Genomic DNA, 43422 nt, shown 5'->3' with positions numbered 1-43422 from the left:
CCTGCACGCTGACGTTGGCATAGCCGGGCGACTCGCCGACAAGGGCCAGGTAGTAGATTCCCGCCAGCGGCCTAGCTACCGTAACCGACTCACTGTTGCCGACATGCTTGGAGACGAAGTCGTAGATTGTTGCACTTGCTGGCGTGCCGTACTTCACGTAAAGGGTGACGTCACCCGTACCACCAAATGTGCGGAGCACGAGCGCCCGCGCGCCCGCTGGAACGGCCATGCCAAATGACGTGGTGCTTCCCGCCTGGCCCGATAACTTCACCGCAACGCCGTTCTGCAGCGGAGTAACCGCCACCCCGGGGCCAGCTATCTCTCCTGCCGCGTCGACCACTGCCACCGGAATATCGCCCAGCCAAACATAGTCGCGTCGAGTGACACCATATTCCCCAATGAGGTGATCCGTCTCGTCATAGACGTAGCGTGTAGCGCTGGCCTGCGGAAGGGCTGCCATCTTCTTGATACGCTGCCCAAGCGCATTGTAGGTATATGTGCCTACGGTTTGCCCGTTGCGCTGTGTCACGCTCAGGCGATTACGCCCGTTATAGCCGAATCCAAATGCCTCACCGCCTACCACGCTTGCCGTGGTGTTTCCGTTGGCGTCACTGACGCGCTGTGCATTTCCCACGCTCGTGAGTTGGTGTGTGCCGTTCTTGTAGCTATACACGCCACCACCCAAGCCTGACGACGTCTTGCTGAGGCGATCACCCGTCTTGTTATAGGTATAGCTTTCCAGGGTCACGCCAGCACTAGCTACGGTCGTGAGGCGATAGAGGGGGTCGTAGGCATAGGCCTCACTGGAGGGATTGGCTCCCGGCGCATTGCCCAGCGCGGCGATACTCCCCCCTGCGTCACGCTCAAAGTGCAAATTGAATGAAGGACTCACCAAATCGGTCAGCGCATAGTTAGCATCGTAGGTACGCGTAATCGTCTGTCCATTGCCCAGCGTATAGCTGGCCACAGGGCCGAAGGGCATGTAACTAATCGCGGTGACCACATTGCCGGCGCCGGCTCCACTTGCGCCAGGCGGCAGGACGGTGACGCCGCTGATGCGACCGACAGCATCCCGGGTGTATTGCACCGAGGTGCCACTTGGGCTCGAGATGCTAGCGAGGCGATCACCGGTCGTATAGCTGTACGTTGTTACATCGACTGACGCACCCTGGACCTGACTTTTACGGATGACGTTGCCATGGGCGTCATAACAGTAGGTTGTCGTGGCGTTGGTTTCGACCATACGTGTCAGTCGACCAACGGGGTAAGACACCGGACAACCCGTGACATTGCTGGGTTCGTCATAGAACAAGGCGGCATTCAACGAGCTATCGGCGTAAGCGGTGGCCGTACGACGATTCAACACATCGTACGCGTTACTTTTCACGTCGCCCTTGGCATTGGTGCTCTGAATTACATTACCGGCGGCATCACCAACATAAAGGGATGAGCCCGTGTCTGGACTTTGTAAAGTGATAAGTTGCCCCAGACCGTCGTAACCGTAAATGGTGTTCAGGCCATCAGGATCGCTAATGCCTTGTAAACGATCCATCGTGTCATAGGCGAAGACAACTTGAGCATCCTTGGTGGCGGTATCGACACCGTTGTAGTTGTCGATCGAACTTACGAGGCGTTTTAGCCCATCATAGACATACTTGCGTTGGATGCCGAGCGCATCGGCCACATGGATCAGGTTGCCCTCCGGATCATAGCTATCACTGTACGTGGCGTTGAATACCGGATGACTGAGGCCGTCGGTGATCTTGGTCAACTGACCCAACGCATTGAACGATCGAGAAATCGAGCTACGCACCGTGCCAAGGGCATCGACGATCTGCTCCTTTGTCTTATGGCCTGCACTATCCAGTGTGTAGTGGATTCGATGACCAAGTGCATCGGTTATATCGGTAAGTCGATGGGCTCCATCATAGGTATAACCAAAAAAGACGCCGTCCGGATCCGTTACTTTGACGACGTTACCCGTAGCATCGTAGTCAATTTCCGTGATCGCGTCGCTGGAAGACGGCGAGCCATCCACACTGGCGCGCACGACACGCTTAACTAGCCAGCCTCGCGGCGAGTAGGTGAAATCCGTGATCACACCATTGGCGTCGGATTGGCGCACCACGCGACCATTCGTGTCGTAGGCCAGGAAGCGCGTAGCCTGCCCCGCCGCATTGACCACCTGATAGAGATCGCCTGCGCGATGACACGCACCGCCCCATGCGCCACAACCTGATTCATCCGTCGACGAATAGTAGCTGTACCTGGTGACATCGAGCGCGTCGAGGCGCGGACCGTCCACGCTAAGCAACAGACCCGCCAGAGGGCACTGTGTGTTGTCTACCGCGTCGCAGTAGGTATAGACCCAACGACGCACCCCCGTCGGCACCGACCCGCCTGGAGCACAGACATAGCTGTCAGCCAGGGCGGAATCCATGTGACAGTAGGCGACCACTTGAGCTCGCGCGTTGTATGCCCATCCGGTACGCGCTTTGACACTGCCGCCGGCATCCGTCACCGTACGTGTCAGCGGCACCCGATTTGCGGTATCCCAGGAACTGGTTGTCGTACGTTGCGTGCTTTCGCCATAGGCTTCCGTTTTCGAGAGCAGAAGCCCTAGGGGGCTATAGGACGTCCGGGTGATGTGACCGTTAAAGTCGACAGCCTGTGTGGCGTAGCCATTGGCATCAAAAGCCTGCGAGGCAAAGCCCTGGCCGCAGCTGGGACCACAAGGCCCGCTCGCTGAACTGGCGCGCAGGGTTCCACTCGGCGTACTAAACCCGTAGGTAACCTGCACGCCGCTTGGATACGTCACCGTGCTGGTCTTATTGCTGCCATAACTGACCTGGGTAACATCGACGCCGCCAGCGGCCCGCGAGAGGACGGCTCGACCTTGGCTGTCATACCCGATATCCGTGAGACGGACACCTTTCTCATCGATCTCGCCTGTCAGGGCATGGGGAAGATTTGTGTTTGCCGTCAGGGCGCTCTCGTTATAGATGTACTGCCTATAGGTTGAGTCGGGATAGGCCACTTTGATCAGATTGCCGATGGCGTCGTAGCTGTAGCTGATCGCACTGCCATCCGGTTGCGTAATAGTCGCAACCCTACTCTGATCATTGTAGGTAAATGAAAGCTTTCGCCCCAACGGATCCGTGACCGCCAGCAGCAAGCCTGCTACCGGCGCAATGCTTGCCGGGGTCGATGCGTCACTATATGCAAAAGTAGTCCGCTGCCTGTTGGCATCAGCAATGGACTGCAATCGCCCCTGGGCGTCATAGCTTTCCAATGCAAGGGTCTCGGCGTCGATGTAGAACCAACCTGCCAATGCATTGGTGTTAGCGCTATACACAGGTGATAGCGTGTCTGCCACATCGGAGTCTGCCACCCAGGCACCCGACTGGAGAACAAATCTTAACTGTCGACCATCTGGCCTAAAGACGGTGGCAATGCTGCTCGACACATCGGTAAGGTATTCGACGCTTCGATCAAATGTGTGCCGCCAATGCGCCCCCACCGACGTCGACGCCACAGCCTGGTGACTATTGTAGAAGCGATGGAAGCTAAGCGATCCGAGGCTGATATCGGCATCATCTCGATACTCGTTGCCGGTACCAAAGTCGATAGCGTCACCGACGCAGTTGCACGGCTTGCCCAACGTTTTCTCAGCTTTAAAGCTATAAGCAGTGCCGTAGACCGAATCGCCGCCCCCGCAGTTGCCGCCTAGCGGCATATAAGCGAAGTGCCCACTGGTAGGGCCCGTTGGGTCGTTGTACAGGGTGTAATAACAGGGAAAGAAGCGGGCATAGCAGCCACGATAGGCGTCCCACCACGCGTTGATGGCCGCACCAACGGTCTCAAAACCACGGCCGCCACCCGTGCATCCCAGCGAATAACTGTATGGAGGACCATAAAAGACGCTTTCGTTAGCCGCGACCAAGCTACTAAAAGCAGTATTGATGGGCCCACTAACAAAGCCTGTCGCATTTGCACTGGTTGCTGCAGGCACCGGCCAACCACTGGAAGCGGCCGGCGAATATGCGTAGACAGGCGGCATCAAGCACCCGAGCAAAACAAACCAGCAAGCCATCAACGCTATGCGGCGAGCAATCATCCTTGGCCCCTTAGACACTCGATCATCCTGGTCGAACGCAGACCAGTACATAGAGAATTGAGCAAGCACGACCCTCAGAAGATCACGGGCAACCCGATTTCTTGCTTAGGATCCATCAAGCTAGGCGGCCGCGCCGACTTTGATGCCAGCCCTACCGCGCGCCTCACCGTCCCCTCCCCAGGGGTAAAAACACCTTCTCACAAAACTTAGCCACGTCGCAATATATTGCGACCCAGGGGCGATCGATCCATTGAGGAGGGCGGCCGGCGGGGCCTCATGCTCGCTCAGCGCCCCCGCACAAGCACCCACGAACCCGCGAAAGTGATGTGTCAAAGCGAGCTCGTTCTGAAGTCAAAACACGGCGGGCGGGAGGAATTTCCTGGTTGTCGTCGGCCAGCCATCGCTCGGTCCACCCCCGTCCCTCGGTCAGCGTCCGGAACGCATACATGTCGAGCACACCCAGGCGGTAGCTGCCGTTGAAACGTCCGACGAAGCCGTTTTGCAGCGGTCGTCCGGGCTCAGTCCTCGGGCACTTTCGCCCCGCCCGATCGCCTCGTTCCCCACCCGCGGGTTGCGCTGGATCGGTACCGACGCGATGGTCGCGTCAGGATATCTGCACCCCTTGCGATGAAGCCTGCTTTCGGCAGTTGCCGGCTCACGGCCTCGCTGAGGCCGCCGATCTGTCCCTGCTACCTCACCCGCTCACGCGATGCCCACAGCGTTTTGGTATCCGGCACCCGGTCGCTTGGTTCCCGTCCTGCAAGATGCTGGAAGCTCGACCGATCCAGCACCTGATACTCCAGGGCTGCGTCAGGCAGGTTGTACACCTGCCTCCAAAGCGACGGCAGGATAATCGACTTGAATGCGCTCGTGGCGGAGTTGGAACCGGGGCGGAATGTTCCGCCGGTCCGGCTTACAGCCTCTTTCAGCGCCCACGGAAAAGGCGACGCGCGTCGCCTTCCAGGCGAATCGTCTGGATCGGAAAGCCCGGGGTCTCGTTAGCGGGGATGCGGTCCGCTGCACCTGGTACCGCGCAAGCTATGGAAAGTGCCCCCGGATAAGCGCGTGAATGCGCCGCCAGAACTGCGCCGGCGTTAACGTCTCGACGGGTGCACGCTGCGGCCACACCTGCATGATGGCCGCGCGATAGGTCTCGGGCGAAGGACCCAACGCCGAGCCAATCAGGTGGGTCGGGACCGTCGTGGCAGCGAAACGCGGGTACATCAGCCGCGCCACATCCTCGAACTGGCCGCGATCCGTGGCGCCTTCAGCAAAGACCAGCAAGGCAACCTGGATGCCGCAGCGCGTGCAAGGCACTTCCTCGACGCGTAGGACGCCGGCCGGCACCGGGGACCCGGCCGTTAATGGCGGTGGGCGGCTCGGACCACCGATCGACTCCAGCGCCCCGACGATCGCCATCGACAAGGGCTCCAGCAGCGCGCGTCGCGTGGCAAACATCGGCTCGTGTTCGTCGCCAGCGATCTCCGTCACCACACAGGTTTGGCCTGAAGCCGTGCCGGTCAACTGCCGTCCTTTGGAGCACAGACTTTGCTCGCAATTTCATCAGTCCCGCCCGGAGCAGTCCCAACGTAAGTAGCCGATAACAGGAGGATGATCAGACTATGGCTCAGATTTCCAATACAAGGTCTGTGCTTATGGCTGCTCCGGTGCACAGACTATGGGCGCTAGATCCGTACAGACTTTGCCGCTAGGAACATTAGCCCGCCACAGCTCGGCGCTCCTCCCCTTTTTACATTGCACCACGCCGGCGCATTGTCCATGATGGTGCAATGAATGAGACGGTGAGCCGGAAGTGGGCTGAGCCGCTGGCGACTGGGGTGGCGCTGGTGGATGGGCAGTTGCGCCTGTTGTGGGTGAACCCGGCGTTGGCGGAACTGTTGGCGATTGGGCCGCGTAGTGCGGTGGGCCAGTCGTTGGCGGTATTGCTGCACCATCCGGATTGGATGGCGCTGGCCGCGCGTGCGCTGCAGGAGCCGTCGCCGCTGCAGTTGCGCGGCATCGAAGTGCCTTCGCTGCGTGGCGACGCGGGGCGCATGGATGTATCCATGCAGAGCCTGCCCAGTGGCGAGTTGCTGGTGGAAGTGCATGCGCTGGCGCCGCCAGTAGCGACGCAGACGCCGCTGTCCGCCACCTTGCGCGGCTTCGCTCACGAGGTGAAGAACCCCTTGGCGGGGCTACGTGGCGCGGCGCAGTTGTTGCAACGTCGGGTGGATGACGACCAGCTGCGCGCACTGGCGGGCCTGGTGATTGCGGAGGCGGACCGCTTGGGGGCGCTCGCCAATCGCCTGCTGCGCCACGATGGTGCGGCGCAGTTGGGTCCGGTGAATATCCACGAACAATTGGAGCGGCTGGGCGATCTGTTGTTGGCCGAGCCCTTGGCGCCCACCTTGCGCCATGACTACGACCCGAGTCTGCCCGACGTCTATGGCGATGCCGATCGCCTGCTGCAGCTGCTGCTCAATCTGGCGCGCAACGCCATCGAAGCCGGCGCGCACTCGCTCAGCTTTCGCACGCGTGCCGAGGCGGCCGTGCGCCTGGGTGAGCGTGTGGTGCGCATGGCGTTGCGGGTGGATGTGATCGACGACGGCCCGGGCGTGCCCGCGAGCCTGCGCGACACGTTGTTCGAACCGCTGGTCTCTGGCCGCCCCGATGGCAGTGGGCTCGGCTTGGCGCTGGCGCGTGAGATCGCGCGCGAACACGGCGGTGAGTTGCGTTACGTCAGCCGTGCTGGCGAGACGGTGTTTTCCCTCTATCTGCCTATGGGCCACGCACATGACTGAGCCACGCCATGACATCTGGATCGCCGACGACGATCGGGCCGTGCGTTTTGTGCTGGCCGAAGCGCTGCGCGATGCCGGGCTGCAGGTGCGCGAATTCAGCGACGGCGACGAAGTGCGCGCGGCCTTGCGCGACGCGCGCCCGGCCTTGCTGCTGACCGATGTGCGCATGCCGGGCGAAAGTGGCCTGGCGTTGCTGGAAGCGTTGACGGCGCAAGGTGTGCGGCCGGTGATCGTGATGAGCGCTTATACCGACGTGGCTACCGCCGCCGCCGCTTATCGCGCGGGTGCGGTGGATTACCTGGCCAAGCCATTCGATCTGGATCAGGCGGTGGCTGCGGTACAGCGCGCCCTGGCCGATGTGCCGACGGCGCATGCCGCCCCGGTGTCGGTACCGCTACCCACGCATGCATTGCTTGGGGAAAGTCCGGCGATGCGGGAAGTTTTTCGTTTGATCGGCCGCGTGGCGGCGAGCGATCTCAATGTACTCATCACCGGCGAAACCGGTACCGGCAAGGAGCTGGTGGCGCGTGCGCTGCACGAGGAGAGTGCGCGCCGCGACAAGCCTTATATCGCGCTCAACACAGCGGCCATTCCCAGCGAGTTGCTGGAAAGCGAATTGTTTGGCCACGAAGCCGGTGCGTTCACGGGTGCCACGCGCCGTCATGCCGGCCGCTTCGAGCAGGCCGAGGGCGGTTCGTTGTTTCTCGATGAGATTGGCGACATGCCGCTCGCCTTGCAGACGCGCTTGCTGCGCGTGCTGGCCGGCGGCGAGTTCTATCGCGTGGGTGGTCGCGAGTTGATTCGCGGCAACGTGCGCATTATCGCGGCGACGCACCAGGACCTGGATGCGCGCGTGGCCGCAGGCCAGTTCCGCGCCGACCTCAAGCATCGGCTGGATGTGGTGCGCATTGAGTTACCGCCGCTGCGGCAACGGCGCGGCGATATCCCGTTGCTGGCGCAGCACTTCCTGGCCGGCGCGGCGCAGGAGCTGAAGCTGCCGCCCAAGCGCTTCTCCAAAGCCGCGTTGAAGGCCATTGCGCAGCGCGACTTCCCCGGTAATGTGCGTGAGCTGGAAAACCTGTGCCGTCGTCTCGCGGTGATCGCGCCAGGCGCGGAAATCCTGCCTTCGGACCTGGGCGCCGCACCGGCCACGGCTGGCGCCGGCGGTTGGACGGACGCGCTGCGTGAGTGGGCGGCCCAGGCCATTGCCGATGGCGAGTTGGATATCCACACGCGCGCCCGCGAAGCACTGGACCATACCTTGCTGCAAGCCGCGCTGGCCGCGCATGAGGGGCACCGACAACATGCCGCCGCCGCGCTGGGCGTTGGCCGCAATACCTTGACCCGCAAATTGGGTGCGTCGCGCACGCGGCGCCCGAACAAACCTGAGTAATCGCCATGAGCATCCTGATCCGCCTCGCCCAACGCACCGACGCTGCCCATATCGCGGAGTGGAACCGCGCAATGGCCTGGGAAACCGAGGCCAAGGCATTGGACCCGGCCGTGCTCGCGCGCGGTGTCGCCGCGGTGTTTGACGAACCGCGCCGTGGCTTCTATCTGCTCGCCGAGCGTAACGGCGAGCCGTGCGGTTGCCTGTTGGTGACCTATGAATGGAGCGATTGGCGCGCGGGCGATTTCTGGTGGGTGCAGAGCGTGTACGTGGTGGAGGCGGCACGCCGCGAAGGCGTGTTCCGCCGGCTGTACGAGGATGTGCAGCAGCGCGCGCTCAAGGCCGGCGCCGTGGGTTTGCGCTTGTACGTGGAAACGGAGAACGAGCGGGCGCAGCGCACTTATGCCGGCCTGGGCATGGAGCGCTGCCACTACTACATGTACGAAGCCGAATTCGCCGGCTGAGTCCGCGGCTTATACCGTTTGCAGGTGCAGGCTCAGTTCGTCCGGCGGCAGCGCCGTGCCAAACAGAAAGCCCTGCATCAGTGAGCAACCGGCGCGGCGCAGGTGTTCGGCCTGCGCGGAGGTTTCCACGCCTTCGGCCACCACGATCATGTCCAGTCCGTGCGCCATGGTGATGATGGCGTCGGTGATGGCGGCGTTGTCGGGGTCGCTGGCGATATCGCGCACGAACGTGCGATCGATCTTCAGCGCGTCGATGGGGAAATACTTGAGGTAGGAAAGGCTGCAATAGCCCGTGCCGAAGTCATCCAGCGCCAGGCTGACACCCAGGTCCTTGATGCGCTGCATGAGCGCGCGGCTTTGGTCACCGGCGGACATCACCATGCGCTCGGTGAGTTCCAGTTCAATCAGCGACGGCGGCAGTTGCGCATCTTCGAGCGAGGATTTCAGCGCATCGTGGAATTCGGGGTGATGGAACTGCGGTGCGGCCACGTTCACTGCCACCACGATGGGGGTACCGGCCCGATACCATTCGCCCGCTTGTCGGCAGGCTTCGCGGATCACCCATTCGCCCAGCGGTACGATCAGCCCGGTTTCCTCGGCGACGGGGATGAACTGATCCGGGGCATATACCTCGTGGCCGTCCACCAGCCAGCGCAGCAAGGCTTCGGCGCCGACGATGCTGCCGTTGCGCGCATCTACCTTGGGTTGGTAATGCAGGCGCAGGTCGCCGCGCAGCAGCGCCTTGCGCAGTTGCTGTTCGATGCGCAGGCGCGCGGCGGGGCGCTCGCTCATGGATGGCGTGTAGAAGCGATAGCCGTTGCGGCCGTGCACCTTCACTTCGTAGAGCGCGGTGTCGGCATTGCGCAGCATGGCTTCGGCATCGGCGGCATCCTCGGGATACACGCTGATGCCGACGCTGAAGGTGACGTTGAAGTCATTCATCTTGCTGGCGCTGGAGTTTTGCCACAGTCGCATCAGCTTTTCGCACAGCTGGCGGGCGCCCATGCGGCCATCCACATGCGACAGCAGCACGGCGAACTCGTCGCCGGCAATGCGGCTGACGGTGTCTTCGTTGCGCAGGGTGCTGCGCAAGTGGCTGGCGAAGTTGCGCAGCAGCGCGTCGCCGGTCACGTGGCCGAGGGTGTCGTTGATCTGCTTGAAGTGGTCCAGATCGATATGCAGCAGGGCTGCCTGGTCGTGACGGCGCATGGCCGCGGCCAGCACCTGTTCCAGGCGCGACTGCAACAGGCTGCGGTTGGGCAGGCCGGTGAGCGTGTCGTGTTGCGCGAGGTGGGCCATTTTCAGGGCCAGGGCGCGCGTTTCGCTGACATCGTGAAACACCAGCACGCCGCCGATCACGCTGCCTGCATGGTCGTGGATGGAGGCGGCCGAGTCCTCGATGGGCGTTTCGAAGCCATTGCGATGAAGCAGCACTGCGTTGCCCTTGAGCTCGACGATGGCGTCGCGGTCGATGGCGTCCAGCAGCGGATTGCTGAGCGGCTCACGGGTGCGCGCATCGATCAGCCGGAACACCTCGCTCATGGGTTTGCCGACGGCTTCGGCGTGGGTCCAGCCGGTCATCGCTTCGGCGATGGGGTTGAGCGACGTCACGCGGTGCTGCAGGTCGGTGGTAATCACCGCGTCGCCGATGGAGCGCAGGGTCACCTCGGCGAGTTCGCGTTCGCGGAACAAGGCCTCTTCGTAGGCTTTGCGCTGGCTGATGTCCTGGATTTGCGCCACTGCGTGATAAGGGTCGCCCTTGACATTGCGCACCAGCGATACGCTGACCAGCACGTGCACCACGTGGCCGTCGGCATGGATGTAGCGCTTCTCCAGCTGATAGGACTCGCATTCGCCGGCCATCAGCGAGCGGGCCATGTCTTGCGACACGGCGAGGTCGTCGGCGTGGGTGAGATCGAGTAGCGAGCGTGAGAGCAGCTCCATCTCGCCGTAGCCGAGCATCTGGCACAGCGAGCCGTTCACGCGCAGCATGCGGGCATCCGGCGTGACCAGCGCCATGCCGATGGGAGCGTGCTGGAAAGCGCCGTAGAAGCGTTGCTCGCTTTCGCGCAGTTGCATCTCCAGCGTGTAGCGGGCGGTGATGTCGATGAAGACGGTGAACACGCCGCGAACCTGGCCGTGTTCATCGAAATCGGGCTGGAAGTTGCCGTGCACGTAGGAGCGCGCGGCGCCGGCGAACAGCTCGCCTTCGTAAACCGCCGGCTCGCCGGTCAGGGCTTGGTCGAGGCAGTAGCCGGCGTGTTCCAGGCTCCAGCGGTCGAGCACCTCTTCCACGGTGCGCCCCACCATGTCCTTGGGCGCAATGCCCATCCACGTCTGGTGCGTGTCGTTGACGAAGCGGAAGCGGCGTTCGCGGTCGATGTAGGTGATCAGCGCGGGTGCGCCTTGCAGCACATGGGCTGGCCATTGCGCCGCACCACCTGCGGGTTCGAACTCGCTGTCGTTTGGCACCATCGATGGTCCGCCGTTGACGCTCCCCCGCGCCCTGCCCGGGCATCATGCGCTAAGTGCGGGCGGCTGTGCAGCCGGTACGCGACGCAGGCCCGGTTTGTTTGTGACGAGGCGCGCGCTTGCCGCTCAGTGCAGCGGCGTGTCCGGGGCGCCGAGCTGGCCGTCGGCGTCCAGTTGAATGCGGCCCAGCGCGTGCAGGTCCGGAGCCACGTCGAAGCGGTCGGCCAGGGCCGCCACCAGCGGTCCCAGCGCCTTGGGGTGCAGCGGGTAGCCGTGGGCCAGCACGCGGGCGCGGCCGCCATCACCGCGCTGGGCCAGGGTAACCGCCACCACGCCGAGGCCGGGGGCCTCGTGGGCGTACAGGGCCGGGGCATCGTAGGCCGGGTCGGCGTCGGCCAGGGCTTCCAGCAGATAGCCGGACGTGGGCACGCCATCGGTCAGCACCAGCGGCAGATGGTGGGCATCCAACAGGGCGGCGTATTGGCGCAGCTCGAAGACGATGCCCGCCATGTCGTGCGCACGCTGTTCAAGCGGCCCGCTTTGCTGGCGCAGCCAGTGGGCGGGCGACTGCGCCTGCACCTTGCCCTCGCGGTAGTGCAGGGTAAGGCCGCGCGCGCTGAGGGTGGCCTCGTCGCGGTACGGGGTCAGCAGGGCGGCCTCCAGCAAGGTCCACAGCGGCGCCAGGTTCACGTGCTCGTACTGCACGCAGGTAAGCGCCAGCAGGTCGTTGCGGCTGAGATAGCGGGCGTGCTCCAGGCGGACGCCCAGCGTGCGCATCAGCCAGTCCGAGGTACGGGCGCCGGCTTCGCCTCGGCCCACCAGTTCCACTTCCAGTTGGTCGGACAGGCTTTCGACCAGTGCCTCGGGCGCCAACAGCGAGATCGGCAGCAGGCGCATGGGGCCATCGGCGTAGATGGCTTCGGGCTCCAGCGGCTGCGCCGGCATGTGGCCTTCGTGGGTGCCAAAGGCCACGACGTTCTCCAGATGCCCGCGGGGCACGCGACGGGCCAGTTCGTCCAGGGTGGCCCAGACCGGGAAGCCGGGACGCAGCAACTCCACCGCATCGAACAGCGCACCGGCCACGGCCAGGCGGGCTTCGCTTACCTGGGGCACCAGGCCGTGCAGGTCGGCGGCAATCAGTGCGGCCAGTTCGGCCGCTTCATCGCGACTTAGCGTGCGCCGCGCATGGGCATCGCCGGCGGACAGTTCCAGGGCCAGCACGACGGGCAGGGCGACGAGTGTTTGAGCTTCCACGGATGACAAACCCGAACGGCAAAGAACCAAATTCTAGCATTCGGGGGTTTTTGGGCTTCCGTGCCGTGGCGGAGCGGGTTAGCCTTGTGGACTCGGCTTTTTTGGACTGTTCCAGCCATGGACAACACGCTCAAGCGCGTCGGTGTGATCGGCGGCGTACGTATTCCGTTCTGCCGCAACAACACCGCTTACGCCGATGTCGGTAATTTCGGCATGTCGGTGAAGGTGCTGGGGGCACTCGTGGAGCGCTATGGCTTGCACGGCGTAGAGCTGGGCGAAGTGGCCATGGGCGCGGTGATCAAGCACTCCTCGGAGTGGAACCTGGCCCGCGAGGCGGTGCTCTCTTCGGGCCTGGCCCCGACCACGCCGGCCATCACCACGGCGCGCGCCTGCGGTACCTCGCTGGACAACGCCATCATCATCGCCAACAAGATCGCCACCGGGCAGATCGAAGCCGGTATTGCCGGCGGTTCGGACACCACCAGCGACGTACCGATCGTGCTGGGCGAGCGCCTGCGCAAGCGCCTGCTGGCGATGAACCGCGCCAAGTCTTGGCAGGACAAGCTGCGCGCCGCCACCCAGGGCTTTTCCTTCAAGGAGTTCAAGCCGGCGTTCCCGGGCGTGGCCGAGCCGCGTACGGGCATGTCCATGGGCGATCACTGCGAGAAGATGGCCAAGGAATGGCACATCAGCCGCCAGGCGCAGGACCAGTTGGCGCTGGATAGCCACCACAAGCTGGCGGCTGCCTACGACGCCGGCTTCTTCGAGGACCTGGTGGTGCCGTTCCGCGGCTTGAAGCGCGACGGTTTCCTGCGTCCGGATTCCACCTTGGACAAGTTGGCCACGCTCAAGCCGGCGTTCGACAAGACTTCCGGCCACGGCACGCTCACGGCGGGCAATTCCACCGGCCTGTCCGATGGCGCCGCCGCCGTGCTGCTGGGCACCGAAGCGTGGGCGAACCAGCGTGGCCTCAAGGTGCAGGCCTGGTTTCGCGATGCGGAAGTGGCCGCGGTGGACTTCGTCCACGGCGAGGGCCTGTTGATGGCGCCGACCATCGCTGTGCCGCGCATGCTGGCGCGCCATGGCCTGACCCTGCAGGACTTCGATTTCTACGAGATCCACGAGGCCTTTGCCGCCCAGGTGCTGTGCACCCTGCGGGCATGGGAGAGCGCGGATTACTGCAAGAACCGCCTGGGGCTGGACCAGCCGCTGGGCGCCATCGACCCGGCCAAGCTCAACGTGAACGGCTCCAGCCTCGCCGCTGGTCATCCGTTCGCCGCCACGGGCGCGCGCGTGATCGCCACGCTGGCTAAGTTGCTGGAACAGAAGGGTTCGGGCCGTGGCCTGATTTCCATCTGCACCGCGGGCGGCATGGGCGTCACCGCTATCCTCGAGCGCTGAGCGCTCGTCGTCGGGCGCATCGCGGAAGGGCATGTTGCGACTGCGCACCACGTTTGGCCTGAGCTTGCTCGCCCTGATCCTGGGCGTGGCAGGCACGGCTTGGCTCAGCACGTTGACCGATACATGGGCCGGACCACCGGGCCACGCCGAGGCGCACGCGAGCAAGGTGCGCACGCTGTTGCGAAGGCACCCGCGCGGTGCGCGAGTCGTGGATGCCGCGGACACGTCCGCGCCGGCGGCCACGGCGACACGCCCCGAGCCTGTTCCCGAATTGACCCCGCTGGAGATGCCGTCGCTGTCGGCTGGCCTCTGGACGCGTGAGGTCTGGCGGGAGGGCAAGGTCGAGCTCAGCCTGCGCGTGGACGGCACCGGCCGCGTGCAGCAGGCCAGCGTGGCGCACAGTAGTGGCGATGCAGGCTTGGATGCGCGCGCGGTGCGCACCGTGCTTGGCTGGCGTTTTGCGGTGCCGGCGGATCACCCGGAGGGATTGAGCGGCCGTCTGGTGATGCGTTTCGAGGACAGTGCGGCGAGCCTTTGAGCGTTCTTAGAGAATGCCCTTTACACCGCCCCCGAACGCCGTGATCAGGCGCGTGTAAACCAGCTTGGGAGACACCGCCACTTCCGGGAAATCGCCCACCGGCGTGTAGCAGGCGAAAAAGCCCGGGTCGCTGGGGCGCATTGGCGTGCAGCCGGCCTTGAGTTCGTAGCTGGTGGCGTAGCGGTACGGCCACAGGTCGAACACGGGCAGGCTGGCGGAAACGTCACCGATGGCCATGCTCAATTCGCTCTGCTGGCGCGGTCCCACCACCCAGGCATTCTCCGGCTGGGTGTCGCGCAGGATGCTCTCGCGCAGCTCGTTGGCGAAGCGGGCGTCGTACACGATCACGCCGGCCTCGGTGTTGTAGTGGTCCGAGCGCGGATCGAAATTGTGCGAACCGACCATGGCGAAGTCGTCATCCACCACGATGGATTTGGCGTGCAGGCCAAAGCGGCGCCCTTCGCTGGTGAGCGGCGCGGGCCGGTTGCGGCGGGTGCTGCCGTGGCTGCCGAGCAGGCCACGCTCGGTACCGATGCGCCGACGTACCTTGGTCATGCCGGGGGACGTTGGCATGGGGCCGCCATCGTCGGCGGCGTCGGCGTTGTCGTCGGTGGGGCCGGCCGCGTGCGGCTTCATCTCGTAGATCTCGAAACCGTAATCCTTGAGGTAGCGTTTGCGGTGCTTGTAGGAGATCGCATAGACCGCAAACGCATCGGTGGACGCGAGCGAGTTGGTGGACACGACGATGCGTGGTGGCGTGTCGCGTTGGTGCAGCTTGCTGAAGATGTCCTGCGCGCGCTTGCTGAGCACCAGGTAGGGCGTTTGCAGCACGACCTCGCGCTGGGCGGCGTTGACCATGCGCATCACGTGCGCGGTGAATTCGTGCGCGCTGCGCTTTTGCGGGTCCTGGGTCTTGGCCGGCAGGTCGCTGAAGAAGTCCACGCGACCGGTGCGCAGGGTTTCCGAGACGAGTGCGTCTTCCAGCCAGTCGTCGTCCTCTGCCTCCTCCTGCACGCGCGCCACGCGTTGCGGATGCGCATAGTGCGGCGCCGGCCAGGGACCCGGGGGTTCGCTATCGAGGATGCGGCGATTGACGTCGCGCAGTTGCGTGAGCGGAACAGCACGCTTGTGCGTCCAGAAGGTATCGAAGCTGCTGGCCATGGCGCGGGCGGCGGGGCCGCCGACCATCACGTCGCGGTCGACGTAGTCGAATTCGTTGTCCCAGTCGAAATAGCGATCCTGGTAATTGCGTCCGCCGGTGATGCCGATGGTGTCGTCCACCAGCAGCAGCTTGTTGTGCATGCGCTGGTTGAACTTCATGAAACAGCACACGATGCCGGCGCCGAACTCGACGGCGGAGGTTTGCGCCTCATGGAAGGTGGGGTTGTACAGGCGTATTTCGAGATTTTCGTGCGCGCTGGCCAGGCGTTGGAGCAGGGCGGAGTCGCCGAAGGAAAACAGCTGGTCGGCCAGGATGCGCACCTTCACCCCGCGACGTGCCGCCTGCAACAGCTCGTTGAGCACCAGTTGGCCGGTGTCGTCCTGATCCCAGATATAGGTCTGTACGTCGATGCTGTGCTGGGCGGCGCGGATCAGGTTGAGCCGCGCGACCATCGCCGCCTCGCTGTCGTTGAGCAGGGTGACCACGTGCACCGGCTCGGCGTCGGTGGAGTCCGCCAAGGCCTGGCGCGCGGCATCGAGCAGTGGCGAATCGATGGCGCAGTGGTCCTCCCGCGGGCAGTCCAGCGTGCGCACCACCGTGTTCGCCACGATGGCATCGGCGCGACGCACGCGCGAAGGCGCCACGCTGCATCCCGCCGAGAGCAGGATCGCAACAAGCAATAGGGAAAGGGCGATCCCGCGTTGGCGCATGAGGCGATGATACGGATGCTTGCTATCGCTTGGCGTAATCCAGGCTGATCATCAGGCCAAGTTCCACGTTGTCCGACAGCGCGGTGCGGTGTCCGTTCATGCCGAAGTCGCTGCGCTGGATGGTGCCGCGTACCGCGATCACGCATTGCTGGGGTGTTTCCAGCGGGCAGCGCGATGGCAATAGTTCAAAGCGCGCAGGCCGGGTGATGCCGCGCAGAGTGAGGGTGCCATCCAGGTCGCCGCCCTTTTCCAGCATGGCCAGCGCAATGGGCTCGGACACGAAATGGATCGACGGGTAGCGCGAGGCGTCGAAGAACTCTGGCGCCAACACCCAGCGGCGAACCCGCTCGGAGCCCATGCGGATGCTGTCCACGGTGATGCGCGCATCCACCACGGCGGTGTCGTGCAGGCTGCTCAGGGTGACGTCGCCGTCGATTTCCTCAAAGCGTCCGCCGATCTGGCTGAGCCAGAACAGGCGGACGCCGAAGTCGGCATGCGAGCGTGCGGGGTTGATGCGGTAGTCGGCCGCATGGGCGGGTAGGGCGTTGAGGATCAGCCCTGCCAACGCCACGGCCATCCAGGCGAGCCGGTGACCGTTCCACGGAAAGATCGACGGCATGTAGAGCACGCACGGAGCTTCCGATCAGGGTGACCAGAAAGCGTCCAGTCGCGCGTTGCCCGGCTCAAGCGGGCCATTGAGATGCAGCACGGCGAGGCCGGCGGGCGGCATGCCGCGGAATTCGTCGGAGCGACCTTCCACCAGCAGCGCCACCAGGCGCTCGATGCCCGGATTGTGGCCCACCAACATGACAGTGCCGGCATCGCCATGCTGGTCGAGCAGCGCCAGCAGTTCGCCGGGCGTGGCGTCGTAGATGTCGTCGGACAATTGCGGGGCGGGCGCGTGCGGCAGCGACGCCAGAGCCAGCTTGGCGGTGTCGCGCGTGCGTTCGGAGGGCGAGCACAGGACGCGGTCCGGCTTGACCCCGTGCGAGGCAAGCCATTGGCCGGCTGCCCGCGCCTCCTGCTCGCCGCGCCCACTCAGGCGCCGATGGGGGTCCTCCCCTCCGGCAGTGGCCGGTTGGGCTTCGGCGTGGCGCAACAGGATGAGTTCGTGCATGACATGTGCTCCTAGATCGGCCGTGGTTGGCCGCGTGATTCATTGCTGGCGCTTGATCCAGCGCAGGAGGTGTTTCCAATCCTCCTGGTGACTGCGAACGTTCTCGGATGCGTAGTCGAAAATTCCCTTGCCCAATGCGGTCAACAGCACGTAGGCCTGGCTATCGCGCAGCTGCGCCACCACTGGGAAGGGGGACTGCTCGGCGACACGGGCCATCGCGTCCTGGCTGGCGTTGGTCCACGGCTTGAGGCGATTGCCCACCAGGCCCACCGGCAGCTTGCCGCGCTTGATGCGGTTGATCTGCGAAAGGTGCTGCAGGAAGTCGAACGTGGCATCGAGATCGAAGGTTGACGGCAGCACCGGTACCAGCAGCACGTCGGCCTTTTCGAGGTAGGGTTCCAGGTCGCGTTCCTGCGAACCGGCGGGGGTGTCGATCAGTACGCGCTGGGTGTCGGCGGGGAGCTTGTCCAGCGCCCTGCGACCACCTTCCAGCGCCAGCACGCCGGGCACGTTGTCCGGTCGTTGCGCGGCCCAGCGATAGCCCGATTGTTGGCGGTCCGCATCGACGATGGCGGTGCGTTTGCCATCCTGCGCCCAATGCGAAGCCAGCTGGGTGACCAGCGTGCTCTTGCCGCAACCGCCTTTGCTGCTTGCTACCAGTACCGTCAGCATCTCGCTGCCCCTGTGTCCAAGCTTGGGCCAAGCCTACACGATGGTTGGGGCAGCGAGGCAAGCGCGGATCAACTGGCCTTGTTCGGCTGCCAGTCGGCCGGGGCGTCGACGTTGATGTTGTAGTCGTGCAGCGCGGTGAGCATCAGGCTCATCTCGGTGCCGCCCGAGCGGGCCAGCGACAACAGGTGCTGCGCCAGCGCGGCGTCGCCCTGGGCACGGGCGGACAACTGGGCGAAATTCTGCACCTGCCACACGAGGTTGCGGCGGGCATGGCGGGCGTCCTCCTGCTGGGACGGGTCGTCGGCCAGCACTTCGCGCAGATGCAGGCCAAGTGAGCGGGCCAACGGGCTGGAGCTCCATTCCAGCACCTTGCCCAGCTTGAGACAGTCGGCCTTGAGCGCGGCGTCGCCGCTGCCCTCCTCGCACAAGCGCGAGGTGGCTTGCAGGCCCGGCTGCGGCTGGGTCTCGGCCAGGCCGAAGACCATCATCACCTGTACCCCGACGGCCCCGGTGGCCGACAGCGGGTTGATGACCGCCGGCGGCGGCGGCAGCAGGGTGACCGTAGTGGCCAGCGCCTTGAGGCTGGTGCCGGTGTAATCGTCGTACAGCTTGGCTGAAGCGGCCTTGGCGACGTCTTCGCGGGCTGCATCGTTCTTGCCGTCGCGCAAGTCCTGGCCGAGCTTGAGCAGCCACACGGCGGCGTTGTCCGGTGCTTGCTTGACCAGCGCGTTCATGGCGTCCACGTTGGGGCAGCCGTCGGCCTTGGCATCGCAATCGCTCAGGCGCACCCAATTGATCTCGGGGCCCGCGCCTTCAGCTTGCGAGGCGCGCGAAATCAGGGTGTGGAAGCTGTTGAATTCCGGCAGGTCCTTCAGCGGACGGGCCAGCAGGGCTCCGCCCAGCAGGGGCAGCGGGGCGGCCTGCGGGGCGATCACGCTCACCAGATCTTTCTGGAACGCGAGCAGCGCCTGGTTCCGTGTGGAGGCCGGCTTGTCGACCGGTGGCGTCGCGGTTTTGGCAGGGGGCTTGGCGGCCACGGCCGGGGCCGCGAGCGTTGCGAAAACCAGACCGAGCGTTAACAGGCGCCATCCACGCATGGAAATTCCTTCTGACATCGAAGCGGCCAGCATACCGCTCCCGCATTAAGCTCGCCTGATCCACAGGACGGGCGCGACGGGAGATTGCGTCCTGGCTTGCTAGCATGGCTGCTTGGCGACGCCCCGGGGTGGATCGTCATCCCGCGCAGCACAGGAGACAGGTAGTGAACGAGCTTTCCATCTTGGCCGACGGCCGGGCGACCCCTTGGTTCGTGGGCTGGGGCACGCTGGCGCTTATCAATGCGGGGTTGGCCCAGGGCAAGAATCGCAGCGGCCTGTTGTGGTTTCTGCTGTCGCTGGTGTTCGGCCCGTTTGCCACGCTGGTGCTGGTACTGATGCCCAAGGCCCGCCAGACCCTGTTCTGAAAACGACAAAGCCCGCCGCCGTTGCCGGCAGCGGGCCTTGCATGAGGGCGGGGAATTACTCGCCCAGTGCTTCGCGCAGGAATTCCGGCTGGGCCAGCGCCGCCTTGTGCATATCGGCGTTGTAGTAGCGGGTCGGGAAATTCTTGCTCAGCGCGCCGCGCTCGCGGAAACCGGCCAGGTCGCCGCCCTTGCGCACCATGGTGCAGCTCCACCAGCCGGTGGGGTAGCACGGCTGCGGGAACGGCAGCGTCTTCACCGCGCTGAAGCCGGCGGTGCGCATGGCCGAACGCATGGACTTGATCAGCTCCAGGTGGGCCAGCGGCGACTCGGACTGCTGCACCAGGATGCCGCCGTGGCGCAGGGCCTTGTAGCAGCTGGCGTAGAAGGCGGCGTTGAACAGGCCTTCGGCCGGGCCGACCGGATCGGTCGAGTCCACGATGATGAGGTCCAGCGATTCCGGCTCCGCCTCGGCCATGTACTTGATGCCGTCGATGAACAGCAGCTCGGCGCGCGGGTCGTTGTTGGATTCGCACAGTTCCGGGAAATACTGCTCGGCCAGACGGGTGACGCGCTCGTCGATCTCCACCTGCACGGCGTGTTCCACTTCCTCGTGCTTGAGCACCTCACGCAGCGTGCCGCAGTCGCCGCCGCCGATGATCACCACGCGCTTGGCGCGCGCATGGGTGAACAGCGCCGGGTGGGTCATCATCTCGTGATAGAGGAAATTGTCGCGGCTGGTGAGCATCACGCAGCCGTCGATCACCATGAGATTGCCCCAGTCGGTGGTCTGGTAGATCTCGATGGTCTGGAACGGGGTTTTCTCGGCATGCAGCAGCTTCTCCACGCGATAACCGATGGAGGAGCCGGAGGCCTGATGGGCTTCGGTGAACCAGGTGGGGTGCTGCGACATGGGTTGATCCTGACAAACGATGGGGTCAAAGAACGCCAATTGTAGCCGAACTGGCGCCGATATCCGCCGAACCGACTGGAACGGCGGTGGGCACATTGTCACAAGACACCGTTACAATAGCCGTCCGGACTGCCGCGCGATGTCGCCGCAGGCCGCCTGGTCAACCCGGCCCCGCGGCGTGCGAGGCTTCCGGCCGGCTGACTTTGCTTTCGTCAAGGCTCCGCCGCTGCGACGACATGTTCAGGGTGTGTCACGCCCGCTGCATTTTAAGGAACCCTCCATGTCGAAGCACTGGAACATCGACGCTGCCCGCCATACGTACGCTGTCCCGCACTGGGGCGATGGCTACGTGGACGTCAACGACGCCGGCCACATCGTGATGCGCCCCAAGGGCGTCACCGGCCCGGCGCTGTCGCTGCCGGCCATCGTGGATCGCGCCCGTTCGGAAGGCCTGCGCCTGCCGCTGCTTGTGCGCTTCCCCGATATCCTTGCCGATCGCCTGAAGCGTCTTCAGGACGCCTTCGCCAAGGCCATCGGCGAATGGAACTACGCGGGCGGCTACACCGCCGTCTACCCGATCAAGGTGAACCAGCAGCGCGGCGTGGCCGGCGAGCTGGTGGCCGCCGGTGAACACGGTTTCGGCCTGGAAGCGGGCTCCAAGCCCGAGCTGATGGCCGTGCTGGCCATGGCCCGCCCCGGCAGTATCGTGATCTGCAACGGCTACAAGGACCGCGAGTACATCCGCCTTGCCCTGATCGGCCGCAAGCTGGGCCTGCGCGTGCACATCGTGATCGAGAAGCTCTCCGAGCTCGATCATGTGTTCACCGAAGCCGAAGCGCTGGGCGTGGAGCCGCTGCTCGGTGTGCGCGTGCGCTTGGCCTCCATCGGCGCGGGCAAGTGGCAGAACACCGGCGGCGACAAGGGCAAGTTCGGCCTCTCGCCCAGCCAGGTACTGACCCTGGTGGAGCGGCTGGACCAGGCCGGCCTCAAGCACACGCTGAAGCTGCAGCACTTTCACATGGGTTCGCAGATTTCCAACGTGCGCGACATCGCCAATGGCATGCGCGAAGCCACGCGTTACTTCGTGGAACTCAAGCGCATGGGCGTGCCGCTGGACATCGTGGACGTGGGCGGTGGCCTTGGCGTGGACTACGAAGGCTCGCGCTCGCGCAGCCACAACTCCATCAACTACTCCATCGAGCAGTACGCGGCCACCATCGTGCAGTCGCTGGCCGAGGCCGTGGCGGAGGAAAACCTGCCCGCCCCGCACATCATCACCGAGGCCGGCCGCGCCATGACCGCGCATCACGCGGTGATGGTGGTGAACGTGACCGAGGTGGAACCGGTGCCCGACGGCCACATTCCCGCGGCCCACGAGCACGAGCCGGCGGTGCTTCGCCGCTTGCGCGAAACCTGGCACGAACTGGACAAGCGCCCGGCGCTGGAGCTGTTCCACGAAGCCCAGCACCACTTGGTTGAAGGCCAGACGCTGTATGCGCTCGGCCAGCTCAACCTGGAAGACCGCGCCCGCCTGGACGACATGTACTACGCCATCGCCAACGCCGTGCGTACGCGCCTGCTGCCGGCCGAGCGCTCGCATCGCCAGGCGATGGACGAGCTGGACGAAAAGTTGGTGGACAAGTACTTCGTCAACTTCTCCGTGTTCGAGTCGGTGCCGGATATCTGGGCCATCGATCAGATCTTCCCGATTGCCCCGATCGCCCGCCTGGACGAGGAGCCCACACGCCGTGGCGTCATCGTGGACCTCACCTGCGATTCCGACGGCCGCATCGACGACTACGTGGATGCCGAAGGCGTGGACGTGAGCCTGCCATTGCATGCGCTGAAGGACGAAGAGAGCTATCGCCTGGGCATCTTCATGGTTGGCGCGTACCAGGAAACGCTGGGCGATATCCACAACCTGTTCGGCGACACCGACGCGGTGAACGTGCGAGTGGACGGCGACTCCTACGTATTCGCGCACAAGCGTCGCGGCGACACCACCGACTTGATGCTCGACTATGTGGGCTACGACCTGGAGGCACTGCGCCGCAGCTACCGCGAGCGCATCGCGGCGGCGGGCGTGCAGGGCGAGGCGGCAGAGCAGTTGTTTGTCACCTTGAATGAAGGTTTGACGGGATATACCTACCTTTCCGAGGGTGTGCGCTAACTGCGCGAATGCCGTGCATCTTCGCCGTCTTGCCCGCTTTCGCAGGAATGACGGCGCAGGGAGCCGCGGTTGAATGGTCCATTCGTCGCATGGCCCCACACCGCAAGCTATGACAGCCTGTGTCGTCAACGACGGCGCAGGCGATAACCTGACACCGTTTCTGCTTTCCCCGTTCCCCATCGATAGGAGTGGTTATGGCAAGTCTCGACGGCAAGGTGGCACTCATCACGGGCGCGGCTAGCGGCCTGGGCAAGGCGATCGCGGAGCTGTACGCCAAGCATGGCGCGGCAGTGGCCATCGCCGATATCAATCAGCAGGCGGCCGACGCGACCGCCGCCGAGATCAACGCGGCCGGCGGCAAGGCGATCGGCATCGCGATGGACGTCACCGACGAAAACGCCGTGAATGCGGGTACCGACAAGGTAGTCGCGGCCTTCGGTCACCTGGACATTCTCATTTCCAACGCGGGCGTGCAGATCATCAACCCGATCGATCAGTTCGCCTTCGCCGACTGGAAGAAGATGCTCGCTATTCATCTGGATGGCGGCTTCCTCACCACCAAGGCCGCGCTGCAGCATATGTACAAGGACGATCGCGGCGGCATCGTGATCTACATGGGCTCGGTGCATTCCCACGAAGCCTCCAAGCTCAAGTCCGCCTATGTAGCCGCCAAGCATGGCCTGCTCGGCCTGGCGCGCACGCTGGCCAAGGAAGGTGCCGCGCACAACGTACGTTCGCACGTGATCTGCCCGGGCTTTGTGCGCACGCCGCTGGTGGAGAAGCAGATTCCCGAACAGGCCAAGGAGCTGGGCATCAGCGAAGCGGACGTGATCAAGAACGTGATGCTCAAGGACACCGTGGACGGCGTATTCACCACGGTGGAGGACATCGCGCAGACCGCGCTCTACCTCGCCACGTTCCCCTCGGCGGCGCTCACGGGCCAGTCCATCGTGGTCAGCCACGGCTGGTACATGCAGTAAGCCGCCATGGACGTCGCCAAGCGTGCTCCCTCCAAGGCGGAACTGGCCGAGGCGGTAAAGCGTGACTACCGCACGGTCGCCCTGGTATTGCAGGGCGGCGGTGCGTTGGGCGCTTACCAGGCTGGCGTGTACCAGGGCCTGGATGAGGCCGGCATACGGCCCCACTGGGTGGCCGGCATTTCAATCGGTGCCTTGAACGCGGCGATCATCGCCGGCAATCCGCCCGAGCACCGGGTGGAGCGCCTGCGCGAATTCTGGCAAACCATCTGCCGTCCGCCGCTACTGCCACTGTGGCCCACTATCCCGCTCGATCCGGGCGCCTGGGAGCTGCCATGGCAGAACGGCTTGAGTGGCTGGGCGGCGCTGCGCGCGCTGACCGAAGGGCAGCCGGGCTTTTTCACTCCGCGTCCGTTTCCACTGCTGCCGTGGCGGGCCTCGCCCACCACGGCAAGCTGGTACGACACCTCGCCGTTGAAAGGCACGCTGGAGCGGCTGGTCGATTTTGATCGCATCAACCACAAGACCTCCATGCGGGTGTCGGTAGGCGCGGTGAACATCCGTACCGGCAACTTCGTCTACTTCGACAATACCGAAGGTACGTTGCGTGCGGAGCACTTCATCGCCTCCGGCTCGTTGCCGCCCGGCTTCCCGGCCACCGAGATCGACGGCGAGTTCTATTGGGACGGCGGCATGGTTTCCAACACGCCGCTATACAAGGTGCTGCTGGATTCAACCTGCCGCGACTCGCTGATCTTCCAAGTGGATTTATGGAGCGCGCGGGGCGACGTACCGCGTGATCTGGCCGAGGTCACTTCGCGGGCCAAAGACATCCAGTACTCCAGCCGTACGCGCTTGATCACCGAATACATGAGCATGCGTCAGCGCCAGCAGCGGATGCTGCAGGAGCTGATGGCGCTGGTGCCGGAAAATCAACGCCAGCAGCCGGCCTATCGCCAGGCGGAAATCTACGCAGGTGGCGCGCTGGTGAACCTGTTCCACCTGATTTATCGCAACAAGCCGTACGAAGGGCATTACAAGGATTACGAGTTCAGTCTGGGCAGCATGCATCAGCACTGGGACAGCGGCATGGACGACGTGCAGTGCACCCTGGCCGAGCCGCAATGGTTCGAGCGGCCGAGCGCGGAGCATCCCTTCGTCACCCACGACATTCATTGTGAAGACTGAAACAGCAGGAAAACTCATGAGTCTCAAGGCAGCATTCATCGGACTCGGCGCCATGGGCACGCCGATGGCCGGCCATCTCAAGGCCCGTGGCCTGCTTCATGCGGTGGGCAGCCGCACTCAGGCCAACGCCGATGCGGTGGCGCGGGAACTGGGCGTCTCCGCGCCAGCGCTGGCGGATATCGCCGCACAGTGCGACGTGATCGCGCTGTGCGTTACCGCCGATGCCGACGTGCTTGGTTTGGTCGATGCGTTGTTGCCGCATCTCAAACCCGGCACCGTCGTAGTAGACCACTCCACCGTGGCGCCGGACACCGCCAAACAGGCGGCAGCGCGTTTGAAGACCGCAGGTGCGCACTTCCTCGATGCACCGGTGTCCGGTGGCGTGGAAGGTGCCAAGAACGGCAAGCTCTCCGTGATGGTAGGCGGCGATGCGGCCGTGCTCGAATACGCGCGCCCCGTGCTGGAGGCCTATGCACTGCGCGTCACCCACCTCGGCGATGTCGGCGCGGGCCAGGCCACCAAGGCAGTGAATCAGGTGCTGGTGGCGGGTATTGCCCAGGGCGTGTGCGAAGGGCTCGCGTTGGCCGAAGCGCTGGGATTGGATCCGGAGCGTCTGCTGCCCACGCTTGGCGCGGGCGCGGCCGGTAACTGGTTCCTGGAAAAGCGCGGCGCCACCATGTTGCGCGATGAATTCAGCGTGGGCTTCAAGTTGGGTCTGCTGCATAAGGACCTTGGCATCGTGCGCCGCATCGCCGAAAGCGCCGGCACCAATCGCAGCGTGATCGAACGCTCGCTGGCCGACTACGCCGAACTGATGAGCCAGGGCTACGGCGACGACGATATCTCGGGTTTGATCCGCCTCAAGCGCAAGGGCTAAGGACGGTCTTCAGAAGTCATTTCCAATGCCTCCTGCAATAGCAGGGCGCGTTTTTCCCCGGCCGTATGGCTGGTCATCCAGCGACTTCACGTGGTCATGCGGAACCGGCCTCCCCGTTGTCGCGATGGCCACGGCTTCAGCAGATCCATCCTTACCGGGTGATATCCGCTGCTTCAAACAAAGGCCGCACTTTTATGTGCGGCCTTCGTCTTTTTCGGACAGGCGAAGCCGTCACTTACAGAAATAGACGAAGAAGGCCCTGGCGTAAATCGGCTTGCTGACGGGCATTCCGTCGTTCGCGATAGCCCTCCATCCGCAACAATTTGCGATTTACCTGTTCGCATCTTGTTCTTCCAGTCGCCGGCGCTGCACCCAGCGTGGATTGGCCTGCAAGGACATGGCGACCACTACATGGAGAGTGCCAAGTGAATCGCGTTTTTCGACTTGTCTGGAACAGAGTGACATCGGCCTGGGTGGTCGCATCGGAACTTGCCAAAAGCCATGGCCGCGCGGCGTTGGTGTCATCGCCCGTGATCGCGCTGGCCTTGGCCTCGAGTCCGTCTTCCGCTTGGGCGACGGACTATACGAGCACGCTGGCTGTGCAAGGTGGGCAGAGTCTGGTGTTAGATAACGACACGGTGAAAACGAGTCGAGATGGCGAGCACGCCATTCATGCATTTGGCGTCTTGGTGGGTATGGAAAATGCCTCGATCCGCGCGACGGGTTCCTGGATCAAGGCGAGCGGCGAAGGCTCGGATGGCCTTGTTCTCAGGAATAGCGATGCCACGATCAGGGATACGGATATCGTCGGTGCCCGTTATGGCATTGCGTTTGGTCCCTACCTAACGTCATCCAGCGAGAACAATACCTTCAGCATGTCCGGTGGTTCCGTAACATCCATAGCCGGTGCGGCGATTCACGTTGATGGTGGTGTCAATCGGCTCGACATACGCAATGGGGCAAGGATTATTGGTGGCAATGGCGTACTTCTCGATAACGTCGTGATGACGCGGACGTACGAAGGGGACGTTGCAGAGCCAGCCGTCATCAGCCCATACGCTGCGCTGGTCAGCCTAACGGCAGACGGCAATGTCACCTTGTTGGGTGATGCGCGTTCTGCGTATCCGGGTCATATCGATATAAGTCTCGCCAATAATTCAGAGTGGACGGGTGCCGCACACGGTCTCGGTGACGTCACCATCGACTCAAGTAGTGTGTGGAAGGTAACTGGCGACTCAGGTGTTGCGTACTCGAGCGGCGGTGACATAGCTGATCCATCGCGACTGGACTTGCGAGGGCATGTGGTATTCACAGAGCCTTTCCCGTTGGAGAGCCCGCGAACGCTGCGTGTTCGTGGCGATTTGGTTAGCCATGGAGGCGTGATCGCGCTCAATGCCCAGCTTGGCGGTCCGACAGATGGATTGTGGAGCGATCGGGTATTGGTCGATGGCAATGCAGAGGGCACCACGGCACTCGTTGTCACGCCTGTATCTTGGTTTGCTCACCTGGCAGTTAGTGCGGTCGCAAATGCGTCCCCGGCCTCCAGTGTGTCCTTGGCGCAGGTGGCAGGAGGCGCGAATGCGTCGTCATTTATTCTTGAGGGTGGTTATCTAGCGGCAGGGGCATGGCGTTACGAGTTGGTGGCCTATCAGCCCGGCGCGAGTACCCAGGAAAACCGTGCAGTCGCGGGAGGCGACGGCTATTGGGATTACCGCCTGCAGCCGGTTACCTTGCTGCCGGAAGGACCCATTATTCCTCCTGGACCGGTGCTGCCGCCGGACCAAGAGAACCCCGACTCTCCTGAGCCGACGCCGGTACCTGCGCCCGGAAATCGCGAGCCGGAGGATGTCGCGCCACCTGCACCCATACGCCATGCGGTGGTGCCCCAGGTGCCGTCCTATCTGAGCGCGTCGACAGCACTGTTGTCGTATGGCTTGCGCAGCGTGGCAAGCTTGCACGATCGCCTGGGTGAGCTGCATGGTGACGATGCCGGCGAAGCTACCGTGGCCGACGAGTTCTTCGCACGCACGTTTGGCGGTAACTATCAGTACCACAGCGATCGGCGTTTTGCGGATCTGGGTTACGGCTTCGAGCAGAAGGATCGTGGCATCCAGTTGGGTGGTACCTGGTTGCGCAAGGATAGCGATAGCGCGACGTGGCGCCTGGGGCTTTACGCCGGCACGGGCACGTCCCGCATGGCGCCGCGTGCCATCGATGGTGCCAGCGCCATGCGCGTGCGTGCAGGCACCGGTGCGCTCACTGGTACCTACGTTCATGCGACAGGTTTCTATGTGGACGGTACGGTGGCACGCAGCTATTACGACACGCGTGTGGAAACGCCTTATCGCGGTAGCGAAATGGCGCGCATGAAGACGCATGGTTGGACGTATGCGTTGGAAAGCGGCTATCCGTTCCAGTTCGCCAATGGCCTTCGCATCGAGCCGCAGGCGCAGGTGGTCTATCAGTCGCTGCGCAGCGATAGCTTCAGCGATGCGGATCACCTGCAGGTGGCCCCGGGAAATACGGGCGCATGGTTGGGGCGCGTCGGCCTGATGATGGGCAGGACCTTTACGACGTCGACGAACCAGCATTGGTCGCCGTCGCTACGGTTGAATTACAGGGGCAGCGCCGATACGCGTAGCCGCGTAGCCCTGAGTAGCTACGGCATCAGCGACAGCTTTGCCACCGGCGCGTGGGGACAAGCCTGGCAGGTAGGTGCAGGTGTGACTGGTTCGCTCACGTCCGCGGTATCGGTGTTCGGGCAAGCCGACTATCAAGGCCGCGCTGGCAACTCCGGTCAACAGGGTTGGAGCGCCAACCTGGGCATGCGCTGGCAGTTCTAAGCCCTTATTGGCATCCAACAAAAAGCCCGTGTCTCACGACACGGGCTTTTTGTTGGGACAAATGACGAGCAAGCGTTGTGCTTACTTGCCTTCCTTCAGCGCAATGGCATTGATGCCGGCCGAGGCAAGGCGTTGCTTCGCCGATTCCAGTTCGGTGGCCGAGTGGAACGGACCCAGGCGCACGCGGTTGTAGGTCTGGCCGTTGACGTTCACCGGCGCCACATTGGCTACGAAACCTTGCATGGCGAGCTTGGCCTTGAGCGTCTCCGCATCGGCAGCACTCGGGAACGCACCCACCTGCAACAGGTAACCGCCACCGCCGGTAGCCGCCGCCGGTGCCGGTGCCTTCACCGCCGATTCCGGTGCGGCCGTCACGGCTTCCGATACGGCGGCCGGAGCCGGCGTCGGTTTCGCAGCGGCTGCCTGTTGCTGCACCTGCTGCTGGGCGGCGGCCTGTGCCGCTTGCTGCGCGGCCTGCTGTTTCTGCTGCTGCTCGGCCTTGGCCTGGGCGCTGATGACCGCATCGGGGATGCGCACTTCTTTCTCCGAAAGCACGGAGTAGAAGTCGTACTGCGGCTTCTTCGGTGCCGGCGTGCCGCTATCGGTAGCCGAGGTGGACTCATTGGCGGCGGCGCCGGCATCGCTGCCACGCTGTGCGGTGGCCTGCGCGTTCGGTTGCGGGCCGTCGGTGGCGCGCGGCGCCATCGGCAGATGGCCACGCATGCCGAACATCAGCAGCGCGCCGATGAGGATGCCGATAACCGCCCAACCCCAACCCGGCATGCCACCGCTGTTATTGCGGACGGCCTGCCGACCCTTGCCCTTGCGTGCTGCCATTTACATCTTCTCCGGGGCACTGAGTCCCAGCAAATCCAAACCGTTGCGAATGACCTGGCGCGTGGCGAGCGCGAGCGTGATGCGCGCGTTGCGCAGTTCGGCGTCGTCCACGATCCACTTGTGCTCGTGATAGTAGCTGTGCAGCGCGCCGGCGAGCTCACGCAGGTACTGGGCGATCAGGTGCGGTTCCAGATTGCTGGCGGCGGCTTCCACCACCTCCGGGTAGCGCGACAGCTCGGTGAACAGGGCTTGTTCGTGCTCGCTGTCCAGGCGGCCCAGCTGGTTTACGCCAGCGGCGGTATCCACGGCCGGCAAGCCACGTTCGGCCAATTCCTCCAGCACGCGGCACACGCGGGCGTGGGCGTACTGGATGTAGTAGACCGGGTTGTCGTTGCTCTGCGAGCGGGCCAGGTCGATGTCGAACACCAGCTGCGAGTCGGCCTTGCGGGCAATCAGGAAGTAGCGCGTGGCGTCGCGGCCGGCTTCCTCGATGAGGTCGCGCAGGGTGAGGTAGCTGCCGGCGCGCTTGGAGAGTTTTACCTCTTCGCCGCCGCGCATCACCGTCACCATCTGGTACAGCACGTAGTTCGGGTAACCCTTGGGAATGCCCGTATCCAGCGCCTGCAGGCCGGCCTTTACGCGAGCCAGCGAGCCGTGGTGATCGGAGCCCAGCACGGTGACGGCGTTGACGTAGCCGCGCTGCCACTTGGACAGGTGATAAGCCACGTCTGGCACGAAATAGGTATAGGTGCCGTCGGACTTGCGCATCACGCGGTCCTTGTCGTCACCGAAATCGGTGGTGCGCAGCCACAGCGCGCCGCCTTCCTCGTAGGTGTGGCCGTGGGCAACCAGCTCGCGCACGGTCTCTTCCACCTTGCCGTCGGTGTAGAGCGAGGATTCAAGATAATAGGTGTCGAAGCCGACGCCGAAGGCCTTCAGGTCCAGATCCTGCTCGCGACGCAGATAGGCCACGGCGAAATGGCGGATGGATTCCAGGTCCTCGACGTTCTTGGCGCCGGTGACCAGGTGACCTTCCACCTCCACGCTGTCGCCGTTGAGGTAAGCCTGCGCCACATCGGCGATGTAGTCGCCGCGATAGCCATCTTCCGGCCAGCCCGCATCGTTGGGCGAGAGACCGCGCGCGCGCGCCTGCACCGAGATGGCCAGGTTGTGGATCTGCACGCCGGCGTCGTTGTAGTAGAACTCGCGCTTGACCTTCCAGCCGGTGGCATCGAGCAGGCGAGCCAGGCAATCGCCCAGCACCGCGTTGCGGCCGTGGCCCACGTGCAGCGGGCCGGTGGGGTTGGCCGAGACGAATTCGACACCTGCCACTACACCCTTGCCGCTGGCGCTGCGGCCGTAGCCGGCGCCTTCGCCCAGCATGCGGCCGACTTCGGCGTGGTAGGCGCCCGAGGCCAGGAAGAAATTGATGAAGCCCGGTCCGGCGATCTCTACCTTGGCGACGAGGCCGTTGGCGGGCAACGCGGCGACCAACTTGTCAGCCAGCTCGCGCGGCTTGGCGCGGGCCGCCTTGGACAGGAGCATGGCGGCGTTGGCGGCGAAGTCGCCGTGCTCGCGGCTGCGCGTGCGCTCGACCACGAAGTTCGGCACGTCGAGGTCGGCGGGCAGGGTGGAGTCGTTCTGCAGGGTACGAATAGCCTGCAGCAGCAGTTCGCGCAGCTGTTCTTTCACGGTATGGGTCGGGCGACGATGGAACCCCCAATCCTATCAGACCGGCGCCCGTGGGGCCGTCTTTTCAAGGGCTTCCCGCGTGTTGCGTTGCAGGGGACAAGCCTGTGGATAACTCTGTGGGGAAGATCGGAGGGCGCGGGCAGCGGGTCCGCCGTTTTGGCCGTGAAACTTGCGTGTAAAGGAAAAACATCCAATAGATCAATGCATTGGGAGGCACATGTAACAGCGTGCGAAACAGTCGGCCGGAAAGTGCCGTCGCAGGCCGAATGTGCATAAGTAGGAAGGGGTGCGGCGTGGGCGGGCGCCAACACGAACTGCCTCGTTCACGTCATGCCGCTGTCATGCCGCACTGCCACACTTCCTCTCGTTCCCCCGGCACCTCCCCGCCGTCGGGACGGGAGACCGCCGTTTCTCTTTCTCTCCCCACAAAACGGCCAAACGGCGCGGACCTCCCCCCGCGCCGTTGTTTTTTGGGGCTCGGGCTGTTTACAGCATCCCCAACGCCGCCATCGATACCGGTTCACCATGGCCGATCACCAAGTGATCGAGTACACGCACATCCACCAGGCTTAGCGCGCTGCGAAGTTCGTGGGTGATGTCGCGGTCGGCGGGGCTGGGTTCGGTCACGCCGGAGGGATGGTTATGCGCCAGGATCACCGCGGCGGCGTTGTGCTTGAGACAGGCGCGCACCACCTCGCGGGGATGGATGCTGGCCTGGTCGATAGAGCCGCGAAACAGTTCTTCGAAAGTGATGACGCGATGCCGTGCATCAAGGAACAGGCAAGCGAACACTTCGTAAGGTAGATGGCGCAGCCGAGCGTGCAGAAAGGCGCCGCTGTCGCGTGGGTTGCTCAGGGTGGCCCGTTCGCTCAACTGCTCGCCCAGCGAGCGGCGGGCTAACTCAAGGGCTGCGATAAGGCGGGCGCGTTTGGCCGGGCCGATGCCGCGCAAGCGCGTATATTGAGCCGGGTCGGCGAGCAGGGCGTGCAGGCCGCCGCTGGAGGTCAGCAGCTCGCGCCCCAGCGTGATGGCGTCCTTGCCGGGGATGCCGCTGCCCAGCAGCACGGCGATCAGCTCGGCGTCGGACAGGGCGGAGCAGCCCCGGGCGAGCAGCTTCTCGCGGGGGCGTTCGAGTTCGGGCCATTCACGGATGCTCATGCCCCTAGGCTGACGAAACCGTATCGGCCGGCCCAGCGGTGGGTGGCGACCGGCTTCGTCCGTTCCAACACCGCGCGCAAGTGGGGTCGCAGTGGTGCCCGGCGTGGGTGCCCGCGCTGGCGTGGGCCGTCACCAAGCCATCCTTGCGATTCCGGTAAGCTACGCGCCCAACCGGTTGTCAGGCCCCAAAACACCATGAGTCTTGCCCAACGCCGCATCCTGCTGGGTGTGTCCGGCGGCATCGCCGCCTACAAATCCTGCGAGCTGGTCCGCCGTCTGCGCGACCTGGGCGCCGAGGTGCGCGTGGTGATGACGGAGGGCGCGACGCATTTCGTCAGCGCCACCACCTTCCAGGCGCTATCCGGCCAGCCGGTGCGGATGAGTCTGTGGGATGCCGAGGCCGAAGCGGCCATGGGGCATATCGAGCTGGCGCGCTGGGCCGAGCGCATCCTGATTGCGCCGGCCAGTGCCGATCTCATCGCACGCCTGGCCCATGGCTTTGCCAACGACCTGCTCACCACGGTATGCCTGGCGAGTGCCGCACCGGTGTACCTGGCGCCGGCCATGAATCAGCAGATGTGGGCGCATCCGGCCGTGCAGGCCAACATCGATACCTTGCGCCAGCGCGGCGTGCACTTGCTGGGGCCGGCCTCGGGCGATCAGGCCTGCGGTGACATCGGTTCGGGACGCATGCTGGAGCCGATGGAATTGCGCGAGGCCATGGTGGCCTCCTTCGGCAACTTGGTGCTGCGCGGATTGAAGGTGGTAGTAAGCGCCGGGCCCACCTATGAAGACATCGATCCGGTGCGCTTCATCGGTAATCGCAGTTCCGGTCGCATGGGCTTTGCAGTGGCGGAAGCCGCCGCGCAGGCAGGTGCCGAGGTCACGCTGGTGGCCGGTCCGGTGAGCCTATCCACGCCGCCGGGCGTGCGCCGCCGGGTGGACGTGCGCAGCGCCGCCCAGATGCGCGATGCGGTAGTGGATGCCGCCGCGCAGGCTGACATCTATATTGCGGCGGCGGCGGTGGGCGACTATCGCCCTGCCGAGGTGGCCGACTACAAGCTCAAGAAGCAGGCCGGTGCGCCGCTGGAACTGCGTTTGAGCGAAAACCCTGACATTCTCGCCACCCTCGCCGCGCAAACCGTGCGCCCTTTCCTGGTCGGCTTTGCCGCGGAAACGCATGATGTGGAGCGTTATGCGCGCGACAAACTCCAGCGCAAAGGATTAGACATGATTGCCGCCAACCAGGTCGGCGGCGGCCTCGGGTTCGAGGCTGCCGACAATGCACTTACGCTTTATTGGGCCGATGGCGTCGCGGATCTATCGCGCGCTTCCAAGACCGATCTTGCGCACCAGTTGGTCGCCAAGGTGGCCGAGCGCTACCGGACGGTGCGTGGATGATCGATGTCGAGCTGAAGATCCTCGATCCGCGTCTGGGCGACAGCATTCCCTTGCCGGAGGCGGCCACGCCTGGCAGTGCCGGCATGGACCTGCGGGCCGCCATCGAGGCGCCGCTTACCTTGCAGCCGGGTGAGAGCGTGCTGGTGCCCAGCGGCATGGCCATACATATTGGTGACCCGGGCTGGTGCGCGCTGATCGTGCCGCGCTCGGGCCTGGGTCATAAACATGGCCTGGTGATGGGCAATCTGGTGGGCGTGATCGATGCGGACTATCAAGGCCCGCTGATGATTTCGTGCTGGAACCGCGGCACGCAACCGTACACCATCGCGGCAGGCGATCGCATCGCCCAGTTGCTGCTGGTACCGGTAGCGCAGGCGCGGCTGAAGCTGGTGAAGGAGTTCGCGCCGTCGCAGAGGGGCGAGGGCGGGTTCGGTTCCACGGGAGTCAACTAGGTGCGTCGGCCGGGCGTAAACGCTGCCCGGATGCGTGCGCAGCCGCACAACCTGTGTGGGGACAGGGCATGGCGAAGAACGGCATGAGCGGGCGACGTCTCGCGACGAGCATCGAGTGGCGTAGCCTGTTGCCCTTGGCGGCAGGCACCTTGTTGCTGCTCGGTGGGGTGTTCTGCCTGTGGCAGACCTGGCAGATTGCCGACGAAAGTAGCGCCATCGACCGGGTGCACGCCGCCCAGAAGCAGGCGGTGGACGCGCTGGCGGCGGAAATAGCCACGCAACGCGGGGGCGTCGAAAAGGTGCTGAATGCCGTCGATCCGGCGCAGATTGCCGCCGATCCGGTGCAGTCGGCCGCTACCGTGCGTCAGCAGCTCCCGCATGCGCAAGCGGTGGAGTTCTATAGCGGCACGCTCGACGAGGTGCTGCACGCCAATTACCGCACCTTCGGTTACGGCAAGGCCGCCCAGTTGATGGCAGCGCAGACTGCCGACGGCAAGCCGCCCGCACAGACCGTGCCGGACGGTCACGGTGGACGCGTGCTCAGCCTGGTGTTGCCGGTGGGCCCGGTCACGCGACCCAGCGCCTGGGCCTGGGTGGCCATGCCCTTCGCTCCGGTACAACAGCGTTTTGAGTCGATCGATCCCGCCAGCGGTCGCCTGGAGTTGCGACAAGGCGATGATCGCGGCGACATGCGCCTGCTGGCCAAGGGCTCGCTATCGGCGATGAGCGAGATGACGGGTGTTCCCGTGCCTGGCACTACTCTCAATGTGGTGGCGGCGCAGCCGGTGGCCTACATCGTGCTGCCCAAGGTGTGGCCGCTGACGGCTTTGTTCGGCCTGTTGTGCCTGGGCGGCGGGCTTTATTTGTTCTGGCTGCGTGGTCATCCGCGCAGCAAGCGTGTTGGCGAAGTTGAGGACGTCTCTTTACCGGACCTGATCGATAGCACGCCTGCGCCGGCCCGGCCCGCGCCGGCTCCCCGCCTTGCCACGCCCGCCCCGCCCCCCGCGCCAGCACCGGTCGCGGTGGATCCCACGATTTTCCGCGCCTATGACGTGCGCGGCGTGGTCGGTAAGTCGCTCACCAAGGAAGTGGCACGCCTGCTCGGCCAGGCCATCGGCAGCGTGATGCGCGAGAAGGGGCTGCCCGAGATCGTGGTGGGCCGCGATGGCCGCTTGTCGGGTCCGGAGCTGGCGGGTGCACTGGCCGATGGCCTGCGCGAGGCGGGCATCGATGTGATCGATCTCGGCGCGGTGCCGACCCCGGTGGTGTACTACGCCGCTTATCGCTTCAATACCGGCTGCGGTGTCGCGGTGACCGGTAGCCACAATCCGCCCGACTACAACGGCTTCAAGATCGTGGTGGGCGGTGAAACGCTGGCCGAAAGTGCCATCCAGGATCTTTACCAGCGCATCGCCTCCAACCAGCTCGAACAGGGTGGCAAGGGCAATCTGCGTCATGTGGACGTGGTGCCTGACTATATCGAGCGCATCACCTCCGATGTGCAGGCCGAGCGTCGCCTCAAGGTGGTGGTCGACTGCGGCAACGGCATTCCTGGCGCGGTGGCGCCGCAGGTGCTGGAAGGCATCGGCTGCGAGGTGATTCCGCTCTATTGCGATGTGGACGGTACCTTCCCCAACCATCACCCCGATCCGTCCGACCCGCATAACCTGGAAGACCTGATCTTCGCGGTGAAGCAGACCGGCGCCGATCTCGGCGTGGCCTTCGATGGCGATGGCGACCGCCTGGGCGTGGTGACCAAGGACGGCGAGATCATCTTCCCCGATCGCACCCTGATGCTGTTCGCGCGTGATGTGCTGTCGCGCCAGCCGGGCGCCACCATCATCTACGACGTGAAGTGCACCGGGCATTTGAAAGGTCAGATCCTCGATGCTGGCGGCAGCCCGCTGATGTGGCGCACCGGCCACTCGCTGATTAAAGCGAAGATGCGCGAGACCGGTGCCGAGCTGGCGGGCGAGATGAGCGGCCACTTCTTCTTCAAGGAGCGTTGGTACGGCTTTGACGACGGCATCTATGCCGGTGCCCGCCTGATGGAAATTCTCTCCAGCGATCCGGAAGAGCGCACGCCGGAAGAAATCTTCGCCACCTGTCCCAAGGGCGTCTCCACGCCCGAGCTGAAGGTGGACATGGCCGAGGGCGCGCACTACCGCTTCATCGAGAAGTTCCGTCAGGTGGCGAGCTTCGGCGATGCCACCCTCACGACCATCGATGGCGTACGCGCGGACTGGCCAGATGGTTGGGGCCTCGTGCGCCCTTCCAACACCACGCCGATCCTGGTGCTGCGCTTCGATGCGGACAACGCGGCCGCCTTGGCTCGTATCCAGGCGCTGTTCCGCGAACAGTTGCTGGCGGTCGATCCGTCCTTGAAGCTGCCGTTTTGAACGACAAAGGCCCCGGCATGACCGGGGCCTTTGCTTGAACAACGGCGTGCGGTGAGGGTCAGGCGCCTGGCTGGCCCTTGGCCTGCGCGGCCTTCAGCTCCCGGTAGTGCTGCATATCCACCACGTTCTTCTTCTCCGCTGCATCGCGGGCGGCCTGCTGCCGATCGAGCAGCGCACGCTGATGCGTCACCACGTCGCGTTGCTGCGCGATGCTGTCATTGAGGAACTTCGGCACCGTCTGTTTCGCGCGCTCCATGTCGCCAGCGCGGGTCAGCAGGTCGGTCAGTGCCTTCTCCTGGCTGGCCAGGTTGATGCGTGTGGTGTGAATCTGCTGGTCGAAGGTGTCCAGGCTCTGCTGCAAGGCGATGCGGTAAGCGTCTTCGGTGGGGTACGCGGCCAGCAACTGGTTGTCCTGGCGCTGGCGATCCTGCAGGGCGCGCTGCTGAGCAGCCTGTTGATCGGCGACCTTTTTTGCCGCGGCGCGCTCTTCCGGCGTGAGCTGGCGGTCGACATGCTGGATCACCATGCCACTGTCGTTGACCAAGTCATACCCGTACTTGAGCGCGTCGGAGGTCAGGCTGTCGCTGTAGTGCGGCAGGCCGGACGCATCTTTCCAGCGATAGCGGTAGCCGGAGCTTTTCTGTGCTTCCACATGGGCGCTGGCCACGATGGCGAGCAGCGCGATGGCTAAGACTGTTTTACGCATGCATTTCCCCCTGGTCGGCGGAGTATAGCCGGAGGCATGGATGACACCCGCGACGGTGCCACGACGCGGATGTCTCCAGTGTGACCGGCATCGCCAAGTCCGCAGGCCTCCCTGGGAGGGCTTAGCTATCCACGCCGTACTGCTGCCGATACGCCAGCAAGCGTGCGTGTTCGGCGGCCAGTTCCGGACGCTCGCCCGCATAAGCCAGCACATCGCCCAGGCTGGTGATGGCGATCACCGGAATACCAAACTCGGCGGTCACTTCCTGTGCGGCCGACAGCGCGCCCTGGCCGCGCTCCTGACGGTCCAGGGCGATGAGCACGCCGGCCGGCGTGGCGCCCTGCGCACGGATCAGGGCCAGCGACTCGCGCACGGCGGTACCGGCGGTCATCACGTCATCCACGATCAGCACGCGCCCGGTCAACGGGGCACCGACCAGCACACCGCCTTCGCCGTGATCCTTTGCTTCCTTGCGGTTGTACGCCCACGGCAGGTCGCGATGGTGCTGGTCAGCCAGCGCGATGGCGGTGGCGGCGGCCAGTGCGATGCCTTTGTAGGCGGGGCCAAACAGCATGTCCACGCCAAGGCCCGAGTTCACTACCGCCGCTGCGTAGGCGCGGCCGAGCTGGGCGAGGGCCGCGCCGGAATCGATGCGGCCCATGTTGAAGAAATACGGACTCTGGCGGCCGGACTTGAGCGTGAAGTCGCCAAAGCGCAGCACGTTGCGCTGCAGGGTGAGTTCGATGAAATCGCGCTGGTAATCGTGCACGGCAAAGCTCTCTTGGACAAAGTTAAAGTCAGGCGGGGAGGGCGTACAGCAGCAGGTGTTGCGGCCCGGCAGGCCCACCATGGTACAGCTCGCCGGTGTCGACGAAGCCTGCGCGGCGATACAGCGCAATGGCCGCGACATTGCGTACGTTCACCGTGAGCGCCACCTGGCGTGCCACCGGGTGCCGTGTCGCCAGGTCGCTCAACAGGGCGGCCAGCGCCTGCTGGCCTAGCCCTTGCCCTTGCCAGCGCTGGTCGATGAAGAAGGCCCTCAGGCCCAGCGTAGGCTGGGCGAAGGCACGGCCGGCGATGCTGTCCGCTCGGGTTTCGATGCGGTAAAAGCCGATGGGCACGTCGTGGCGCAAGATCGCCATGGCTTCGCTGCCGGGGCAGTGCGCGATATCGGCCAGCTGATCGGCGACGGCGCCGACGAAAGCGCGCTGCTCGTCCGCCACACGCAAGGCCAACAGGGCGCTGAGCCAGGCCGGCTGCACCGGCGACACGCGGATATCGGGGGTGTCTGACATGGTTGGTATGATGGCGCATCACCTGGGAGTTCGCATGCGCATCATCAGCCTCAACGCCAATGGAATTCGTTCGGCCGCCACCAAAGGCGTGTTCGACTGGCTGCGCCAGCAGAAGGCTGACGTGGTGTGCCTGCAGGAGACCAAGGCGCAGGAGGATCAACTCACCGACGCCATGTTCCGTCCCGATGGACACCATTGCTTTTATCGCGATGCGACCAGCAAGAAGGGTTACAGCGGCGTGGCGATCTACGCCAAGCGCGAGCCCGACGAGGTGCGCACCGCCCTTGGCTGGGACCCTTTCGACAACGAAGGCCGCTACATCGAGGCGCGCTTTGGCAAGCTCAGCGTGGTGTCGCTGTATGTGCCATCGGGCTCGTCGGGCGACGAACGCCAGCAGTTCAAGTTCAAGGTAATGGACTGGATCGCCCCAATCTTCGATGAGTGGATGAAGAGCGGGCGCGATTACGTGCTGTGCGGCGACTGGAACATCGTCCGCAGCGAGTTGGACATCAAAAACTGGAAGTCCAACCAGAAGAATTCCGGCTGCCTCCCCGAAGAACGCAGCTGGCTCAACGACCTGGTGGAAAAGCACGGCTGGGTGGACTCTTACCGCACGCTGCATCCCACCGGCCAGGACTACACTTGGTGGTCCAATCGCGGCAACGCCCGCGCCAACGACGTGGGTTGGCGTATCGACTACCAGATCGTTACGCCGTCCCTGGGCGAGCGCCTGAAGCGCTGCTCCATCTATCGCGACGAACGCTTCTCTGACCACGCGCCCTATACGGTTGACTATGCCGACTGAGGTGAGCGTGCCGGCAACGCGCAAGCCGTCGGTCTGGCGCTCGTTCACTGAGCCGTCCGCATGGACGATGTGTCTGCTGGGGTTCTCCTCCGGGCTGCCCTTCCTGCTGGTGTCCGTCACGTTGTCACTGTGGCTGAAGGAAAACGGCATCGCGCTGAAGAGCGTCACGATGATCGCCAGTGCGGGCATGAGCTATGCGCTCAAGTTTCTATGGGCGCCCCTGCTCGACCATTGGCGGCTGCCGCTGTTCACGCGCTTGGGATTGCGGCGCGGCTGGCTGCTGTTTGCGCAGATCGGCGTGCTTTGTGGCCTGCTGCTGATGGCTTCGTTGACGCCCCAAGAGCTGAAACCCTTTGTGCTGGCAACGCTGCTGGTGGCGTTCATGGGGGCGACCCAGGACATCGCCATCGATGCCTATCGCATCGAAATCGCACCCCCCTCGGCGCAGGGTGCCTTGGTGGCGACTTATGCGCTCGGCTATCGGTTGGGTCTGCTGCTTTCCGGTGCGGTCGCACTGATTCTGGCAGACCACATTGCCTGGTCGTGGATTTATGTGGCCATGGCGGCCGCCATGGTGGTGCCGATTGTCACCACGCTGCTCATGCGCGAGCCGGTGGTCATCCGGTCGACGCCGCCAAGCTGGCGCATGGCGATGCGCGAGAGCGTGATCGATCCATTCGCCGATTTCTTCCGTCGCTACGGTTGGCCCATCGCGGGGCTCACGCTGTTGTTCATCCTGCTGTTCAAGCTGCCTGAACAGTCCATCGGTACCATCTTCAACCCATTCATGCGCGACATGGGTTTCAGCAAGACCGAAATCGGCGCAGTGACCAAGATCTATGGTGTCTGGATAGGTATTACCGGTGCGTTCGTCGGCGGTGCGGCCGTGGCGCGCTGGGGAGCCTGGCGTACGTTGGGCGTGGCGATTGTGTTGGGCGCCTGCAGCAATCTGCTTTACCTCATGCTGCTGCAGCAGCGTGGGAGCCTCGCGATATTGACCTTGGCGATTTCCGGGCAGAACTTTGCCGAAGGCTTGCTGGGGCCTCCGACCGTGGCCTTTCTTTCATTGTTGGTGAATCGACAGCACACGGCCACGCAATATGCGCTGTTGAGCTCGCTGGTGAATCTTCCCGGTAAGGTATTGGGGTTCTTTGCGGGCGGTCTTGTCGCGGTCATGGGCTATGGGGGCTACTTCGCCATCACCGTGATCTCGATGCTTCCGGCCATGCTGCTCTTCGTGGCCTTGTGGCCACGATTTGGCCGTGACCGCCCAGACACCGAAGCCGCCTCCGACAACTGAATTCCCCCTGAGAATCAGCCAAGCGGTCGATATTCTCGCCGTGCACGCTGTGTCAAGATGACTTTCACAGGGGGCTGTGATCGTGGGAGGGAGTGTCCGTGCCGGACCTCGTCATACGCCATATCGACAACCTTATGGCCGAGCGCATCAAGGCTTTGGCCAAAGAGCGGCAGTGGTCGATCAATGACGTGGTGCTGCATGCGCTGCGTCACGGCCTGGGCATGGCCTCGACCAACCTGTTTGCCGAAACCATGCTCGACCCGGGAGAGCTGACCACGCTGGGTGGCCAATGGGACGCCAAGGAAAAAGCGGTGTTCCAGGAGGCGGTGCAGGCCCTGTCGCGCACGCCCCCCACCCAACTGGCGCCAGGCAATCTGCTCCAGGGTGACGACGAGCTTTAGCGCGGCGCGGGATACAGGGCGCCCAGCACGCGCGGTCCGCGCGCGCCGGTAACCGCTGGCAGGTTGCCCGGCAGGCCCAGCAGGCGCTGCCGCGCCAGCCACGCGAAGGCGGTGGCCTCCAGGTAATCCGGGTCGACGCCGTGTGCGCCGGTGGTGCCGAGTACGCGAGGCGCGATCAACTGCTCCAGCCGCCGCATCAGCGCGCGGTTGTGCACGCCGCCGCCGCAGGCGAGTACCTCGGATGCTTCCGGTGCGTGGCGCACGATGGCCTCGGCGATGCTTTGCGCGGAAAGCTCCAGCAAGGTGGCCTGTACGTCGGCCGGCGCCAGCCCCGCCATGCGCGGATGCGCTTCCAGCCACGCCAGGTGAAAGTGCTCCCGCCCGGTGCTCTTGGGCGGTGGCAGCGCAAAGTACGCATCGTTCAACAGGGCGTCCAGCAGGGCCTTGTCCACCTGGCCGGAAGCAGCAAACGCGCCATCGCGATCGAAGGCGGTACCCCGCTGGCGCAGGCACCAGGCATCCATCAGCCCGTTGGCCGGGCCGGTATCGAAACCGGACACGCGACCATCGGCACCCAATACGGTGATGTTGGCGATGCCGCCCAGGTTCAGCACCACACGTGTGCGGCCCGGTCGCGACAGCAGCATGGCGTGTACCGCCGGCAGCAGCGGCGCACCCTGGCCGCCGGCGGCGACATCGGCGCGGCGGAAATCGGCCACCACATCAATGCCGCAGCGCTCGGCGATCACCGAGGGGTCACCCACCTGCAGGGTAAAGGGATGGTCGCCGGCCGGGCGGTGGCGCAGCGTCTGGCCGTGCGTGCCGATGGCGCGCACCGCCGCGCGTTCGCCCGCGTTACGGGCCAGCAGCGCGTTGGCCGCCTCGGCAAAGCATTGGCCGATGGCGACATCGAGCCGGCCGTAGGCATCCAGGTCCAGCCGGGTTTCGTCCTGTGCCACGGCGAGAATCCGTGCGCGCAGCTCGTCCGGCCACGGATGGACCAGGGCATCAACCAGTTGTGGCACGTCGTGCTCAAAACGTACCAGCGCAGCATCGATGCCGTCGGCGCTGGTGCCGGAGATCAGGCCAAGGTAAAGCGCGTTTGCGTCGTTCACTCGAGAGGGCAGGGCTCAGTCGTCGGTGCGGCCACGGCTGCTCGCGCGAGCCAGCTTGATGTTCGCATCCAGGGTCTTAAGGCGCGCCAGCTGCGGCTGCACGACCTGCGCGCGGAACTTCGCCAGCTGTGCGCCAGGGAGCGGCTCCGGCTTGGGCAGCGTGACCGACATCGGGTCGCGCTGTACGTCGTTGACGCGGAACTCGTAATGCAGATGCGGGCCGGTGGCCAAGCCCGTCATGCCCACGTAGCCGATCACGGCGCCCTGGCTCACGCGCTGGCCGATCTTCTCCGTGCCGAACTTGGACATATGGCCGTAGGCGGTGCTGATGCTGCCGTTGTGCTGGATGATGACGAAGTTGCCGTAGCCATTCATCCAGCCCTTGAACTTGACCACGCCATCACCGGCCGCATGAATCGGCGTGCCGGTGGGGGCGGCGTAGTCCACGCCCTTGTGTGCACGCATCAGGCCCAGCACGGGGTGCATGCGCGCGGCGCTGAACTGGGAAGAGATGCGGGTGAAGTCCACCGGAATACGCAGGAATGACTTCTGGATCGGTCGACCGTCCTCGCTGAACCAGCCGTAGCTGCCGTCGTCCTTCTTGAAGCGGTAGGCCGTGTAGCGGTCGCCCTGGTTCACGAACTCCGCCGCCACGATGTCGCCCTCATGCAGGTAGGCGCCATCGCGGTACACATCGTCATAGATAACGGTGAAGCTATCGCCTTCGCGCAGGTCCTGCACAAAGTCGATGTCGTATTTGAAGAGCTCGGCGAGCTTGAGCACCATCTGGTTGCTCATGCCGGCCTTGGAGCCCGCGGCAAACAGCGAACTGTCGATCACGCCGTGCGCCACATGCTCGCGGTGCTCCACTTCACGCGATTGCGCCGTTACCGTGGCCTTATCGCCGTCGAAGCGCATGATGGCGCGGCTGGCTTCGTCCTTGTCGAAACGGATGCCCTTGAGGCTGCCATCGCTGTCGAGCAGGAAATCGAACTCCTGGCCCGGTCGAATATTGTGCAGCGCCTTGCTGTCGCCGGCCTGGGTCACCACGTTCTGCAGATCGGTGAGGCTGAGCCCCTGGCCCTGGAAAATATCCGACAACGTCTGGCCGGGTTGTACCTGCACGATGTGCCAGTCCTCGACCGTGGGGGCGTGAGTGACCTCCGGCGCGGCCTTGGGCAGCGCCAACGGCAGCACGGCATGCGCGGTAGAGATGGTGTCCGGGCGCATCGCGCTGGCCCAGGCGGGAATCAGAAAGCCGGAAACGGCGGTGATCAACAGGGCGGTGCCGGCCAGCATCCAGCGCTCGCGGTGCCAGCGGATCGGTTCGGCGTCA

Annotated in this window: 35 protein-coding genes and 1 pseudogene (1 of these 36 only partly in view); 17 read left to right on the top strand and 19 right to left on the bottom strand. The window is 64.4% G+C overall.

All coding sequences use genetic code 11. The features are described 5' to 3' along the window. From JHD67_RS06135 to JHD67_RS06120, 3 genes and pseudogenes are all read right to left on the bottom strand, one after another. Positions 1-4117: DUF6531 domain-containing protein (locus JHD67_RS06135; RefSeq protein WP_199098352.1), on the bottom strand; the 4117-nt coding region annotated here is incomplete at its 3' end. A 370-nt stretch (positions 4118-4487) separates the two neighbouring features. After that, positions 4488-4640, bottom strand: a pseudogene (locus JHD67_RS06130) (integrase core domain-containing protein); the annotation flags it as partial. Between the two features lie 515 nt (positions 4641-5155). Next, the gene (locus JHD67_RS06120; protein WP_199098349.1) at positions 5156-5641 is read right to left on the bottom strand and encodes a hypothetical protein; all 486 of its coding nucleotides are present in this window, start codon (positions 5639-5641) and stop codon (positions 5156-5158) included. 266 nt (positions 5642-5907) lie between these two features. Between JHD67_RS06120 and JHD67_RS06115 the strand changes: the two genes are divergently transcribed. The 3 genes from JHD67_RS06115 to JHD67_RS06105 are packed head-to-tail and all read left to right on the top strand — an operon-like array spanning position 5908 to position 8772. Then, positions 5908-6918 (top strand): ATP-binding protein, encoded by a 1011-nt coding sequence (locus JHD67_RS06115; protein ID WP_199098347.1) that lies wholly within the window; start codon positions 5908-5910, stop codon positions 6916-6918. After that, positions 6911-8311, top strand: a complete 1401-nt coding sequence (gene ntrC, locus JHD67_RS06110) for a nitrogen regulation protein NR(I) (RefSeq protein ID WP_199098345.1) — start codon at positions 6911-6913, stop codon at positions 8309-8311. The genes JHD67_RS06115 and ntrC overlap by 8 nt, the downstream gene beginning before the upstream one ends. A 5-nt stretch (positions 8312-8316) precedes the next feature. After that, a complete protein-coding gene (locus JHD67_RS06105) occupies positions 8317-8772 on the top strand; it encodes a GNAT family N-acetyltransferase (RefSeq protein ID WP_199098343.1) in 456 nt (151 codons plus the stop codon). Positions 8773-8781: 9 nt separating this feature from the next. Here JHD67_RS06105 and JHD67_RS06100 read toward each other — a convergent pair whose 3' ends face one another. Together JHD67_RS06100 and JHD67_RS06095 are read right to left on the bottom strand one after the other, a co-directional pair. Next, complete coding sequence (locus tag JHD67_RS06100) at positions 8782-11247, bottom strand: GGDEF and EAL domain-containing protein (protein WP_199098341.1); 2466 nt, start codon at positions 11245-11247, stop codon at positions 8782-8784. Positions 11248-11370: 123 nt separating this feature from the next. Beyond that, positions 11371-12498, bottom strand: a complete 1128-nt coding sequence (locus tag JHD67_RS06095; protein WP_199098339.1) for a hypothetical protein — start codon at positions 12496-12498, stop codon at positions 11371-11373. 117 nt (positions 12499-12615) lie between these two features. On the opposite strand from JHD67_RS06095, the gene JHD67_RS06090 reads away from it, so the two are divergent. Both JHD67_RS06090 and JHD67_RS06085 read left to right on the top strand, forming a co-directional pair. After that, on the top strand, positions 12616-13899 hold the full coding sequence (locus JHD67_RS06090; protein ID WP_199098337.1) for an acetyl-CoA C-acetyltransferase: 1284 nt from the start codon (positions 12616-12618) through the stop codon (positions 13897-13899). A gap of 31 nt (positions 13900-13930) precedes the next feature. After that, positions 13931-14437 carry an energy transducer TonB gene (locus JHD67_RS06085; RefSeq protein ID WP_199098335.1) on the top strand — a complete coding sequence of 169 codons (507 nt, stop codon included), beginning with the start codon at positions 13931-13933 and terminating at the stop codon, positions 14435-14437. Between the two features lie 6 nt (positions 14438-14443). Here JHD67_RS06085 and JHD67_RS06080 read toward each other — a convergent pair whose 3' ends face one another. From JHD67_RS06080 to JHD67_RS06060, 5 genes are all read right to left on the bottom strand, one after another. Further along, entirely contained in the window at positions 14444-16309 is a 1866-nt protein-coding gene (locus JHD67_RS06080) for a phospholipase D family protein (RefSeq protein ID WP_199098333.1), read from the bottom strand. 22 nt (positions 16310-16331) lie between these two features. Then, entirely contained in the window at positions 16332-16928 is a 597-nt protein-coding gene (locus JHD67_RS06075; protein WP_233171675.1) for a YceI family protein, read from the bottom strand. A gap of 24 nt (positions 16929-16952) precedes the next feature. Then, complete coding sequence (locus tag JHD67_RS06070) at positions 16953-17426, bottom strand: histidine phosphatase family protein (RefSeq protein ID WP_199098331.1); 474 nt, start codon at positions 17424-17426, stop codon at positions 16953-16955. A 39-nt stretch (positions 17427-17465) separates the two neighbouring features. Then, positions 17466-18098: a ParA family protein gene (locus JHD67_RS06065; protein WP_199098329.1), complete on the bottom strand. Its 633-nt coding sequence runs from the start codon at positions 18096-18098 to the stop codon at positions 17466-17468. A 68-nt stretch (positions 18099-18166) separates the two neighbouring features. Beyond that, positions 18167-19195: a hypothetical protein gene (locus JHD67_RS06060; RefSeq protein ID WP_199098327.1), complete on the bottom strand. Its 1029-nt coding sequence runs from the start codon at positions 19193-19195 to the stop codon at positions 18167-18169. 164 nt (positions 19196-19359) lie between these two features. Here JHD67_RS06060 and JHD67_RS06055 point away from each other — a divergent pair, with 164 nt between their 5' ends. After that, positions 19360-19560 (top strand): antitermination protein NusB, encoded by a 201-nt coding sequence (locus tag JHD67_RS06055; RefSeq protein ID WP_199098325.1) that lies wholly within the window; start codon positions 19360-19362, stop codon positions 19558-19560. A gap of 55 nt (positions 19561-19615) precedes the next feature. Here JHD67_RS06055 and speE read toward each other — a convergent pair whose 3' ends face one another. Further along, positions 19616-20470 (bottom strand): polyamine aminopropyltransferase, encoded by an 855-nt coding sequence (gene speE, locus JHD67_RS06050; RefSeq protein ID WP_199098323.1) that lies wholly within the window; start codon positions 20468-20470, stop codon positions 19616-19618. Positions 20471-20750: 280 nt separating this feature from the next. Between speE and speA the strand changes: the two genes are divergently transcribed. The 5 genes from speA to JHD67_RS06025 all read left to right on the top strand — a co-directional run bounded on the left by speA (position 20751) and on the right by JHD67_RS06025 (position 28525). Further along, positions 20751-22640, top strand: coding sequence for a biosynthetic arginine decarboxylase (gene speA, locus JHD67_RS06045; protein ID WP_199098321.1), 1890 nt, complete (start codon positions 20751-20753; stop codon positions 22638-22640). Between the two features lie 194 nt (positions 22641-22834). Next, the gene (locus tag JHD67_RS06040) at positions 22835-23620 is read left to right on the top strand and encodes a 3-hydroxybutyrate dehydrogenase (protein WP_199098319.1); all 786 of its coding nucleotides are present in this window, start codon (positions 22835-22837) and stop codon (positions 23618-23620) included. A 6-nt stretch (positions 23621-23626) separates the two neighbouring features. Further along, on the top strand, positions 23627-24805 hold the full coding sequence (locus JHD67_RS06035; RefSeq protein WP_199098317.1) for a patatin-like phospholipase family protein: 1179 nt from the start codon (positions 23627-23629) through the stop codon (positions 24803-24805). Positions 24806-24821: 16 nt separating this feature from the next. Then, positions 24822-25682, top strand: coding sequence for an NAD(P)-dependent oxidoreductase (locus tag JHD67_RS06030; RefSeq protein WP_199098315.1), 861 nt, complete (start codon positions 24822-24824; stop codon positions 25680-25682). Positions 25683-26320: 638 nt separating this feature from the next. Further along, positions 26321-28525: an autotransporter outer membrane beta-barrel domain-containing protein gene (locus JHD67_RS06025; protein WP_343214318.1), complete on the top strand. Its 2205-nt coding sequence runs from the start codon at positions 26321-26323 to the stop codon at positions 28523-28525. Positions 28526-28606: 81 nt separating this feature from the next. On the opposite strand, the gene JHD67_RS06020 is transcribed toward JHD67_RS06025, so the two are convergent. The 3 genes from JHD67_RS06020 to radC all read right to left on the bottom strand — a co-directional run bounded on the left by JHD67_RS06020 (position 28607) and on the right by radC (position 32212). Beyond that, positions 28607-29362, bottom strand: a complete 756-nt coding sequence (locus JHD67_RS06020; protein WP_199098310.1) for an SPOR domain-containing protein — start codon at positions 29360-29362, stop codon at positions 28607-28609. Continuing rightward, positions 29363-31054: an arginine--tRNA ligase gene (gene argS, locus JHD67_RS06015; RefSeq protein ID WP_199098308.1), complete on the bottom strand. Its 1692-nt coding sequence runs from the start codon at positions 31052-31054 to the stop codon at positions 29363-29365. A gap of 486 nt (positions 31055-31540) precedes the next feature. After that, positions 31541-32212 (bottom strand): DNA repair protein RadC, encoded by a 672-nt coding sequence (gene radC, locus JHD67_RS06010; RefSeq protein WP_199098306.1) that lies wholly within the window; start codon positions 32210-32212, stop codon positions 31541-31543. Positions 32213-32407: 195 nt separating this feature from the next. On the opposite strand from radC, the gene coaBC reads away from it, so the two are divergent. The 3 genes from coaBC (at position 32408) to JHD67_RS22285 (ending at position 36464) form a co-directional block, all read left to right on the top strand. Continuing rightward, positions 32408-33613, top strand: a complete 1206-nt coding sequence (gene coaBC / locus JHD67_RS06005) for a bifunctional phosphopantothenoylcysteine decarboxylase/phosphopantothenate--cysteine ligase CoaBC (RefSeq protein WP_199098304.1) — start codon at positions 32408-32410, stop codon at positions 33611-33613. Further along, positions 33610-34065: a dUTP diphosphatase gene (dut, locus tag JHD67_RS06000; RefSeq protein WP_199098302.1), complete on the top strand. Its 456-nt coding sequence runs from the start codon at positions 33610-33612 to the stop codon at positions 34063-34065. Before coaBC ends, dut begins: the two co-directional genes overlap by 4 nt. 83 nt (positions 34066-34148) lie before the next feature. Continuing rightward, positions 34149-36464, top strand: coding sequence for a phosphomannomutase/phosphoglucomutase (locus JHD67_RS22285; protein ID WP_233171666.1), 2316 nt, complete (start codon positions 34149-34151; stop codon positions 36462-36464). A gap of 58 nt (positions 36465-36522) precedes the next feature. Here the strand turns inward: JHD67_RS22285 and JHD67_RS05990 are convergent, their stop codons facing one another. The 3 genes from JHD67_RS05990 to JHD67_RS05980 all read right to left on the bottom strand — a co-directional run bounded on the left by JHD67_RS05990 (position 36523) and on the right by JHD67_RS05980 (position 38465). Beyond that, positions 36523-37170 carry a DUF4124 domain-containing protein gene (locus JHD67_RS05990; protein WP_199098300.1) on the bottom strand — a complete coding sequence of 216 codons (648 nt, stop codon included), beginning with the start codon at positions 37168-37170 and terminating at the stop codon, positions 36523-36525. Positions 37171-37291: 121 nt separating this feature from the next. Next, positions 37292-37939 carry an orotate phosphoribosyltransferase gene (gene pyrE / locus JHD67_RS05985; protein ID WP_199098358.1) on the bottom strand — a complete coding sequence of 216 codons (648 nt, stop codon included), beginning with the start codon at positions 37937-37939 and terminating at the stop codon, positions 37292-37294. A gap of 28 nt (positions 37940-37967) precedes the next feature. Beyond that, complete coding sequence (locus JHD67_RS05980) at positions 37968-38465, bottom strand: GNAT family N-acetyltransferase (RefSeq protein WP_199098299.1); 498 nt, start codon at positions 38463-38465, stop codon at positions 37968-37970. Positions 38466-38499: 34 nt separating this feature from the next. Between JHD67_RS05980 and JHD67_RS05975 the strand changes: the two genes are divergently transcribed. The 3 genes from JHD67_RS05975 to JHD67_RS05965 all read left to right on the top strand — a co-directional run bounded on the left by JHD67_RS05975 (position 38500) and on the right by JHD67_RS05965 (position 40971). After that, on the top strand, positions 38500-39270 hold the full coding sequence (locus JHD67_RS05975; protein ID WP_199098297.1) for an exodeoxyribonuclease III: 771 nt from the start codon (positions 38500-38502) through the stop codon (positions 39268-39270). After that, entirely contained in the window at positions 39260-40570 is a 1311-nt protein-coding gene (locus JHD67_RS05970; protein WP_233171664.1) for an MFS transporter, read from the top strand. Before JHD67_RS05975 ends, JHD67_RS05970 begins: the two co-directional genes overlap by 11 nt. A 98-nt stretch (positions 40571-40668) precedes the next feature. Then, a complete protein-coding gene (locus JHD67_RS05965) occupies positions 40669-40971 on the top strand; it encodes a hypothetical protein (protein WP_199098295.1) in 303 nt (100 codons plus the stop codon). On the opposite strand, the gene JHD67_RS05960 is transcribed toward JHD67_RS05965, so the two are convergent. Further along, positions 40968-42086, bottom strand: coding sequence for an anhydro-N-acetylmuramic acid kinase (locus tag JHD67_RS05960; protein ID WP_199098293.1), 1119 nt, complete (start codon positions 42084-42086; stop codon positions 40968-40970). The two genes, JHD67_RS05965 and JHD67_RS05960, sit on opposite strands and share 4 nt — an antisense overlap. A 15-nt stretch (positions 42087-42101) precedes the next feature. After that, positions 42102-43422 carry the 3' portion of a peptidoglycan DD-metalloendopeptidase family protein gene (locus JHD67_RS05955; protein ID WP_199098291.1) on the bottom strand. The gene runs 119 nt beyond the window's last position, so the window shows 1321 of its 1440 coding nt (coding positions 120-1440); the start codon falls outside the window, past its right edge; its stop codon occupies positions 42102-42104.

Source organism: Dyella sp. ASV21, from assembly GCF_016428975.1.
Lineage (GTDB): Bacteria > Pseudomonadota > Gammaproteobacteria > Xanthomonadales > Rhodanobacteraceae > Dyella.
The sequence above is the reverse complement of the archived record's forward strand: the minus strand, read 5'-3'. Positions and strand labels throughout refer to the sequence as shown.

Bases quoted from the DNA above. Each gene is read 5' to 3' on its own strand.
- JHD67_RS06115 (WP_199098347.1), top strand. From the start codon at position 5,908: ATGAATGAGACGGTGAGCCGGAAGTGGGCTGAGCCGCTGGCGACTGGG.
- ntrC (WP_199098345.1), top strand. From the start codon at position 6,911: ATGACTGAGCCACGCCATGACATCTGGATCGCCGACGACGATCGGGCC.
- JHD67_RS06105 (WP_199098343.1), top strand. From the start codon at position 8,317: ATGAGCATCCTGATCCGCCTCGCCCAACGCACCGACGCTGCCCATATC.
- JHD67_RS06100 (WP_199098341.1), bottom strand. From the start codon at position 11,247: ATGGTGCCAAACGACAGCGAGTTCGAACCCGCAGGTGGTGCGGCGCAA.
- JHD67_RS06090 (WP_199098337.1), top strand. From the start codon at position 12,616: ATGGACAACACGCTCAAGCGCGTCGGTGTGATCGGCGGCGTACGTATT.
- JHD67_RS06085 (WP_199098335.1), top strand. From the start codon at position 13,931: ATGTTGCGACTGCGCACCACGTTTGGCCTGAGCTTGCTCGCCCTGATC.
- JHD67_RS06080 (WP_199098333.1), bottom strand. From the start codon at position 16,309: ATGCGCCAACGCGGGATCGCCCTTTCCCTATTGCTTGTTGCGATCCTG.
- JHD67_RS06075 (WP_233171675.1), bottom strand. From the start codon at position 16,928: ATGCCGTCGATCTTTCCGTGGAACGGTCACCGGCTCGCCTGGATGGCC.
- JHD67_RS06070 (WP_199098331.1), bottom strand. From the start codon at position 17,426: ATGCACGAACTCATCCTGTTGCGCCACGCCGAAGCCCAACCGGCCACT.
- JHD67_RS06065 (WP_199098329.1), bottom strand. From the start codon at position 18,098: ATGCTGACGGTACTGGTAGCAAGCAGCAAAGGCGGTTGCGGCAAGAGC.
- JHD67_RS06060 (WP_199098327.1), bottom strand. From the start codon at position 19,195: ATGCGTGGATGGCGCCTGTTAACGCTCGGTCTGGTTTTCGCAACGCTC.
- speE (WP_199098323.1), bottom strand. From the start codon at position 20,470: ATGTCGCAGCACCCCACCTGGTTCACCGAAGCCCATCAGGCCTCCGGC.
- speA (WP_199098321.1), top strand. From the start codon at position 20,751: ATGTCGAAGCACTGGAACATCGACGCTGCCCGCCATACGTACGCTGTC.
- JHD67_RS06040 (WP_199098319.1), top strand. From the start codon at position 22,835: ATGGCAAGTCTCGACGGCAAGGTGGCACTCATCACGGGCGCGGCTAGC.
- JHD67_RS06035 (WP_199098317.1), top strand. From the start codon at position 23,627: ATGGACGTCGCCAAGCGTGCTCCCTCCAAGGCGGAACTGGCCGAGGCG.
- JHD67_RS06030 (WP_199098315.1), top strand. From the start codon at position 24,822: ATGAGTCTCAAGGCAGCATTCATCGGACTCGGCGCCATGGGCACGCCG.
- JHD67_RS06020 (WP_199098310.1), bottom strand. From the start codon at position 29,362: ATGGCAGCACGCAAGGGCAAGGGTCGGCAGGCCGTCCGCAATAACAGC.
- radC (WP_199098306.1), bottom strand. From the start codon at position 32,212: ATGAGCATCCGTGAATGGCCCGAACTCGAACGCCCCCGCGAGAAGCTG.
- coaBC (WP_199098304.1), top strand. From the start codon at position 32,408: ATGAGTCTTGCCCAACGCCGCATCCTGCTGGGTGTGTCCGGCGGCATC.
- dut (WP_199098302.1), top strand. From the start codon at position 33,610: ATGATCGATGTCGAGCTGAAGATCCTCGATCCGCGTCTGGGCGACAGC.
- JHD67_RS22285 (WP_233171666.1), top strand. From the start codon at position 34,149: ATGAGCGGGCGACGTCTCGCGACGAGCATCGAGTGGCGTAGCCTGTTG.
- JHD67_RS05990 (WP_199098300.1), bottom strand. From the start codon at position 37,170: ATGCGTAAAACAGTCTTAGCCATCGCGCTGCTCGCCATCGTGGCCAGC.
- JHD67_RS05980 (WP_199098299.1), bottom strand. From the start codon at position 38,465: ATGTCAGACACCCCCGATATCCGCGTGTCGCCGGTGCAGCCGGCCTGG.
- JHD67_RS05975 (WP_199098297.1), top strand. From the start codon at position 38,500: ATGCGCATCATCAGCCTCAACGCCAATGGAATTCGTTCGGCCGCCACC.
- JHD67_RS05970 (WP_233171664.1), top strand. From the start codon at position 39,260: ATGCCGACTGAGGTGAGCGTGCCGGCAACGCGCAAGCCGTCGGTCTGG.